44 protein-coding genes (1 of these 44 running past the window's edge) are annotated in these 52,917 nt (G+C 72.1%); 26 read left to right on the top strand and 18 right to left on the bottom strand.

The features are described 5' to 3' along the window. Window positions 1-64 precede the first annotated feature (64 nt). From ACWD4B_RS05975 to ACWD4B_RS05955, 5 genes are all read right to left on the bottom strand, one after another. Window positions 65-1,546: a phytoene desaturase family protein gene (locus tag ACWD4B_RS05975; RefSeq protein WP_451419610.1), complete on the bottom strand. Its 1,482-nt coding sequence runs from the start codon at window positions 1,544-1,546 to the stop codon at window positions 65-67. Window positions 1,547-1,623: 77 nt separating this feature from the next. Next, the gene (locus tag ACWD4B_RS05970; protein WP_451419609.1) at window positions 1,624-2,268 is read right to left on the bottom strand and encodes a DUF4126 domain-containing protein; all 645 of its coding nucleotides are present in this window, start codon (window positions 2,266-2,268) and stop codon (window positions 1,624-1,626) included. A 301-nt stretch (window positions 2,269-2,569) separates the two neighbouring features. Then, the gene (locus tag ACWD4B_RS05965) at window positions 2,570-3,190 is read right to left on the bottom strand and encodes a TetR/AcrR family transcriptional regulator (RefSeq protein WP_451419608.1); all 621 of its coding nucleotides are present in this window, start codon (window positions 3,188-3,190) and stop codon (window positions 2,570-2,572) included. 35 nt (window positions 3,191-3,225) lie between these two features. After that, window positions 3,226-5,361, bottom strand: a complete 2,136-nt coding sequence (locus ACWD4B_RS05960) for a YhgE/Pip family protein (RefSeq protein ID WP_451419607.1) — start codon at window positions 5,359-5,361, stop codon at window positions 3,226-3,228. Beyond that, window positions 5,333-6,109 carry an ATP-binding cassette domain-containing protein gene (locus ACWD4B_RS05955; RefSeq protein ID WP_451419606.1) on the bottom strand — a complete coding sequence of 259 codons (777 nt, stop codon included), beginning with the start codon at window positions 6,107-6,109 and terminating at the stop codon, window positions 5,333-5,335. Before ACWD4B_RS05955 ends, ACWD4B_RS05960 begins: the two co-directional genes overlap by 29 nt. Window positions 6,110-6,321: 212 nt before the next feature. On the opposite strand from ACWD4B_RS05955, the gene ACWD4B_RS05950 reads away from it, so the two are divergent. From ACWD4B_RS05950 to ACWD4B_RS05940, 3 genes are all read left to right on the top strand, one after another. Then, entirely contained in the window at window positions 6,322-6,786 is a 465-nt protein-coding gene (locus ACWD4B_RS05950) for an SAV_6107 family HEPN domain-containing protein (protein ID WP_451419605.1), read from the top strand. Between the two features lie 125 nt (window positions 6,787-6,911). After that, window positions 6,912-7,667 (top strand): methyltransferase domain-containing protein, encoded by a 756-nt coding sequence (locus ACWD4B_RS05945; RefSeq protein ID WP_451419604.1) that lies wholly within the window; start codon window positions 6,912-6,914, stop codon window positions 7,665-7,667. Window positions 7,668-7,905: 238 nt separating this feature from the next. Further along, complete coding sequence (locus ACWD4B_RS05940; RefSeq protein WP_336412571.1) at window positions 7,906-8,295, top strand: DUF3040 domain-containing protein; 390 nt, start codon at window positions 7,906-7,908, stop codon at window positions 8,293-8,295. Between the two features lie 221 nt (window positions 8,296-8,516). Here the strand turns inward: ACWD4B_RS05940 and ACWD4B_RS05935 are convergent, their stop codons facing one another. The 4 genes from ACWD4B_RS05935 to ACWD4B_RS05920 form a co-directional block, all read right to left on the bottom strand. Then, window positions 8,517-10,853 (bottom strand): transglutaminase TgpA family protein, encoded by a 2,337-nt coding sequence (locus ACWD4B_RS05935; RefSeq protein WP_451419603.1) that lies wholly within the window; start codon window positions 10,851-10,853, stop codon window positions 8,517-8,519. Continuing rightward, on the bottom strand, window positions 10,850-12,151 hold the full coding sequence (locus ACWD4B_RS05930) for a DUF58 domain-containing protein (protein WP_451419602.1): 1,302 nt from the start codon (window positions 12,149-12,151) through the stop codon (window positions 10,850-10,852). Before ACWD4B_RS05930 ends, ACWD4B_RS05935 begins: the two co-directional genes overlap by 4 nt. A 128-nt stretch (window positions 12,152-12,279) precedes the next feature. Next, window positions 12,280-13,278, bottom strand: a complete 999-nt coding sequence (locus ACWD4B_RS05925) for an AAA family ATPase (RefSeq protein ID WP_451419601.1) — start codon at window positions 13,276-13,278, stop codon at window positions 12,280-12,282. Window positions 13,279-13,435: 157 nt separating this feature from the next. Further along, window positions 13,436-13,990 carry a beta-class carbonic anhydrase gene (locus tag ACWD4B_RS05920; protein ID WP_451419600.1) on the bottom strand — a complete coding sequence of 185 codons (555 nt, stop codon included), beginning with the start codon at window positions 13,988-13,990 and terminating at the stop codon, window positions 13,436-13,438. A gap of 302 nt (window positions 13,991-14,292) precedes the next feature. On the opposite strand from ACWD4B_RS05920, the gene rsmH reads away from it, so the two are divergent. From rsmH to ACWD4B_RS05840, 16 genes are all read left to right on the top strand, one after another. Continuing rightward, window positions 14,293-15,252: a 16S rRNA (cytosine(1402)-N(4))-methyltransferase RsmH gene (gene rsmH, locus ACWD4B_RS05915; protein WP_451419599.1), complete on the top strand. Its 960-nt coding sequence runs from the start codon at window positions 14,293-14,295 to the stop codon at window positions 15,250-15,252. Window positions 15,253-15,284: 32 nt separating this feature from the next. Then, window positions 15,285-15,743 (top strand): FtsB family cell division protein, encoded by a 459-nt coding sequence (locus ACWD4B_RS05910; protein ID WP_451419598.1) that lies wholly within the window; start codon window positions 15,285-15,287, stop codon window positions 15,741-15,743. Window positions 15,744-15,751: 8 nt separating this feature from the next. Continuing rightward, window positions 15,752-17,671, top strand: coding sequence for a peptidoglycan D,D-transpeptidase FtsI family protein (locus ACWD4B_RS05905; RefSeq protein ID WP_451419597.1), 1,920 nt, complete (start codon window positions 15,752-15,754; stop codon window positions 17,669-17,671). Window positions 17,672-17,683: 12 nt separating this feature from the next. After that, window positions 17,684-19,387, top strand: a complete 1,704-nt coding sequence (locus tag ACWD4B_RS05900) for a UDP-N-acetylmuramoyl-L-alanyl-D-glutamate--2,6-diaminopimelate ligase (RefSeq protein ID WP_451419596.1) — start codon at window positions 17,684-17,686, stop codon at window positions 19,385-19,387. A gap of 65 nt (window positions 19,388-19,452) precedes the next feature. Then, the gene (locus tag ACWD4B_RS05895) at window positions 19,453-20,865 is read left to right on the top strand and encodes a UDP-N-acetylmuramoyl-tripeptide--D-alanyl-D-alanine ligase (protein ID WP_451419595.1); all 1,413 of its coding nucleotides are present in this window, start codon (window positions 19,453-19,455) and stop codon (window positions 20,863-20,865) included. Then, window positions 20,865-21,929, top strand: coding sequence for a phospho-N-acetylmuramoyl-pentapeptide-transferase (mraY, locus tag ACWD4B_RS05890; RefSeq protein ID WP_336412561.1), 1,065 nt, complete (start codon window positions 20,865-20,867; stop codon window positions 21,927-21,929). The genes ACWD4B_RS05895 and mraY overlap by 1 nt, the downstream gene beginning before the upstream one ends. Next, window positions 21,911-23,374 (top strand): UDP-N-acetylmuramoyl-L-alanine--D-glutamate ligase, encoded by a 1,464-nt coding sequence (gene murD, locus ACWD4B_RS05885; protein ID WP_451419594.1) that lies wholly within the window; start codon window positions 21,911-21,913, stop codon window positions 23,372-23,374. The genes mraY and murD overlap by 19 nt, the downstream gene beginning before the upstream one ends. Window positions 23,375-23,476: 102 nt before the next feature. Continuing rightward, window positions 23,477-24,805: a putative lipid II flippase FtsW gene (ftsW, locus tag ACWD4B_RS05880; protein WP_390777957.1), complete on the top strand. Its 1,329-nt coding sequence runs from the start codon at window positions 23,477-23,479 to the stop codon at window positions 24,803-24,805. 6 nt (window positions 24,806-24,811) lie between these two features. Beyond that, the gene (gene murG, locus ACWD4B_RS05875; protein WP_336412559.1) at window positions 24,812-25,906 is read left to right on the top strand and encodes an undecaprenyldiphospho-muramoylpentapeptide beta-N-acetylglucosaminyltransferase; all 1,095 of its coding nucleotides are present in this window, start codon (window positions 24,812-24,814) and stop codon (window positions 25,904-25,906) included. A gap of 28 nt (window positions 25,907-25,934) precedes the next feature. Further along, the gene (locus tag ACWD4B_RS05870; RefSeq protein WP_451419593.1) at window positions 25,935-26,795 is read left to right on the top strand and encodes a cell division protein FtsQ/DivIB; all 861 of its coding nucleotides are present in this window, start codon (window positions 25,935-25,937) and stop codon (window positions 26,793-26,795) included. A gap of 240 nt (window positions 26,796-27,035) precedes the next feature. Beyond that, window positions 27,036-28,277 carry a cell division protein FtsZ gene (ftsZ, locus tag ACWD4B_RS05865; RefSeq protein ID WP_451419592.1) on the top strand — a complete coding sequence of 414 codons (1,242 nt, stop codon included), beginning with the start codon at window positions 27,036-27,038 and terminating at the stop codon, window positions 28,275-28,277. Between the two features lie 28 nt (window positions 28,278-28,305). Next, window positions 28,306-29,061, top strand: coding sequence for a peptidoglycan editing factor PgeF (gene pgeF, locus ACWD4B_RS05860; RefSeq protein WP_390777596.1), 756 nt, complete (start codon window positions 28,306-28,308; stop codon window positions 29,059-29,061). 3 nt (window positions 29,062-29,064) lie between these two features. Continuing rightward, entirely contained in the window at window positions 29,065-29,784 is a 720-nt protein-coding gene (locus ACWD4B_RS05855; RefSeq protein ID WP_451419591.1) for a YggS family pyridoxal phosphate-dependent enzyme, read from the top strand. A 120-nt stretch (window positions 29,785-29,904) separates the two neighbouring features. Further along, window positions 29,905-30,513, top strand: a complete 609-nt coding sequence (locus ACWD4B_RS05850; protein ID WP_336412554.1) for a cell division protein SepF — start codon at window positions 29,905-29,907, stop codon at window positions 30,511-30,513. A 72-nt stretch (window positions 30,514-30,585) separates the two neighbouring features. Then, window positions 30,586-30,870: a YggT family protein gene (locus ACWD4B_RS05845; protein ID WP_086567466.1), complete on the top strand. Its 285-nt coding sequence runs from the start codon at window positions 30,586-30,588 to the stop codon at window positions 30,868-30,870. 61 nt (window positions 30,871-30,931) lie between these two features. Next, window positions 30,932-32,122, top strand: coding sequence for a DivIVA domain-containing protein (locus ACWD4B_RS05840; RefSeq protein ID WP_451419590.1), 1,191 nt, complete (start codon window positions 30,932-30,934; stop codon window positions 32,120-32,122). A 121-nt stretch (window positions 32,123-32,243) separates the two neighbouring features. On the opposite strand, the gene ileS is transcribed toward ACWD4B_RS05840, so the two are convergent. Further along, window positions 32,244-35,378: an isoleucine--tRNA ligase gene (gene ileS / locus ACWD4B_RS05835; protein WP_451419589.1), complete on the bottom strand. Its 3,135-nt coding sequence runs from the start codon at window positions 35,376-35,378 to the stop codon at window positions 32,244-32,246. A 458-nt stretch (window positions 35,379-35,836) separates the two neighbouring features. Here ileS and ACWD4B_RS05830 point away from each other — a divergent pair, with 458 nt between their 5' ends. The 4 genes from ACWD4B_RS05830 to ACWD4B_RS05815 all read left to right on the top strand — a co-directional run bounded on the left by ACWD4B_RS05830 (window position 35,837) and on the right by ACWD4B_RS05815 (window position 40,130). Then, on the top strand, window positions 35,837-36,835 hold the full coding sequence (locus tag ACWD4B_RS05830) for a TraR/DksA family transcriptional regulator (protein ID WP_451419588.1): 999 nt from the start codon (window positions 35,837-35,839) through the stop codon (window positions 36,833-36,835). A gap of 66 nt (window positions 36,836-36,901) precedes the next feature. Beyond that, entirely contained in the window at window positions 36,902-37,459 is a 558-nt protein-coding gene (gene lspA / locus ACWD4B_RS05825; RefSeq protein ID WP_451419587.1) for a signal peptidase II, read from the top strand. Window positions 37,460-37,496: 37 nt separating this feature from the next. After that, window positions 37,497-38,438 (top strand): RluA family pseudouridine synthase, encoded by a 942-nt coding sequence (locus ACWD4B_RS05820; protein WP_336412550.1) that lies wholly within the window; start codon window positions 37,497-37,499, stop codon window positions 38,436-38,438. A 99-nt stretch (window positions 38,439-38,537) separates the two neighbouring features. Then, window positions 38,538-40,130, top strand: coding sequence for a Na+/H+ antiporter (locus tag ACWD4B_RS05815; RefSeq protein WP_451419586.1), 1,593 nt, complete (start codon window positions 38,538-38,540; stop codon window positions 40,128-40,130). A gap of 124 nt (window positions 40,131-40,254) precedes the next feature. Here the strand turns inward: ACWD4B_RS05815 and ACWD4B_RS05810 are convergent, their stop codons facing one another. Then, on the bottom strand, window positions 40,255-41,358 hold the full coding sequence (locus ACWD4B_RS05810) for a mechanosensitive ion channel family protein (RefSeq protein ID WP_451419616.1): 1,104 nt from the start codon (window positions 41,356-41,358) through the stop codon (window positions 40,255-40,257). 63 nt (window positions 41,359-41,421) lie between these two features. On the opposite strand from ACWD4B_RS05810, the gene ACWD4B_RS05805 reads away from it, so the two are divergent. Further along, window positions 41,422-42,051, top strand: a complete 630-nt coding sequence (locus tag ACWD4B_RS05805) for a dienelactone hydrolase family protein (protein WP_451419585.1) — start codon at window positions 41,422-41,424, stop codon at window positions 42,049-42,051. A gap of 120 nt (window positions 42,052-42,171) precedes the next feature. On the opposite strand, the gene ACWD4B_RS05800 is transcribed toward ACWD4B_RS05805, so the two are convergent. The 6 genes from ACWD4B_RS05800 to ACWD4B_RS05775 all read right to left on the bottom strand — a co-directional run bounded on the left by ACWD4B_RS05800 (window position 42,172) and on the right by ACWD4B_RS05775 (window position 48,516). Next, on the bottom strand, window positions 42,172-43,803 hold the full coding sequence (locus ACWD4B_RS05800) for an alkaline phosphatase D family protein (protein ID WP_451419584.1): 1,632 nt from the start codon (window positions 43,801-43,803) through the stop codon (window positions 42,172-42,174). A gap of 53 nt (window positions 43,804-43,856) precedes the next feature. Next, window positions 43,857-44,708, bottom strand: a complete 852-nt coding sequence (locus ACWD4B_RS05795) for a thioredoxin domain-containing protein (RefSeq protein ID WP_451419583.1) — start codon at window positions 44,706-44,708, stop codon at window positions 43,857-43,859. A 529-nt stretch (window positions 44,709-45,237) separates the two neighbouring features. After that, complete coding sequence (locus tag ACWD4B_RS05790; protein WP_451419582.1) at window positions 45,238-45,387, bottom strand: hypothetical protein; 150 nt, start codon at window positions 45,385-45,387, stop codon at window positions 45,238-45,240. 70 nt (window positions 45,388-45,457) lie between these two features. Next, window positions 45,458-46,306: a thioredoxin domain-containing protein gene (locus tag ACWD4B_RS05785; RefSeq protein ID WP_336412545.1), complete on the bottom strand. Its 849-nt coding sequence runs from the start codon at window positions 46,304-46,306 to the stop codon at window positions 45,458-45,460. A 49-nt stretch (window positions 46,307-46,355) separates the two neighbouring features. Next, window positions 46,356-46,991 carry a hypothetical protein gene (locus ACWD4B_RS05780; protein ID WP_451419581.1) on the bottom strand — a complete coding sequence of 212 codons (636 nt, stop codon included), beginning with the start codon at window positions 46,989-46,991 and terminating at the stop codon, window positions 46,356-46,358. A 214-nt stretch (window positions 46,992-47,205) separates the two neighbouring features. Next, complete coding sequence (locus tag ACWD4B_RS05775; RefSeq protein WP_451419580.1) at window positions 47,206-48,516, bottom strand: DUF2252 family protein; 1,311 nt, start codon at window positions 48,514-48,516, stop codon at window positions 47,206-47,208. 158 nt (window positions 48,517-48,674) lie between these two features. Between ACWD4B_RS05775 and dnaE the strand changes: the two genes are divergently transcribed. Beyond that, on the top strand, window positions 48,675-52,226 hold the full coding sequence (gene dnaE / locus ACWD4B_RS05770; RefSeq protein ID WP_451419579.1) for a DNA polymerase III subunit alpha: 3,552 nt from the start codon (window positions 48,675-48,677) through the stop codon (window positions 52,224-52,226). Between the two features lie 82 nt (window positions 52,227-52,308). Here the strand turns inward: dnaE and ACWD4B_RS05765 are convergent, their stop codons facing one another. After that, entirely contained in the window at window positions 52,309-52,482 is a 174-nt protein-coding gene (locus ACWD4B_RS05765; protein ID WP_451419578.1) for a hypothetical protein, read from the bottom strand. A gap of 270 nt (window positions 52,483-52,752) precedes the next feature. Here ACWD4B_RS05765 and ACWD4B_RS05760 point away from each other — a divergent pair, with 270 nt between their 5' ends. Beyond that, window positions 52,753-52,917, top strand: the 5' end (the start) of a protein-coding gene (locus ACWD4B_RS05760; protein WP_414169523.1) for an NYN domain-containing protein. 1,128 nt of this gene lie beyond the right edge of the window; only the first 165 of its 1,293 coding nucleotides appear in the window; its start codon is at window positions 52,753-52,755; its stop codon lies beyond the right edge, outside the window.

Genomic DNA, 52,917 nt, shown 5'->3' with positions numbered 1-52,917 from the left:
TGGTCGAAGACGGCGAAGGCGGCTGGGTACGGTACGACATGAGCTTCGCCGAATGGCTCTACCGCTACCTCATTGGCGAAGACATGGCCAGCCCCGCCACCAGCGCGCCCGACATCCCGGCATGGGCCAGCCCACCCCCCGGGTGGGCGAACCCCCCGGCCAGGTAGAGCCCCGGCACGGACGTCGTGTTGGCGGGGCGCAGGAATCGCCCGTCCTGGCCCGCCAGGACGGGCGCCGGCACTCCGCCGCCCGCCGCGCCGGTCGTCGCCTCCACGTCCGCAGGGGCGCGCACCGCGCGCCACGCCTCGCGCTCCCGCAGGCCCGGCACCGCCGCCTCGGCTGCCCGCACCATGCGGTCCGCGAAATCGGCCGCCGTCCGCTCGTCCGACCAGTCCACGCGGCCGCCGTGCGGTGCCACCGTCGCCGTGAGCGTCACGGCCTCGTGCTCCCCGTCCGGCCGCGTCGCCGGATCGTCGGGCCGCAGCACGGTCACCGTCGGGCGGTACTCCGCCACGGGGCCCGTGCCGAACACCGCCTCCAACTCCGCGGCCCGGTCGCCCCCGTGCACCACCGTGCGGTGCACGACGCCCTCCGGCCGCGCCCCGCCGAGCGCCAGGAAGACGCTGAACCGCCCCGGCGGTACGGGAGCGGGCTCCGTCGGCGGCATCCCTTCCAGCCGCCCCGGGGCGACCCCGGACACCACCATGTCCGCCTCGACGACACTGCCGTCGGCCAGCCGCAACCCGGCCGCACGCCCGTCCTTCTCCACCAGCGCGACGACCTCCGCGCCGAAGAAGAACTCCACCCGGCGCGCCACGCACCGCGCGTGGAGCGCCGCGGCGAGCCCGTGCATGCCGCCGCTCACGTACCAGCTGCCGAAGGTCTGTTCCATGTACGGCAGCACTGCCGCGCTCGCCGGGGCGCTGCGCGGATCGAGGCCGTGGGCCAGGGCATGGCTCTCCAGGAGCGCGGCCAGCCGCGGGTCCTGCAACTCCCGCTCGGCCACGGCCGCCAGCGTGGGCGGCCCGCTCCGGCGCCGCCACCACCCCCGCCGGGGCGGCGCCGGATACGGATCCCGGCCCAGGGCCAGGACGCGCTCCGCGTGCAGGGGCTCCTCCAGCAGGGGGCGCCGCGTGGCGTCCCAGACCTCGCGCGCCCGGTTGACCAGATCGCTCCAGCGCTCGCCCGCGCCGGGGCCGACCGCCCCGTCCAGCGCCTGGACGACGCCGGCCCGCGAGGCGTTGGGCAGCGAGACGTCCGTGCCGTCGGCGAAGAGGTGCCGGCTCGCCGGGTCCACCTGGGACATGGCGACGCACTGCTCCAGCGGCTCCTTGCCCGTCTTGACGAACAAGTCCCGGTAGACGGCGGGCAGATGCAGCAGCCCGGGGCCGGTGTCGAAGACGAAGCCGTCCCGCTCGAACCGTCCCACCGCGCCGCCGGGGGTCTCCGCGCGCTCGTACACCGCCACCCGGTGGCCCGCGACGGCCAGCCGGGCAGCGGCTGCCATCGCGCCCATCCCGGCGCCGATCACCGCAATCCGTGCCATGGGAGCGACCTTATCCGCCCCCACCACTGCAGTATTCCGGGGGACAACCCCCGGACCCCCGGGCCGGTTCAGGGCGGTTACGAGCCCGTCCGCTCGCCCTGCCACGCCGCACCCACGTGCACCGGGGGCAGCCCCCGCAGCCGCTTCTCGTCCCGCCGCTCGCGCCTGCGCTGCAGGAAGCGGCGCACCCGCTTCCACAGGACGACGATCAGCGCGAGGCCCAGCGCCAGCAGCGTGCCCGCGATGCAGGCCGCGACGACCGGGTGGAACAGCGCGAAGACCACGAGCCCCGCGACCGCCAGGTCCTCCAGCAGGCTCACCACGATGTTGCTGGCGGGCTCCGGAGAGGCGTTGACGGCCATCCTGGCGCCCGCCTTGACCAGATGACTCAGCAGCGCTGCCGAGCCGCCCACCGCTCCGGCGGACAGGTGCGTCAGCGAGCCGTCCTGGCCCGCCAGCAGCGCTCCGACCACCGCACCGGCGATCGGCCGGATCACGGTGTGCACGGCGTCCCACACCGTGTCCACGTAGGGGATCTTGTCGGCGACGGCCTCGCAGAGGAACAGCACGCCTGCCGCGATCAGCACGTCGGGCCGTTGCAGGACGTCCGGTACCTGATCGCTGACACCGGTGGAGCCGAGAAGGCCGAGCAGCAGGACAACGGCATAGGCGTTGATCCCGCTCGCCCAGCCGCTGGTGAAAACCAAAGGGAGCACTGACACGCGCCGCATCGTAGCCCCGGCCGGGCCTGATGCTCACCTCTGAGTACGCGTACTCAGACGCCGGGATGAGTACCCGTGCGGATGGGACGGGGTCCGCCCGGGCGGCAGAGTGGGAGCAGCGGACGGGACGCGGCCGCCGGCACCGCCGACACGGGGTGGCGGAACGGCGGGGCGGACCGGACGCGTCCGGGGGGCACGGGGGCTTCCCACGGGGGCTCGGGGGAACACGGGGGAACGCCGCTGCCGGCGCGGACCGAGGTGGACGGTCCGTACCGGCAGCGGCGGCCGCCGCAGGCCTCTGCTACGGCTTCGGGCTGTCGCCCCCGACGCGGCCCTGCAGCAGCCGCGACAGCGCCGAGTGCACCTCGTCGATCGACCGCTCCGGCTGGAACGACTGCCAGTCCAGCGCCGCCACGAGCACCATCCCGAACAGCGCGGACGCCGTCAGCGGAATGTCGATCTCCTCGCTCAGCTCGCCCGAGGAGATCGCCTTCTGCAGCACGGTCTCGATGACCGCGACGGCCTGCTGCCGCACCTGCATCAGCGTCGACTGCCACGCCCGGTTGGTGCGCCACAGCTCGGCCACGTACAGCTGGGTGAGCGCCGGGTAGGCGGAGATGAACTCCAGACCCGCCCGGATCATCGCGTCCAGCGCGTCGACGTTGCTGCCGCCGCGGGCGGCCGTCTCGTCGGCGGCCCGCTGCAGGGAGTCCGTCAGCAGCTCGATGCCGTGCCGCAGCAACTCCTCGAAGAGCACGGTCTTGCTCGCGAAGTTGTAGTAGACCGTGCCCTTGGCCACTCCTGCCCGTTCGGCGATCTCGTCCACCGTCGTCGAGGAGAACCCCTGCTCGGCGATCAGGGTGACCGCCGCCTCGAAGAGCTTCCGCCGGGTGTTCATGCGGCGCGTACTGCTGCTGTCCATGACGGTGATTCTCCCTGTACGGACGGTGTCCTCGCTCACAGACTGAGCTCCGGGTGCAGCCGGTCCAGCGACCAGACCTGCTTGCCGCGCGCCGCCCAGGCGGTCAGCGCGAGCGCGCCCACGGTGAACGCGGCCAGCACGCCGCACGCCTGCCAGACGGGACCGAGCCCGCCGCCGGTGATGAGGCGGCGAAGCCCCTCGATGACGTAACTCATCGGCAGGTAGGGGTGGATGGCGTTGAAGAAGCCCGGACTGGTCTGCACGGGATACGTGCCGCCCGCGGACGTCAGCTGGAGCATCAGCAGCGCCAAGACGAGGATGCGTCCGGCCGGTCCGAAGCGTGCGTTGAGCCACTGCACGATGGAGGCGAAGCAGGCGGTGACCAGGACGAGGAATCCGACGGTCCCTGCGGCGCGTTCCATCTGCAGGCCCAGCGCCCAGTGCAGCACGGACAGCAGGGCGGCCACCTGCAGTACGCCGATCGCCACGACCGGCAGCCAGCCCGCCAGTGCGATCCGCCAGGCCGGGGCGCCTGCGGCGAGGGCACGGCGGTTGAGCGGCTGCATCAGCATGTAGGCGACCATCGCGCCCACCCAGAGGGAGAGCGGGATGAAGTACGGGGCGAACCCGGTGCCGTAGTTGGGCGCCTTGTGCAGCGCCTGCGAGGCCAGCTTGACCGGGTCGGCCATCACCTCGGTGCGGGCGTCGCGGTCGCTCTTGCCGTAGTCCGGAATCCTGGACACGCCGTCGTGCAGCCCGCCGGCGAGCTTGGAGGAACCGTCGGAGAGCTTGAACATGCCGCCCTCCAACGTGTCCGCGCCGTTGCGCAGCTTCCCGATCCCGTCGTCCAGCCCGGCGACGCCGTCCTTGGCATCACCGAGACCGTCGTGCAGTTGGCCGGCACCGTTGTGGAGCCTGGCGGCGCCGGAGGCGACCTGCTGGGCGCCGTTGTTGAGGGCGTTGACGTTGCGGACGGCGTCGTCGATGTCCTTGGCCAGCGTGGGGGCCTTGTCCCGGAGCTTCTCGGAAGCGGACTGCAGTGCTTCCAGCTTGGCGGGGAACTTGTCGAGCTTGCCGTTCTTGTTGTTGACGAGGTCGTCGAGCTTCTGGGCGCCTTCGGCCGACTGCTGGGCGGCGAAGACGGCCTTCTTCAGTTCCGGGCACGTGTCGCCCGGCGTCGTGGCCTGCTCGCAGAGCTTCCCGTAGGCAAGGTTCAGCCCTGTGAGGGCGGCGTTGCTGCCCTTGACGATGCCTGCCGTGACATTCGCCGACGGCAGATCGTCAAGGTGCTGCCGCAAGATGGCCGCTTCATTGGCCACGTCCTTCGCGTCGGCACCGATGTCCGCGGCGTTGTTCTTCAGATACGTCGCGTCCTTGCTCGACACGGCATCGTCCACCTTGCCGGCCAGCTGCGCGGTGCCGTCCGCCACCTGGCGTGCCCCGTCCGCCAGTTCCTGGGACTTGGCGTCCAGCGTCCCGGCCCCGCTGTGCAGCTTGTCCACCCCGTCCTCGAGCTTGCCGCTGCCCTCCTTGGCCTGGCTGAGGCCGTTCTTGAGGTCGCCCGCGCCCTTCTCGGCCTTGCCTATGCCGTCGCCCAGCTGGTCGGCGCCGTCGGCCGCCTGCTTGGTCTTGTTGTGCAGGTCCGAGAAGGAGACGAAGATCTTGTCGTAGAAGGAGCGCGACGCGTTCCGTGACGCCGCCGCGCGGACCTCGGAGAAGACCGTGCGGGAGATCGAACCGACGATGTAGTTGTTGGCGTCGTTCGTCCGCACCTGGAGCGCCCCGGTCTCCGGGGAGTTGCCCGAGCTGGAGGCGACCCGCTTGCTGAAGTCCGCGGGGATGGTGAGCGACAGGTAGTACTTGCCGCTCTCCAGACCCTTGCGCGCGTCGGCGGCGCTGGTCTCCTGCCACTTGAAGGACTTGCTGTCGTGCAGGCCGTCGGCGATCGAGTCGCCGGCGGTGAGCTTCTTGCCGTCCACCGTGGCGCCCCGGTCGTCGTTGACCAGCGCCACCGGCACCTTGTCGAGACGGCCGTAGGGGTCCCAGAAGGACCACAGGTACAGCGCGCCGTACAGCAGCGGCAGCAGCAGGAGCGCGACGAGCGCGGCGCGGGGCAGCTTGCCCCTGCCGAACCGCTTCAGCTCAAGCGCGGCCAGTTTCGGCGAACGCATGCGCCGCTCCCTTCACGATCTCCGTGTTGTCACTCGCGCCGTCGGTCCTGACGACGAGCGCGCCCTCGGGCGCCTCGCTGCACACCGCCAGCACGGTCGTGCCGGCCTCCGCCACCGACCGCAGCAGCGCCCACGCCTGTGCGCGCTCCGCGTCGGAGAGCTTGAGGTCGGTGTCGTCCACGGCGATCAGCCGCGGGGTGCCGATGAGTGCCAGGGCCAGCGACAGCCGCAGGGCGGTCAGCCGTTCCAGCTCCCGTACGGTCGTCCGTCCGCCCTTCGGCAGGGCGGCCACGTCCAGTCCGGCCGCGGTCACGGCTGCGTCGATGCGCGCCTTCGTCCGTGCCGCCCTGTCGGCGCGGGACCGGAGCAGGGTCAACGGCGAGCCGCCGAAGCGGAGTTGCAGCAGGGCGCGCTCGTGCAGGTGCTCGTCGACGGTGAGGGACGCGTCGAGCTCGGCGACGCCGGGGACGTGGGCCAGCGCGCTGATGCGCCGCACCGCGGCCATCTGCCGCGGCAGCGGCAGTCCGCCCACGTCGGCGCTCCCCGCGCCGGTCCGCATGCGGCCGGTGAGGGCGAGCAACAGGCTGGTGCGTCCCGAGCCGGACGGGCCCTCGACGGCGACGAGCGATCCGGGGGGTGCGTCGATGTCCACTCCGCGGAAGGCCCAGCCCCGCGGTCCCTTGACGCCGAGTCCCCGGGCTCTGATCGCTGCCCCCTGGCCGGGCGGGGCGCCCGTGGTGCTGTGCACGTGTACCTCCCTGCGATCCCCGTGCGGGCGATCTTGAACTGACCAGTCAGTCTAAAAACTGTATCGCGCATCGCTCCGGCGCTGACAGGCCGGGGGTGCCCGTACGGCGTTTGTGCAGGTCGGGGCGATTGTCAGTGGGGTGCCCCACGATGAGCACCAGACGGCGGCCCCGCCCCGCGTGCGGATCACCGCCCCGACGAAGGAGGTTCGTCATGGCCGGCTTCGCAAACGACGTCCACCCCGTGCTCCGCCGTGCCGTCGCTCCCCCCGCGGCCCTCGACCTGCTCGCCCAGGCCCGCGAGGGCCTGCAGGAGGCCGCCGCCCTCGACGCCCCCCACGAGCGGTACGCCACCGCCCACCTCGCCGCGCTGCGCACCGCCGCCGCCGTGCTGGCCGTGCGCGCCCGCCCCGAGGCGCCCGCGCGCCGCCGCCGTATCCGCAGCGCCTGGGAGGTGCTCCCGGAGGTCGCTCCCGAACTGGCCGAGTGGAGTGCCCTGTTCGCCTCCGGCGCGGCCCGCCGGGCCCGGGCCGAGGCGGGCATCCACTCCGCCGCGAGCGCGCGCGACGCGGACGACCTGGTGCGCGACGCGGCGATGTTCCTGCGCCTGGTCGAGCGGATGCTGGTGCGCCGGCCGCGGTTGCCGCGGTCCATAGCGGGGAGCGGCCGCGCGAGCTGATCGCGCTGCCGGGCGGCAGGCGACTGCGATCAATCCGCCGGACAGGCAATAGGCTGGGGCTCACCGACGTCAGTCATCCGTTGCCGCCCGCGAGGCGGCGGCACCGCGCCGAGGAGCCACCCGCCGTGTCAGACCAGCTCCGCCCCCGGGCGTCCCTCCGTACCGCCGTGGTCTGGGAGGTCCTCCGGGACGCCCTGGACCGCCGCGCCAAGGCCGCCGGCCGGGACGCCCTGGAGGTCCTCGACACCGGTGGCGGCTCCGGCAAGTTCGCGGTGCAGGCCGCCCGCCTCGGCCACCGGGTCACCGTCGTCGACCCCAACCCCAACGCGCTGTTCGCGCTGGAGCGCCGGGCCACCGAGGCCGGGGTCGCCGATCTGGTGCGCGGGGTGCAGGGAGACGCCCTCGGCCTCTTCGACGTGGTCGACCGCGGCGCCTACGACGCAGTGCTGTGCCACGGCGTCCTGGAGTACGTGGACGACCCCGCCGAGTGCGTCCGCAACGTGGTCGCCGCACTGCGCCCGTCCGGCACGCTCAGCCTGCTCGCGGCGGGCCTCGGCGGTGCCGTGCTCGCCCGTGCCCTCGCCGGCCACTTCGACGAGGCCCGCCAGGCCCTGACCGACCCCACGGGCCACTGGGGCGCGGGCGACCCCGTCGTCCGCCGCTTCACCGCCGACCAGCTCTCGGCGCTGGCCGCCGAGGCGGGCCTGGAGGTCGCCTCGGTGCACGGCGTGCGCGTCTTCGCCGACCTGGTGCCCGGTGTGCTGGTCGACGCCGAGCCCGGTGCCATGGACGCCCTGTTCCGTCTGGAGGCCGCCGCGGCCGAACTGCCCGCCTTCCACTCGGTGGCCACTCAGCTGCACGTCCTGGCCGAGCGCGGCTGACCGCGCACGGCCGGGCACAGGCCACCCGATCAGCCCGTTCGCCCCGTATGATCGGGGGCACGGTCCGGCATGGCCGATGGCCGGACAGGGAATGTACGTCCCGACGCCGCAGGTCCCCCACCGGGAACCGGCAGGCGAATTGGCGCAGAGGGGCGGGTTTCACGGGGGCGATTCCCTGCCTATCCTGAAAGGGTCGCACCCCGGTCGCACCCCCGCGACCGACGAGTAGGAGGACTCCGTGCCGCTCTCGGAGCACGAGCAGCGCATGCTCGAGCAGATGGAGCGAGCGCTGTACGCCGAAGATCCCAAGTTCGCGACAGCGCTCGAGGGCAGCGGCCTGCGTACGTACACCCGGCGACGGGTCTACCAGGCGGTCGCGGGTTTTCTGGTGGGCATCGGGCTCCTCATGGCCGGAATGGTCGCCCAGCGGATCTGGATCAGCGTGGCGGGCTTCCTCGTCATGCTGGCGTGCGCCGTGCTCGCGGTCACGGGCTGGCGCAAGGCGCCCCGGCCCGGTGCGCAGCAGGGCCCGGGGGGAATGGCGCGGCGCCCGGCAGGCCGGCGCCGCAGCATGATGGACAGGATCGAGGCCCGCTGGCAGCGCCGCCGCGACGAGCAGGGCCGCTAACGGGCCCTTTCGGCAACGGATTTGGCCGGAGGCCGGGGCATGACGCCCCGGCCTCCACGCATGTTCGCGCCCCGTCAGGGGCGCGGGGAACTGCGCGCTCAGCCACCGACGGCCTGTAGCCGACGCACCCACCTCAGGGGTCCGGGGCGAAGCCCCGAGAACTTCGACTGCGGGTGCGTCGTGGCTGATCGCGCAGTTCCCCGCGCCCCTGACGGGGCGCGCTAAGCCCGCCGCAGGCGTTTCCGCAGCCGCGCGGTCAGCGCCGCCCGCCGCGCAGCGAACCCCCACAACAGCCGCGCTGCCGAGCGCGGCGCCAGGGCGGCCCGTAGCCGCTCGCTGCGCGGGGCCGTGGCGTGCAGCCCGGCCCGTACCCGCTCGGCGTCGCCCGCCGGGTTCCCGGCGGGCCGTGGGTCCGGTGCGTACAGCGCCTGCTCGACCGCCGTGGCCAGCCGGCCCGCGGCCTCGGCCGCCGGGCCGTCGAGTTCCGCGATCCGCACGATGCGGGCCGCCGCGTTCCGCGGGGTCTGCGACTCGTCGGGCGGGATGCCGTAGTCCCAGGCGGAGTCGGTCATCTCCTGCCAGGCCGCGAGGGTGCCCTCCACCGCCCCGGCCCGGCCGAGCCGCCGGGCCCGTACCCGGCGCCGCCACAGCGGGGGTACGAGGGGCAGGACCAGCGCGGCCAGTGCGGCCGCCACGACGACCGCGGTGGTGAGCCGCAACGGGCCGCCGCCGGTGCCGTCGGCGTCCGCCTGCAGCACCTGGCCCCGGCACTCGCCCAGCCGCCGCTCCTGCGGGGGGCAGTCGGCGCCGGCCGAGGGCGCCGCCGAGGGGGCTCCGGCGCGGCTCGGCAGCGGTGCGGGCGCGCCGGGGTCGGCGGTCGTGGGGGCCCGGTCGACCGAGTAGTCGGGCTGGGTGCCCCGGGTCGGCGTGGGCTCGAAGCGGGTCCAGCCGGCGCCCTCGAAGTACAGCTCCGGCCAGGCGTGCGCGTCCTTGGAGCCGACGGACACCGAGCCGTCCGGTTGCGGCGTGCCCGGGGTGAAGCCGACCGCCACCCGCGCGGGGATGCCCAGGGTGCGGGCCATCGCCGCCATCGAGAAGGCGAAGTGGACGCAGAAACCCTGCCTGTCCTCCAGGAACTTGACGATGGCGTTGCTGCCGCTGCCGGTCTGCACCTGCGTGTCGTAGCGGAATCCGCCGCTCGCGGAGAACCAGTCCTGGAGCTTCACCGCCTGCTGGTACGCGCTCGTCGTCCCCGCGGTAACCTTCCGCGCCGTCTCCGCGACCACGCCGGGCAGCGAGGCGGGCACCCGCGTGTAGGCGCGCAGCAGTTGCTCCGGGGGAGCGGGCGCGGCGGCGAGCTGTGCGGCGGTCGGTTCCACGAGCAGGCTGGAGACCTGGTAGCGCAGGCCGCGGGTGCTCTGCCCGTGGTCGCCGACGAGCGCCCGCCCCTCCGGTTCGTAACGCCACTGGCCGCCGACGAGCACCCGCTCGGCCGGGTACGGCATCGGGAGGTAGGTCTGGCCGTACGATCCGGCCGCCGCGACCGAGGTGTTGACGGGGTCGGTGCGCACCGCGGGCGACAGCCCTGCGGGTGTCGGCAGCGGGTCGGGCACGTCCGTGACACGGCGCTCGGAGGCCCGCCACGACGAGCCGTCGAACGAGTCGAGCGCCACGATGCGCAGGTACAGGTCCTGGGTGTTCTCGCTGGAGGTGCGGTAGCGCAGGACCTCGCGGTTCTCCGGCTGGTTGAGGCTGTTCTGCAGCGAGACCAGCGGGTTGACGGCGGAGATGGTGCCGCCGTCGTCGCCGGGCCCGTCCCCGGCGCCGTGCGCCTGCAGCAGCCCCTCGTCGATCGACGGCAGCGCGGCCGGCACCACCAGGGCGATGCCCAGCGCGACCGCGCCGATGCGGCGGCCCGTGCGGACGGCGGGGTGCCCGGGGGTACCTCCGGGGGTGGCGGGCGGGCCGCCGAAGACCCGGCCCCAGCGCGTGAGCCGGTCCCGGCCCTCGGCCAGGAGCAGCAGCAGGTACCCGGCGGCCGCCGCGAGGAACCACAGCCAGTGGCCGCCGCCCCGGCCCAGCCCGGCGCCGATGGAGTAGAGCGCCAGCAGCGGCAGCCCGGCGGGCGCGGCGCTGCGGAAGGTGACCGCCAGCGCATCGACCGCCAGGCCCACCGTCAGCACGCCGCCGACCAGCAGCAGCCTGAGGGACCGGGTCGCCGGTGCGGGGATGGCGTACCGCCCGACGTCGTCGGCGCCCTCCTGGAGCAGCTGCCCGAACTCCCGGAAGACGTCCGGCCCCGGCAGCAGCCCGCCGACGGCCTGCTGCTGTGCGAAGACGAGCGTGAGCAGCAGCAGTGCCACGAGCGCCTGCAGGGCCACCGTCGCCCCCCGGCGGAGCGGCACCCGCCGGGCGACGGCACCCACCGCCGTCTGGATCGCCAGCAGCAGTGCGGCCTGCACGATCCAGACGGGCCGGTCGACGAGCGGCAGCAGCGCGCAGGCCGCCGCGAGCGTGGCCACCACGCTGCACACCGCGAGCCGTGCCTGCCCGCTCATGAGGCCCGCTCCGGCACGGGGCCGGGGGAGCCCGCCAGGTGCCACAGTCCGGGCAGCGAGGCCCCCGGGGCGACCGGCAGTGCCGTCCAGCCCGCGTCGCGCAGCAGGCGCAGCGACCGGTCCGGGGCGGCCGTCGCGCCCGTCCACACCGCGGGGTCGAGCACGAAGGCGACGGCCGTGCCGCTGCGTTGCCGCATCCGGGCCGCCACCTCCGCCTGGTGCTCGTCGAGTTCGCCGAAGAAGGCCACCAGCAGCCCCGCGGTGCCCGCGCGTAGAGTGTCGTAGGCGGCTTCGAGGCCGGTGCCCTCGGAGTGGTCCACCACCGCGAGGACGTCGAGCAACAGCCCGGCGGCGTCGGCACTGTCGTGGCCGGAGCCTCCGGCGGTCCCGGGCGTGACGCTGCCGGTGTCGGTCAGCAGCCGTACGGAGAAGCCGCGTTCGAGCAGGTGCACCGCGGCCGAGGCGGCGCCGGAGACCGCCCATTCGAAGGCCGCCTCGGGGCCCACGCCCTCGTACGCGGTGCCCCGGGTGTCCAGCAGCACGGTGGCATGGGCGCGTTGGGGCTGTTCCTCGCGGCGCACCATCAGCTCGCCGTGGCGTGCGGTGGAGCGCCAGTGGACCCGGCGCAGGTCGTCGCCGTGCCGGTAGCCGCGGGGCAGGACGTCGTCCTCGCCGGCCAGGGCGAGCGAGCGCAGCCGCCCGTCACCGTACCCGGTGGCCTCGCCGCCGAGGCGCACCGGGGGGAGCGGGTCGACGCGCGGGACGACGGTGAGCGTGTCGTACATGCCGAAGCCGCGGGTCAGTTCGCACATGCCGAAGGGGTCGGACAGCCGCAGCTGGAGGGGGCCCATCGGGTAGCGGCCGCGCAACTCGGCGCGGACGCGGTAGGACACCTCGCGCCGGCCGCCCGGCTCGATGCGGTCCAGGACGAAGCGGGGGCGCGGGCCCAGGACATAGGGGACGCGGTCCTGCAGCAGCAGCACACCGGTGGGCAGCCGGGAGACGTTGTCGACGCGCAGGCGCACCCGGGCGTCCTGCGCGGCGCTCACCCGGGCCGGGGACAGCGCGCGGCTGCCGGTGACCCGGTGCCGGGTGCGGTGCAGCGCGACCACGCACACCAGGGGCAGGACGGCCAGCAGCAGCCCGACCCGCAACAGGTCGGCCTGGCCGAGGACATAGGCGCATCCGGCGGCGGCGATCCCCGCGGCCAGGAAGGAGCGGCCCCGGGTGGTCAGCCCGCCGAGGGCGGCGCGCAGGGTTGCCCCGTAAGGGGCGCGGGGAACTGCGCGATCAGCCACGACGCGCCCGCAGACGTCTGTCCCGCTGCTTCCCGGGGCTTCGCCCCGGGCTCGGAAGGTACGTCGGCTGCGGGTCGTCGGCGGCTGGTCGCGCAGTTCCCCGCGCCCCTTCGGGGCACCCGACGGCATCACAGGCTCCGGGCGCCCGGAGCCTGCCGGCCGAACGGGTCGGGCACAGGGGTGCGCTGGAGGATGTCGAGCACGACCTGCTCGGCCGTGCGCCGGTTCAACTGGGCCTGGGCGCTGGGCAGCAGCCGGTGTGCGAGCACCGCCACGGCCAGTGCCTGCACGTCGTCGGGCAGCGCGAACTCCCGGCCCGCCAGGGCGGCTGCGGCCTTGGCGGCCCGCAGCAGGTGCAGCGTCGCACGCGGCGACGCGCCGAGTCTGAGCTCCGGGTGCTGCCGGGTGGCGGAGACCAGGTCCACCGCGTACCGCCGGACCGGCTCGGCCACATGGACCGCGCGGACGGCCTCGGTCAGCTTGACGATCTCGTGGGCGTGGGCGACCGGTTGGAGGTCGTCCAGCGGGGACGGCCCGCCGTGCACGTCCAGCATCCGCAGCTCGGCCTCGGGGCTGGGGTAGCCCATGGACACCCGGGCCATGAAGCGGTCGCGCTGGGCCTCGGGCAGCGGGTAGGTGCCCTCCATCTCCACGGGGTTCTGCGTCGCCACCACCATGAAGGGGGCGGGCAGTTCGTAGGTGTGCCCGTCGGCGGTGACCTGGCGCTCCTCCATCGACTCCAGCAGCGCGGACTGGGTCTTGGGCGAGGCGCGGTTGATCTCGTCGCCGATGACGATCTGGGCGAAGACCGCACCGGGCTTGAACTCGAAGTCCTGCCGCTGCTGGTCGTAGACGCTCACACCGGTGATGTCCGAGGGCAGCAGGTCGGGCGTGAACTGGATGCGCCGCACCGAGCAGTCGACCGACCGCGCAAGGGCCTTGGCCAGCATCGTCTTGCCGACGCCCGGCACGTCCTCGATGAGCAGGTGCCCCTCGGCGAGCAGGACCGTCAGCGACAGCCGCACGACCTCCGGCTTGCCCTCGATCACCGTCTCGACGGACCGGCGGATCCGCTCCGCCGTCGCGCTCAGCTCCCCCAGACCCGCTCGTTCGTCATAGGTCGTCACCCGGCCCTCCTCGGCCCGTCACCGGGGCCGTCGTCCTCGGTACGGACCGGCCCTCCCCGGAACACGGACACCGCACCCGCGGCTGCGGGGGCGGCGCCGTACACGCATTGTGTCCGTCCGTGCGCCGTCGCGTCAGCGCCTGTGGACAACCGGCCCATCAGGGACGCGGGTCGATCTCTCGGAGCAGGCCCGTCGTCACGTCGAAGACGAAGCCGCGCACGTCGTCGCGGTGGGGCAGGAAGGGGGAGGTGCGCACGCGCTGCATGGACTGGCGGACGTCCTTGTCGAGGTCCTTGAACGCCTCGACCGCCCAGGCGGGCCGCTGTCCGACCTCGGCCTCGATCTCGTGGCGGAAGTCCTCGGTCAGGTCGAGCAGTCCGCAGCCGGTGTGGTGGATGAGGACGACGGAGCGGGTGCCGAGCGCGCGCTGGCTGATGGTCAGGGAACGGATGATGTCGTCGGTGACCACGCCTCCGGCGTTGCGGATGGTGTGGCAGTCGCCGAGCTCCAGGCCCAGGGCGGCGTGCAGGTCGATGCGGGCGTCCATACAGGCGACGATCGCGACCTTGAGGACGGGACGGGCGTCCATGCCCGGGTCCGTGAACGCGGCGGCGTACTTCGCATTGGCCTGAACCAGACGGTCCGTGACCGTGGGTTCCGTGGCGGCGGGGCCGGAGCCCGGGGTCTGCGGGTGGGGCGCGGATATCGGCATAGGCACGAAGGTAGTCGGCGACCGGCCACGACGCACGCGAGAGGTGACGCGCTCGCCGGTTGGTTGACCGAAGGGACGAGTGGACTAAAGTGGCGCGAAGTGGGAGGCGTGACGCTCCCCGTGGAACCGAATGACGAACCCGCACGTGCGCTCCACGCGCGCGTACCGCTCGGCCTCCTCCCGCTCCCCGGTCGCCCTGGTGCCCCTTCCCCGGCGCCAGAACGGCCGCTTCCCCTTTGAGCGGGCGGGGACCTGGTGGTGCGCGGCGGACCGCGCGCCGGCCAGGACTCTCAGAAGGGCGCATGAGCAGCAACGCGCGACACGTCCCCGTCATGCTCCAGCGCTGCCTGGACATGCTCGCACCCGCTCTCGCCGCACCCGGCGCGGTCGTCGTCGACTGCACCCTGGGCGCGGGCGGGCACAGCGAGGCGCTGCTGAAGGCGTTCCCCGACGTCCGGCTCGTCGCCCTCGACCGCGACCCCACCGCCCTCGCCCTGGCCGGCGAGCGGCTGGCCCCCTACGGCGAGCGCGCCACGCTGGTGCGTGCCGTCTACCACGAGCTCCCCGAGGTGCTGGAGCGGCTCGGCATCCCCAAGGTGCAGGGCGTCCTGTTCGACCTCGGCGTGTCCTCCATGCAGCTCGACGAGGCCGACCGCGGCTTCGCCTACGCCCAGGACGCGCCGCTGGACATGCGCATGGACCAGACGACGGGCATGAGCGCGGCCGAGGTGCTCAACACCTACCCGGCCGGCGAGCTCGTCCGCATCCTGCGCGCCTACGGCGAGGAGAAGCAGGCCAAGCGCATCGTGTCGGCCATCGTCCGCGAGCGCGAGAAGGAGCCCTTCAGCAACAGCGCCCGGCTCGTCGAGCTGATCCGCGAGGCGCTGCCGCAGGCCGCCAAGCGCACCGGCGGCAACCCCGCCAAGCGCACCTTCCAGGCGCTGCGCATCGAGGTCAACGCCGAGCTGGCCAGCGTCGAGCAGGCCATCCCGGCCGCCGTCGCCGCGCTCGCCGTCGGCGGCCGGGTCGCCGTGCTGTCCTACCAGTCCCTGGAGGACCGCATCGTCAAGCAGGTCTTCGCCGCAGGTGCGACCAGCACCGCGCCGCCCGGGCTGCCCGTCGTCCCCGAGCGCTACCAGCCCCGGCTGAAGCTGCTCACGCGCGGCGCCGAGCTGCCCACCGAGGAGGAGATCGCCGCGAACCGGCGCGCCGCCCCCGCCCGGCTGCGCGGCGCCGAACGCATCCGCGAGGACGTGGAGTGAGCCCCGCGGGGCGCGGCCGGGGTGCCTGGCTGATGCGACTGCTGCCGATGGGCCGCCTGGGAACCAAGCGGACCCCGTTCGTGCTGCTGACCGTGGTGATGCTCGGTTCCGGGCTGATCTCGCTGCTGCTCCTCAACTCCTCGCTCAACCAGGGCTCGTTCGAGCTCAGCAGGCTCCAGCGCCGGACGACGGAGATGACCGACCAGCAGCAGGCCCTGCAGCAGGAGGTCGACCAGCTCGCCGCCCCCGACGCGCTCGCCCGCCGCGCCCGCGAGCTGGGCATGATCCCCGGCGGCAGCCCCGTCTTCCTCCGGCCCGACGGCACCGTCATCGGCACCCCGGCCCCGGCCGGCACGGGCGCCGCCGACAACGCCTCGTACACCGGGCCGGGAGCCCCGCCCCCGGCCGTCGTGCCCCCGCCCCCCGCCGGCAACCGTCCGGCGGTGCCGGGGCGGCAGCCCGGACCCGTCCTTCCCGCGCAGGTCAGGTAGGTGATGTCGTGACGGCGCCCAGGCAGCCCCGCCGCCCGGTCCCGGGCCCCGCACGGCCCGTTGCGCGCCCTGCCGCGCGCCCCCCGCGCCCCGGCACGGGCAACCGGCCGCTCCGGCTGGCCAGCCCGCGCCCCCGGCTGCGGCTGATCGGCGCCGGGCTCACCGTGGTGATGCTGGTCTTCACCGGGCGGCTGCTGCAGGTGCAGGCGCTCGACGCCGGCGCCTACGCGGCCCGGGCCAACGCCCACCGCTACATGCCCGTCACGCTGGCCGCCGAGCGCGGCTCCATCACCGACCGCAACGGCGTGAACCTGGCGACCACCGTGGACGCCTACGACATCACCGCCGACCCCGACCTGCTCACCCCCGAGCGGACCAAGGTGCAGGGCGCGGCCCGGCAGGCCGCCGAGTTGCTCGCGCCCGTCCTCGACGACGACGCGGACGGCATCGAGGCCAAGCTCACGGCCAACCCCAAGTCCAAGTACGTCGTCCTCGCCCGCCGCCAGAGCCCCCAGGTCTGGAACCGGATCAAGGCCCTCAAGCAGCAGCAGGCCGAGCGGGCCCGGCACAAGCAGGGGCCGAACGTCCTGGCCGGCGTGGGCCGCGAGGCCCAGGGCAAGCGCGTCTACCCCAACGGGGACCTCGCCGCCGGGACCCTGGGCTTCGTCAACGCGCAGGGCCAGGGCGCCGGAGGCATCGAGGGGCAGCTCAACGAGCTCCTGGCGGGCAAGAACGGCAAGCGTGTCTACACCCAGACCTCCGGCCGCCAGGTGATCGACGGCAGCCCCTCGGAGCAGGCCGCCGTGCCCGGCTCCGACGTGCAGCTGACCATCGACCGGGACATCCAGTGGGCCGCCCAGGACGCCATCACCCGCCAGGTGGAGAAGTCCGGGGCGGACCGCGGCTACGTCGTCGTCCAGGACACCCGCACCGGCGAGATCCTCGCCATGGCCAACGCCCCCGGCTACAACCCCAACGACCTCGGCCACGCCGACCGGGCCGCCCTGGGCAATGCCGCCCTCCAGGACGCCTACGAGCCCGGCAGCGTCAGCAAGATCATGACCATGGCCGCCGTCCTGGAGGAGGGCGTCGCCCGGCCGGACACCCACGTCGAGGTGCCCAACCGGCTGCCGCGCGCCGACCGCTCCTTCGCCGACGACGTCGACCACCCCACCTGGCATCTCACCCTCAACGGCGTGCTCGCCAAGTCCAGCAACATCGGCACCATCCTCGCCAGCGAACAGCTCGGCAAGACCCGCGAGCAGGCCAACGACGTCCTCTACGGCTACCTGCGCAAGTTCGGCATCGGCAGGCCCACCGGCCTGGGCTTCCCCGGCGAGACCCCGGGCCTGCTGGCCAAGCCGGGGGACTGGAAGTCCTCCCGCGCCTACACCATCCCCTTCGGCCAGGGCCTGTCCCTCAACGCCGTGCAGGCCGCGTCCGTGTACTCCACCATCGCGGCCGGCGGCGAGCGCATCCAGCCCACCCTGGTGCGCGGCTCCAAGGGGCCCGACGGCCGCTTCACCCAGGCCCCGGCGGCCTCCCGGATGCGGGTCGTCGGCGAGAAGACCGCCCACGAGCTCACCGAGATGCTGGAGTCGGTCGTGGACGACCGCGAGGGCACCGGCACCAAGGCGGCCATCCCCGGCTACCGCGTCGCGGGCAAGACCGGCACGTCCAACCGGGTGGATCCGCGCACCGGCCGCTACCACGGCTACACGGCCTCCTTCGCCGGCTTCGCCCCCGCCGACCAGCCCCGGGTCACCGTCTACTGCGCCATCCAGAACCCCACCCAGGGCAGCTACTTCGGCGGGCAGATCTGCGGGCCGGTCTTCAAGCAGGTCATGGAGTTCACCCTGAAGTCCCTCCAGGTGCCGCCGTCGGGCTCGCAGGCCCCCCGGCTGCCGGTGAGCTACGACGGCCAGTGAGCCGGGCCCGCCGTGACGACGATCACGTCCGCCCCCGGGAACCGCACCCCGGCACGCCCCTCGCTTCGCGGCGGAGCGGGTGCGCCCGGTACGCTCACCGCCGTGCCCCACGCTGATCAGTACCGCAACACCACCCCCGAGGACGCCGCCCCGGCCACCCCGGGAGCGCCGCGCCCCACCCAGGTCCGCCCCGTGCCGCTCACGGAGCTCGCCGGTCAGCTGGGCATCACCGCTCCCCGGGACGCCGCCGCGACGGCCGTCACCGGGATCACCCACGACTCGCGGGCCGTGCGCCCCGGCGACGTCTACGCCGCCCTGCCCGGCGCCCGCTTCCACGGCGCCGACTTCGCCGCCCAGGCCGCCGGCCTCGGCGCCGCGGCGATCCTGACCGACCCGGCCGGCGCCGAGCGCGCCGCCGCCACCGGCCTGCCGGTGCTCGCCGTGGAGGACCCGCGCGGCCGGATGGGCGCCCTCGCGGCGACGGTCTACGGCGAGCCGGGCCGCGACCTGCTGCAGATCGGCATCACCGGCACCTCCGGCAAGACCACCACTGCCTACCTCATCGAGGGCGGCCTGCGCACCGCGGGCGGCCTGACGGGCCTGATCGGCACCGTCGAGTCCCGGATCGGCGACGAGCGCCTGAAATCGGAGCGCACCACCCCCGAGGCCACGGACCTGCAGGCGCTCTTCGCGGTCATGCGCGAGCGCGGCGTCCGCTCGGTCGCCATGGAGGTCTCCAGCCACGCCCTGCGGCTCGGCCGCGTCGACGGCTGCACCTTCGACGTGGCGGTCTTCAACAACCTCAGCCCGGAGCACATGGAGTTCCACACGGGCATGGAGGACTACTTCGCCGCCAAGGCCGAGCTGTTCACCAAGGAGCGCAGCCGTCTCGGCGTGGTCAACCTCGACGACGAGTACGGGCGCCGCCTCGCCGAGGGCGAGTCCGAGGTGCCGGTCGTCACCTTCTCCGCCGAGGGCCGTCCCGAGGCCGACTGGCGTGCCGTCGATGTCGAGATCGGCCCGTTCGACTCCGCCTTCACCGTGCAGGGCCCCGACGGCGTGACGGTCCGGGCGAAGTCGCCGCTGGCCGGCCCGTTCAACGTCGCCAACGCGCTCGCCGCGATCGTCGCCCTCGTCGCCGCCGGTCTGGAGCCGCAGGCCGCCGCCGACGGCGTCGCCGCCGTGCCCGGCGTCCCGGGCCGTCTGGAGCGCGTCGACGCGGGCCAGCCGTACCTGGCGGTCGTCGACTACGCGCACAAGACGGACGCCGTCGAATCGGTTCTCCGCGCGCTGCGCACGCCCGGCGTCGGCCGCATCCACGCCGTCCTGGGCTGCGGCGGCGACCGGGACCGCACCAAGCGCGCCCCCATGGGCGCAGCGGTGGCCCGCTACGCCGACACGGCCGTGCTGACCTCCGACAACCCCCGCTCCGAGGATCCCCTCGCGATCCTCGCCGCCATGCTCACGGGCGCCGCCGAGGTGCCGGCCGCCGAGCGCGGCACCGTCCTCGTGCTCGAGGACCGTGCCGCTGCCGTCGCCGCCGCCGTCGCCCGAGCCGAACCCGGCGACATCGTCCTGGTCCTGGGCAAGGGCCACGAACAGGGACAGGACATCGCCGGAGTGGTACGCCCCTTCGACGACCGCCGGGTGCTGCGCGAGGCCATCGAGGCCGCGCAGCCGAGCGCGGTGGCCAAGCACCGGAACGACCAGGGATGACAGACCGCCATGTGCGCACACACCTCCCCCCGGAAGCTCTCCAGAACGGCTGGAGGCGAGGACCGGTGATCGAGCTGTCCCTCGCCGAGATCGCCGCCGTCACGGGCGGGCAGCAGTACGACATACCGGACCCGGCACTCGCCGTCACCGGTCCCGTCGTCATCGACTCCCGTGAGGTGCGGCCCGGCAGCCTGTTCGCCGCGCTGCCCGGGGACAACGTCGACGGCCACGACTACGCCGAACGCGCGGTCGCCGCGGGCGCGGTGGCCGTGCTGGCCTCCCGGCCCGTCGGCGTGCCCGCCGTCGTCGTCGACGACGTCGTGGCCGCCCTCGGCGCCCTGGCCCGCGCCGTGGTGGCGAAGCTGGGCACCACCGTGGTCGGCCTGACCGGCTCGGCCGGCAAGACCAGCACCAAGGACCTGATCGCCCAGCTCCTGCAGGGCCTCGGCCCGACCGTGTGGACGCCCGGCTCGCTGAACAACGAGATCGGCCTGCCGCTGACCGCGCTGCGTGCCGACGCCGGCACCAAGCACCTCGTCCTGGAGATGGGCGCCCGCGGCATCGGCCACATCCGCTACCTCGCGGAGCTCACCCCGCCGCGCATCGGCGTCGTCCTCAACGTCGGCACCGCCCACGTCGGCGAGTTCGGCGGCCGCGAGCAGATCGCCGTGGCCAAGGGCGAGCTGGTGGAGGCGCTGCCGGACGACGGCGTCGCCGTGCTCAACGCCGACGACCCGCTCGTCCGGGCGATGAGCAGCCGCACGAAGGCCCGCACGGTCCTGTTCGGCGAGGCCGCCGACGCGGACGTCCGTGCGGTGGACGTCCGTCTCGACGCCATGGGACGGCCCGCGTTCACGCTTCACACACCCACCGGGTGCGGCGAAGTGACCATGCAGCTGTACGGTGAGCACCACGTGTCGAACGCGCTCGCCGCGGCCGCCGTCGCCCATGAGCTGGGCATGCCCGCGCAGGACATCGCCAGTGCGCTCTCCGGCGCGGGCCAGCTCTCGCGCTGGCGCATGGAGGTCACCGAGCGGGCGGACGGCGTGACGGTCGTCAACGACGCCTACAACGCGAACCCCGAGTCCATGAGAGCCGCACTGCGCGCGCTCGCCGCCATGGGCGAGGCCTCACGGGCACAGGGGGGACGGACGTGGGCGGTGCTCGGCCGGATGGCCGAGCTCGGCGAGGAGTCACTCGCCGAGCACGACGCGGTCGGGCGGCTCGCCGTCCGGCTCAACGTCAGCAAGCTCGTGGCAGTCGGTGACCGGGAAGCGGCCTGGCTGCAGATGGGCGCCTACAACGAGGGTTCGTGGGGTGAGGAGTCGGTGCACGTGTCCGACGCGCAGGCGGCGGTCGACCTGTTGCGCAGTGAGCTGCGCCCGGGAGACGTCGTACTGGTGAAGGCGTCCCGTTCGGTGGGGCTGGAGCGGGTGGCGGAGCAGCTGCTCGCGGTCGACGGTGAGGTCGCCGGCTGATGAACCAGATCCTCTTCGCGGGTGTCATCGGTCTGGTCCTGACCCTCATCGGCACCCCGCTGCTGATCAAGTTCCTGGCCCGCAAGGGCTACGGCCAGTTCATCCGTGACGACGGCCCGCGCGGCCACGCCGGGAAGAAGGGCACGCCCACCATGGGTGGCATCGCCTTCATCCTGGCCACGCTGATCGCCTATGCGATCACCAAGGTGATCACCAGCAAGGAGCCGACCACCTCGGGTCTGCTGGTGCTCTTCCTGACCGCCGGCATGGGCCTGGTCGGCTTCCTCGACGACTACATCAAGATCGTCAAGCAGCGGAGCCTGGGCCTGCGCGCCAAGGCGAAGATGGCCGGCCAGCTGATCGTCGGCATCGCCTTCGCCGTCCTCGCGCTGCAGTTCGCCGACGTCCGGGGCCAGACGCCGGCCTCCACCCGGCTCTCCTTCACCACGGACTTCGGCTGGTCGATCGGCCCGGTGCTGTTCGTGGTCTGGGCGCTGTTCATGATCCTCGCGATGTCGAACGGCGTGAACCTCACCGACGGCCTCGACGGCCTCGCCACCGGCGCCTCCGTGATGGTCTTCGGCGCGTACGTCTTCATCGGCACCTGGCAGCACGGCCAGTGGTGCGGCAACGCGCTCACCGCCGGCGCCGCCTGCTACGAGGTGCGCGACCCGCTCGACCTCGCCGTCGTCGCCTCCGCGCTGATGGGCTCCTGCTTCGGCTTCCTGTGGTGGAACACCTCGCCCGCCAAGATCTTCATGGGCGACACCGGCTCGCTCGCCCTCGGCGGCGCGCTCGCGGGCCTGGCGATCTGCTCCCGCACCGAGCTGCTGCTCGCCCTCCTCGGCGGCCTGTTCGTGCTGATCACCATGTCCGTGATCATCCAGGTCGGCTCCTTCCGGCTCACCGGGAAGCGCGTCTTCCGGATGGCCCCGCTGCAGCACCACTTCGAGCTCAAGGGGTGGAGCGAGGTCCTGGTGGTGGTCCGGTTCTGGATCATCCAGGGCCTGTGCGTGGCCGTCGGCCTCGGAATCTTCTACGCGGGATGGCTGGCCATCAAGTGACCTCCTCATGGAGCGGTAAGCACATCACCGTCGCCGGCCTCGGCGTGAGCGGCATCAGCGCCGCCCGCGCCCTGGCCGGCCTCGGCGCCCGGGTCACCGTCGTCGACGGCGGCGACAACGAGGTGCTGCGCGACCGGGCCGCCTCCCTGGCGGCCGGCGACATCACCGTCCGCCTCGGCGATGCGACGACCCTGCCCGAGGGCACCGACCTGGTCGTCACCTCGCCCGGCTGGAAGCCCGACAGCCCGCTCTTCGCGGCCGCCGCGCAGGCGGGCGTCGACGTGGTGGGCGACGTGGAGATCGCCTGGCAGCTGCGCGGGGAGCCCCAGGAAACAGCCGCCCCCTGGCTCGCCGTCACCGGCACCAACGGCAAGACCACCACCGTGCAGATGCTCGCCTCCATCCTGGAGGCCGCCGGGCTGCGCACCGCCGCCGTCGGCAACATCGGCACCCCGATCATCGACGTCGTGCTCTCCCAGGAGCCGTACGACGTCCTCGCCGTCGAGCTCTCCAGCTACCAGCTGCACTGGGCGCCCTCGCTGCGTCCCCACTCCGCCGTCGTGCTCAACCTGGCGCCGGACCACCTCGACTGGCACGGCTCGATGGCCGCCTACGCCGCCGACAAGGGCCGCATCTACGAGGGCAACAAGGTCGCCTGCGTCTACAACACCGCCGACCCCGCCACCGAGCGGCTCGTCCAGCAGGCCGACGTCGAGGAGGGCTGCCGCGCCATCGGCTTCACCCTCGGCCCGCCCGGCCTGTCCGAGCTGGGCGTCGTCGACGGCATCCTGGTGGACCGGGCCTTCGTGGCCGACCGGCGCACGAGCGCCCAGGAGCTGGCCGAGGTCGCCGACATCGCGCCGTCCTCCGGGCAGCCCGCCGCCCCGCACAACATCGCCAACGCGCTCGCGGCCGCCGCCCTCGCCCGTGCCTTCGGCGTGGAGCCCGCGGCCGTCCGGGCGGGGCTGCGCGCCTTCCGGCCGGACGCCCACCGCATCGCCCACGTCGCCGACGTGGACGGCGTGGCCTACGTGGACGACTCCAAGGCCACCAACACCCACGCCGCCGAGGCCTCGCTGGCCGCGTACGGCTCGGTCGTGTGGATCGCGGGCGGCCTCGCCAAGGGCGCCACCTTCGACGAGCTCGTCGCCTCGTCGGCGAAGCGGCTGCGCGGAGCGGTCCTCATCGGGGCCGACCGCGGTCTGATCGGGGAAGCCCTGACGCGACACGCACCGGATGTGCCGGTGACCGACCTCGACCGGACCGACACTGGGGCGATGGCCGCGGCGGTCCGCGAGGCGGCACGTCTCGCCCGGCCGGGGGACACCGTCCTCCTGGCCCCGGCGTGTGCCTCGATGGACATGTTCGCCAACTACAACAAGCGCGGCGACGCCTTCGCCGAGGCCGTCCTGGCCCTGGCCGCCGGCCGCGAAGCGGACGAGTAGCCGCCGGGTCCCGCGGCGCGGGCCGGCGGCGCGGGACACTGCGGAGGGGACACCCGGATGCATGACGACTTCGTGCGGCCCGGCGGCGCCCTCGGCGGGCCGATGGCACTGCGCGGGCCCTCCGCGGGCTCCCGGCCCGCCCGCCCGCCCCGCGTACGGGCGACGGCCCGCTCGCCCCGGCCGCCGCGCCGCGGCACTTCCGGGCCGCGCGGGCTCTACCTGCGTGCCAGGAAGGCCTGGGACCGGCCGCTGACCGCCTACTACCTGATCCTCGGCGGCAGCCTGCTGATCCTCGTGCTCGGCCTGGTGATGGTCTACTCCGCCTCCCAGATCAAGGCGCTGCAGTCCGGCCTGGCGCCCTCCTACTTCTTCCGCAAGCAGCTGCTCGCGGCCGCCATCGGCTCCGTGCTGCTGCTCGCGGCCGCCCGCACCCCCGTCCGGCTGCTGCGCACCCTGGCGTACCCGCTGCTGGCCGGCTCGGTCTTCCTGCTCTGCCTGGTGCAGGTGCCCGGCATCGGCGAGACCATCAACGGCAACACCAACTGGATCTCGCTGGGCGGGCCCTTCCAGCTCCAGCCGAGCGAGTTCGCCAAGCTCGCGCTGGTCCTGTGGGGCGCGGACCTGCTGGCCCGCAAGCAGGTCAAGCGGCTGCTCCTGCAGTGGAAGCACCTGCTGGTCCCGCTGGTGCCCGTCACCTTCCTGCTGCTCGGCCTGATCATGCTGGGCGGCGACATGGGGACCACGGTGGTGCTCACCGCGGTGCTGCTGGGCCTGCTGTGGGTGGCCGGGGCGCCGACCAAGCTGTTCACCGCCGTCTTCGGCGTCACCGCCGCGCTGGCCATACTGTTCATCAAGACCAGTGCCAACCGGATGTCCCGGCTCGCCTGCATCGGTGCCACCGATCCGGGGACGAACGACCAGTGCTGGCAGGCCGTGCACGGAATCTACGCGCTGGCCAACGGCGGCTGGTTCGGCGCCGGGCTCGGGGCAAGTGTGGAAAAATGGGGTGAACTCCCGGAACCCCACACCGACTTCATCTTCGCCATCACCGGCGAGGAGCTGGGGCTGGCAGGGACGCTGTCGGTACTCGCCCTGTTCGCGGCTCTAGGCTATGCGGGTATCCGCGTGGCCGGACGCACGGAGGACCCCTTCGTGAGGTATGCCGCGGGAGGCGTGACGACCTGGATCATGGCGCAGGCCACGGTCAACATCGGTGCGGTGCTCGGCCTGCTGCCGATCGCCGGTGTCCCGCTCCCGCTGTTCTCCTACGGAGGGTCCGCCCTGCTGCCGACCATGTTCGCCGTCGGGCTGCTGATCGCCTTCGCGCGCGACGAGCCCGGTGCACGGGCGGCACTGGCCATGCGGCAGCCTGGGGTGAGATGGAAGACGATGAGACGGCGCGTCAAGAAGCGACCGTCCGGAGAGCGGTGAATTTCGGTGCATGTCGTACTCGCCGGCGGGGGGACCGCCGGCCACATCGAGCCCGCGCTCGCCCTCGCGGACGCCCTGCGCAGGCAGGACCCGACCGTGGGGATCACGGCGCTCGGCACGGAGCGGGGCCTGGAGACCCGCCTGGTGCCCGAGCGGGGCTACGAGCTGGGGCTGATCCCCGCCGTGCCGCTGCCCCGCAAGCCCACGCCCGAGCTGATCACCGTCCCCGGGCGGCTGCGCGGCACCATCAAGGCCGCCGAGCAGATCCTGGAGCGCACCAAGGCGGACTGCGTGGTCGGCTTCGGCGGCTATGTGGCGCTGCCGGGCTACCTGGCCGCCAAGCGGCGCGGCGTGCCCATCATCGTCCACGAGGCCAACGCCCGCCCCGGCCTGGCCAACAAGATCGGCTCGCGCTATGCCGCCTCGGTGGCGGTGAGCACCCCGGACAGCAAGCTGCGCAACGCCCGCTACGTCGGCATCCCGCTGCGCCGCTCCATCGCCACGCTGGACCGGGCGGCCCTGCGCTTCGAGGCGCGGGCGGCCTTCGGGCTCGACCCCAACCTGCCGACGCTGCTGGTCTCCGGCGGCTCGCAGGGCGCCCGCCGGCTGAACGAGGTCGTCCAGGCGGTCGTGCCGTTCCTCCAGCGTTCCGGCATTCAGGTGCTGCACGCGGTCGGCCCGAAGAACGAGCTGCCGCATGTGGACAACATGCCTGGAATGCCCCCCTATGTCCCGGTACCGTATCTGGACCGGATGGATCTTGCGTACGCTGCGGCCGACATGATGCTGTGCCGCGCGGGCGCGATGACCGTCGCCGAGCTGTCGGCCGTCGGCCTCCCCGCGGCCTACGTCCCGCTGCCCATCGGAAACGGTGAGCAGCGGCTCAACGCCCAGCCGCTGGTCAAGGCCGGCGGCGGTCTGCTGGTCGACGACGCGGAGCTGACCCCCGAGTGGGTGCAGAGCCAGGTGCTCCCGGTGCTCGGCGATCCGCACCGGCTGTACGAGATGTCCCGCGCCGCCGCCGAGTTCGGCCGCCGGGACGCCGACGAGCTGCTGGTCGGCATGGTGTACGAGGCGATTGCCGCACACAGAGCGGGCTGACGGCCCGTAGAGGCAGGAGGCTGGGAGCGTGGCCGGACCGACGACCGCCCGGCGCGGTGGCGAGAAGAGCAACAAGCAGAAGTCTTCGAAGTCAGCGCGGAAACCGGGGTCGTCCGGCCCGCCCCGGCCCGGCGGCAAGCCCCGCAAGGGCCGCCCCCGCATCCCCCGGCCCCGCCCCGCCCGGCTCTCCCGGCGCCGCAGGATCGTCGTCTGGGCGGCGGGCGCGGTGCTGGCGGGCGCCGCCTCCGTCTGGGCGCTGTACGGGGCCGCCTGGCTGCGCGTCAGCCAGGTGGAGGTCGAGGGCGCGCAGGCGCTGACGGCCGACGAGGTCCGGGCGGCCGCCCGGGTGCCGCTCGGCGAGCCGCTGGTCTCGGTTGACACCGACGCCATCGCGGACCGGCTGCGCGACGGGCTGCCCAGGATCCGGACGGTCGACGTCGAACGGTCCTGGCCGCACGCAATCAGTCTCAAAGTGACCGAGCGGCAGCCTCAAGTGGTACTCGAAAAGGGCGGCAAGTTCATTGAAATCGACTCCATGGGCGTGCGGTTCGCCACAGTCGATCAGGCCCCGCAGGGCGCCACGCGGCTGCTGATGGACGCCCAGGACACGCCGGGCGCCCGGGGGTTCGGCGCCGACCGGCTCGAGCGCGAGGCCGTCGAGGTCATGGGCGACCTGCCCCCCGAGGTCCGCAAGGACACCACCGCGGTCCGCGTACGCTCGTACGACTCCATCACCCTGGAGCTGACGGGCAACCGGACCGTGGTCTGGGGGAGCAGCGAGCGGGGCGACGCGAAAGCCCGTACGCTCACGGCATTGCTCAAAGCTGCAAGGGGCGCGAAGCACTTCGATGTGAGCGCTCCGAGCGCCCCCGCGGTGTCCGGGAGTTGACGCCGCGTACGTCGGGCCAGCACCCTGGCTGGCTACGGCTATGGGTGATCACATAGGGTGAAAAGAAAAACGGGAGGTTCGGCGTGTTCGTTGAACGCGCGCGCCTTGTCGACTTAGTGTCCTGCTTCAGAGAACCCAGGGAACAGTGACACCGGTAACCCTAAACTTCAACGTTAGGGTTCGGGTCGGCATTGAGAACCGCCCCCAGGCATACGTAACTCGAGGCGAGAGGCCTTCGACGTGGCAGCACCGCAGAACTACCTCGCAGTCATCAAGGTCGTCGGTATCGGCGGCGGTGGCGTGAACGCCATCAACCGGATGATCGAGGTCGGTCTCAAGGGCGTCGAGTTCATCGCGATCAACACCGATGCACAGGCCCTGCTGATGAGCGACGCCGATGTGAAACTCGACGTCGGCCGTGAGCTCACCCGTGGCCTCGGCGCCGGCGCCAACCCCGACGTCGGCCGCAAGGCCGCCGAGGACCACCGCGAGGAGATCGAGGAGGTCCTCAAGGGGGCCGACATGGTCTTCGTGACGGCCGGCGAGGGTGGCGGCACCGGCACCGGCGGCGCGCCCGTCGTGGCCAACATCGCCCGCTCGCTGGGCGCCCTGACGATCGGTGTGGTCACGCGGCCGTTCACCTTCGAGGGCCGCCGCCGCGCCAACCAGGCGGAGGACGGCATCGCGGGGCTGCGCGACGAGGTCGACACCCTCATCGTCATCCCCAACGACCGGCTGCTGTCCATCTCGGACCGCCAGGTCAGCGTGCTGGACGCGTTCAAGTCCGCGGACCAGGTGCTGCTGTCGGGCGTCCAGGGCATCACCGACCTGATCACCACCCCGGGTCTGATCAACCTCGACTTCGCCGACGTCAAGTCCGTGATGTCCGAGGCCGGCTCGGCCCTCATGGGCATCGGCTCGGCCCGCGGCGACGACCGTGCGGTGGCCGCGGCCGAGATGGCGATCTCCTCGCCGCTGCTGGAGGCGTCCATCGACGGCGCCCGCGGCGTCCTGCTCTCCATCTCCGGCGGCTCGGACCTCGGTCTCTTCGAGATCAACGAGGCCGCGCAGCTGGTCAGCGAGGCCGCCCACCCCGAGGCCAACATCATCTTCGGTGCCGTCATCGACGACGCCCTGGGCGACGAGGTCCGGGTCACGGTCATCGCCGCCGGCTTCGACGGCGGGCAGCCGCCGGCCAAGGGCAGCCGCGACAAGGTGCTCGGCTCCACCTACGGCTCCGGCCGCGAGGAGAGCACCTCCTCCGCCTCGGCCCCCGGCCGCCCGTCCACCGCGCCGGAGACGCCGGCCCGTTCGTCCTTCGGCGGCCTCGGCGGCGTGACCCCGCGCACCGAGGAGCCCGGACCGGTGGACCCGTCCCCGGTCGCCGAGGTGCCCCCGCCGCCGGCGCCGCCCATCCCGACGGCCCGCCCGTACCAGGACTCGACGGCCGAGGAACTGGACGTTCCGGACTTCCTCAAGTAAGCGACCAGAAACGGGTGAACGGGCCCACGTGATAGGGCAGCAGCACACAGTGCCCCCCGCAGCACATACGGCACATGCACGCGGCGCGCACTTCGCCTTCACCGACAGGTGGGGCGGAGTGAGCGCCGCTCCGTATGCGGAGCTCAACCTCGGCGGCGCGGTCGGCGACGACCCGGAGGCCGTACGGACCAACCGGGCGCGTGCGGCCGGGGCCCTCGGCCTCGACCCGGCGGCGGTCGTCTGGATGAACCAGGTGCACGGCCGCGACGTGGCCGTGGTGGACGGGCCCTGGCGGACCGGGGAGATCCCGGCCGTCGACGCGGTGGTGACGGCCCGTCGGGAGCTGGCCCTCGCGGTGCTGACCGCCGACTGCACCCCGGTGCTGCTGGCGGACCCGGTCGCCGGGGTCGCGGGCGCGGCGCACGCCGGGCGCCCGGGCCTGGTCGCCGGAGTCGTGCCGGCCGTGGTCGAGGCCATGACCGGGCTCGGCGCCGAGCCGGCCCGGATCGTCGCCCACCTCGGCCCCTCGGTCTGCGGACTCTGCTACGAGGTGCCGGAGGCCATGCGCGACGAGGTCGCGGCGGTGGTGCCGGAGGCCCGGGCCACCACCCGGCAGGGCACCCCGGCCGTGGACGTGGCCCGGGGCGTCGCCGCCCAGCTCGCCCGACTGGGCGTCACGGTCGGCGGGACGTCTCCCGTCTGCACGCTGGAGTCCGCGGACCACTTCTCCTACCGACGCGAGCGCACGACGGGGCGACTCGCCAGTTATGTCTGGCTGGACTGAGCAGTGACGGACCGTAGAACCCAACTGGCCTGGAACCTCGCCCGGGTGGAGGAACGTATCGCCGCCGCCTGCGCCGCGGCCGGCCGGGAGCGGGACGAGGTGACGCTCATCGTGGTCACCAAGACCTACCCGGCGAGTGACGTCCGTCTCCTCGCGGAGCTGGGGGTCCGTCATGTGGCCGAGAACCGCGACCAGGACGCCGCCCCCAAGGCGGCGGAATGTTCGGGTCTGCCTCTGACTTGGCATTTTGTTGGTCAATTGCAGACAAACAAAGTGCGTTCGGTGGTCCGGTACGCCGACGTCGTGCACTCCGTCGACCGAACCCGACTGGTGACGGCGCTCTCGACGGCGGCGGTGAGCGCGGGCCGCGAGCTCGACTGCCTGATCCAGGTGGCGCTCGATGCGGAGTCGGGCGAGCGGGGTTCGCGCGGCGGAGTCGCCCCCGACGGGGTGGCCGAACTGGCCGGGGCCCTCGCTTCGGCCGAAGGGCTGCGACCCGCCGGACTGATGACGGTTGCTCCACTTGCCGGGCCGTTCGCGGGGCGGCCGGGGGCGGCCTTCGGGCGACTGATGGAAATCTCAACGGACCTGCGCGCGGCCCATCCTGCTGCGAACATGGTGTCAGCAGGGATGAGCGCGGACCTCGAAGCGGCCGTTGCGGCCGGTGCGACACATGTACGTGTCGGCTCGGCGGTACTCGGAGTCCGACCCCGGCTCGGGTAACGTCGCCAAGAAGTCGGACCACAGCAGAAAATATGGTCATTCCCGTCAAACGGCGGGCGGACCACGTGGATCCGGGCCCGTTGACGGAGCCGATCCACCACAGAGCGGAGGACGCAGAGAATGGCCGGCGCGATGCGCAAGATGGCGGTCTACCTCGGCCTCGTGGAGGACGATGGGTACGACGGCCCGGGGTTCGACCCCGACGACGAGTTCGAGCCCGAGCCGGAGCCCGACCGGCGTCGGCAGCACCAGCCCCACCAAACCCAACAGGCGCAATCGGACGAACCGGTTCGAGTCGCCCAGCCGCCCGCCCAGCGCGAACCGGCTCCGCTCGTAGCGGAAACGGGACGACCCGCCCGAATCGCCCCCGTGTCGTCCATCACACCCGAACGCCACTCTCTGGAGAAGAACGCACCGGTGATCATGCCCAAGGTTGTGTCCGAGCGGGAGCCCTACCGCATCACGACATTGCACCCCCGGACCTACAACGAGGCCCGTACCATCGGGGAACACTTCCGCGAAGGTACTCCGGTGATCATGAATCTCACGGAGATGGACGACACCGACGCGAAGCGGCTCGTGGACTTCGCGGCCGGTCTGGTCTTCGGACTGCACGGCAGCATCGAGCGGGTGACGCAGAAGGTGTTCCTGCTGTCTCCTGCTAACGTCGATGTCACGGCGGAGGACAAGGCCCGCATCGCAGAGGGTGGGTTCTTCAACCAGAGCTGAGACGCAAGACCGGGCAATCCGGGCAAACGGCCAGTCAGGCCGAGTACGAGCAAGGGGAGAGGGAAGCGCGAGATGGGAATCGCACAGCAGGTGATCTACATCGCGCTGTACTGCTTCCTGATCGTGCTGATCTTCCGGCTGGTGATGGACTACGTCTTCCAGTTCGCCCGCTCATGGCAACCCGGTAAGGCGATGGTGGTCCTCCTGGAGGCCACCTACACTGTCACCGATCCGCCACTCAAGCTTCTGCGGCGGGTCATCCCGCCGCTGCGTCTCGGGGGCGTGGCGCTCGACCTGTCCTTCTTCGTACTGATGATCATCGTCTACATCCTGATCACCGTCGTGAGCCGGCTGTGAACGCGGCTGTGAACGATACGGTCTTGCCGATTGCCGACGACTACGTTGAGGTGAAGAAGAGATGCCGCTGAGCCCCGAGGACGTGCGGAACAAGCAGTTCACGACCGTCCGTCTCCGAGAAGGCTATGACGAGGACGAGGTCGATGCCTTTCTCGACGAGGTCGAGGCCGAACTGACGCGTCTGCTCCGCGAGAACGAGGATCTGCGCGCCAAGCTGGCCGCTGCCACGCGGGCCGCTGCGCAGAACCAGCAGCAGAACATGCGCAAGCCCGAACAGCAGGACCAACGCCCCGGCGCTCCGGTGCCCGCTGCCATATCCGGACCGCAGCCGGTGCCGCCGAACCAGCAGCAGATGGGCGGCCCGCCGCAGCTTCCGGGCGGTGCCCCGCAGCTGCCGGCCGGCCCCGGCGCACACGGCCACGGCCCGCAGGGCCCCCACGGTCCCGGCCCGATGGGCCAGAACGGACCGATGGGCGGCCCCATGGGCGGACCCATGGGACAGAACGGCCCGATGGGTCAGGGCGGTCCGATGGGTCAGGGCGGTCCGATGGGCCAGAACGGCCCGATGGGCCAGAACCCCATGGGCCAGGGCGGTCCCATGGGTGGTCCTCAGCTGCCGCAGCCGGGCCAGGGCCCGGGTGGCGACAGTGCGGCTCGCGTTCTCTCGCTCGCTCAGCAGACCGCCGACCAGGCGATCGCGGAGGCCCGTTCCGAGGCCAACAAGATCGTCGGCGAGGCGCGCAGCCGTGCCGAGGGTCTGGAGCGGGACGCCCGTGCCAAGGCGGACGCCCTGGAGCGGGACGCGCAGGAGAAGCACCGCGTGGCCATGGGCTCGCTCGAGTCCGCCCGCGCCACGCTGGAGCGCAAGGTCGAGGACCTGCGCGGCTTCGAGCGCGAGTACCGCACCCGGCTGAAGTCCTACCTGGAGAGCCAGCTGCGTCAGCTGGAGAACCAGGCGGACGACTCGCTGGCCCCGCCGCGCACCCCGGCAGCCGCTTCGCTGCCGCCGGCCCCCTCGATGAGCGGGTCGATGGCCTCGGCCGGTGCGGGCATGGGCGGTCACTCCATGGGCGGCAACCAGTCCATGGGCGGCCACGGCGGTCCGTCGACGGGTGCCCCGTCGTACGGCGGTCAGCAGCAGATGTCGCCTGCGATGACCCAGCCGATGGCACCGGTGCGGCCGCAGGGCCCGCAGCCGATGCAGGCGCCTTCGCCGATGCGTGGGTTCCTCATCGACGAGGACGACAACTGACAGCAGTCAGCTGACATATGGGCGGGGCCCCTGGGAAATCCCAGGGGCCCCGCCCATTTTGTGCTGCCTCGGCACACGCGAACGCCCCCGGTGCTCGGCACCGGGGGCGTCAGCTTTCGGGCTACGCCTTACGGAGGCGGAACGTCAGTCCGAGGCTCTCGTCAGAGAACGGCGCACCGTAGGAGTCGTCCGCCTCGCCGGAGGCGAAGTCGGTTGCCAGGACCTCGTCCGCGATGAGCGTCGCATGGTCGGCGAGGGCGGTCACGACCTCCTCGTCGGCGGAGCTCCACCGCAGGGCGATCCGGTCCGCCACGTCCAGGCCGCTGTTCTTGCGCGCCTCCTGGATGAGCCGGATCGCGTCGCGTGCGAGGCCCGCCCGCTTCAGCTCCGGGGTGATCTCCAGGTCGAGTGCCACGGTCGCGCCCGAGTCGGAGGCCACCGACCAGCCCTCGCGCGGGGTCTCGGTGATGATGACCTCGTCGGGGGAGAGCACCACGGTCTCGCCGTCGACCTCGACCGAGGCCGTTCCCTCGCGCAGTGCGAGCGACAGTGCGGCCGCGTCCGCGGCGGCGACGGCCTTGGCCACGGCCTGGACGCCCTTGCCGAACCGCTTGCCCAGGGCACGGAAGTTGGCCTTGGCCGTGGTGTCGACCAGCGAGCCGCCCACTTCGGAGAGCGAGGCCAGCGAGGAGACGTTCAGCTCCTCCGCGATCTGGGCGCGCAGCTCGGCACCCAGCGTCTCGAAGCCGGCCGCCGCGACCAGTGCGCGGGACAGCGGCTGGCGGGTCTTGACGCCGGACTCGGCACGCGTCGCGCGGCCCAGCTCGACCAGGCGGCGGACCAGCAGCATCTGCCGGGACAGCTCCGGGTCGACGAGCGCGGTGTCGGCCTTCGGCCAGTCGGCCAGGTGGACCGAGGTCGGGGCCTCCGGGTCGACCGGCACGACCAGGTCCTGCCAGACCCGCTCGGTGATGAACGGGACCAGAGGGGCCATCAGCCGGGTGACCGTCTCGACGACCTCGTGCAGCGTGCGCAGCGCGGCCGCGTCACCCTGCCAGAAGCGGCGGCGGCAGCGGCGCACGTACCAGTTGGACAGGTCGTCCACGAAAGACGACAGCAGCTTGCCCGCGCGCTGGGTGTCGTAGGCCTCCAGGGCCTGGGTGACCTGGTCGGTCAGCGTGTTGAGCTCGCCGAGCAGCCAGCGGTCGATCAGCGGGCGGTCCGCCGGGGCCGGGTCCGAAGCGCTCGGGGCCCAGCCGGAGGTCCGGGCGTACAGGGCCTGGAAGGCGACCGTGTTCCAGTAGGTGAGGAGCGTCTTGCGGACGACCTCCTGGATCGTGCCGTGGCCCACGCGGCGCGCGGACCAGGGGGAGCCGCCCGCGGCCATGAACCAGCGGACCGCGTCGGCGCCGTGCTGGTCCATCAGCGGGATCGGCTGGAGGATGTTGCCCAGGTGCTTGGACATCTTCCGGCCGTCCTCGGCCAGGATGTGACCGAGGCAGACCACGTTCTCGTACGACGACTTGTCGAAGACGAGCGTGCCGACGGCCATCAGGGTGTAGAACCAGCCGCGCGTCTGGTCGATGGCCTCGGAGATGAACTGCGCCGGGTAGCGGCTCTCGAACAGCTCCTTGTTCCGGTACGGGTAGCCCCACTGCGCGAAGGGCATCGAACCCGAGTCGTACCAGGCGTCGATGACCTCGGGCACGCGGACGGCCGTGTGCGAGCAGCCCTCGGCGGTGCAGCCGAAGGTGACGTCGTCGATGTACGGGCGGTGCGGGTCCAGTCCGCTCTGGTCGGTGCCGGTGAGCTCGGAGAGCTCGGCCAGCGAGCCGACGCAGGTGAGGTGGCCCTCCTCGCAGCGCCAGATGGGCAGCGGGGTGCCCCAGTAGCGGTTGCGGGAGAGCGCCCAGTCGATGTTGTTGTTCAGCCAGTCGCCGAAGCGGCCGTGCTTGACGGACTCCGGGAACCAGTTGGTCTTTTCGTTCTCCTCGAGCAGCCGGTCCTTGACAGCCGTCGTGCGGATGTACCAGGACGGCTGGGCGTAGTAGAGGAGCGCGGTGTGGCAGCGCCAGCAGTGCGGGTAACTGTGCTCGTAGGCCACGTGCCGGAAGAGCAGGCCGCGGGCGTCCAGGTCGGCGACGAGCGTCTCGTCGGCCTTCTTGAAGAACGTGCCGCCGACGAGATCGAGGTCCTCCTCGAACGTGCCGTCGGGGCGGACCGGGTTGACGACCGGGAGGCCGTAGGCGCGGCAGGTCTTGAGGTCGTCCTCACCGAAGGCCGGGGCCTGGTGGACCAGACCGGTGCCGTCCTCGGTCGTGACGTACTCGGCGTTGACGACGAAGTTGGCGCCGTCCAGCTCGACCAGGTCGAACGGGCGGCGGTACGCCCAGCGCTCCATCTCGCGGCCGGTGAAGGACTGGCCGGTCGCCGTCCAGCCCTCGCCGAGGGCCTTCTCCAGCAGCGGCTCGGCGACGACGAGCTTCTCCGTGCCGTCCGTGGCCACCACATAGGTGACGTCCGGGTGCGCGGCGGCGGCCGTGTTCGAGACGAGGGTCCACGGGGTGGTCGTCCACACCAGCAGCGCGGCCTCGCCGGCCAGCGGGCCGGAGGTCAGCGGGAAGCGGACGAAGACGGACGGGTCGACGACCGTCTCGTAGCCCTGGGCCAGCTCGTGGTCCGACAGGCCGGTGCCGCAGCGGGGGCACCAGGGGGCCACCCGGTGGTCCTGCACCAGCAGGCCCTTGTTGAAGATCTCCTTCAGCGACCACCAGACGGATTCGATGTACTCCGGGTTCATCGTCCGGTAGGCGCCGTCCAGGTCCGTCCAGTAGCCCATGCGGGTGGTGAGCTCGGCGAACGCGTCGGTGTGGCGCGTCACGGACTCGCGGCACTTGGCGTTGAACTCGGCGATGCCGTACTTCTCGATGTCCTGCTTGCCGCTGAAGCCGAGCTCCTTCTCCACGGCGAGCTCGACCGGCAGGCCGTGACAGTCCCAGCCGGCCTTGCGGGCCACGTGGTAGCCCTGCATGGTGCGGAAGCGGGGGAAGACGTCCTTGAAGACGCGGGCCTCGATGTGGTGCGCGCCGGGCATGCCGTTGGCGGTGGGCGGGCCCTCGTAGAACACCCACTCGGGGCGGCCCTCGGACTGGGCGAGGGTACGGTCGAAGATCTTCTGCTCGTGCCAGAACTCGAGCACGGCGTGCTCCAGGGCGGGCAGATCGACCTGAGCGGGTACCTGGCGGTACTGCGTCATCGGCTTCCTCCGGCGGGACGGTTGTGCGCTGTCCGTCGGAGGGACGAGAGACGCTGCGGCTCCCGCGGTACCACCCTCCTTGGCCGTGGGCCCGTGGCCCCCGGCCCCCTCATTGGGGTCGCGATGCCGGTTCTACTGGCCCGTACGGGCGTTCTTCCGGCGGCTCCGGGCTGATCTTCGCTCCGCGCACGCCCCCGGGCTCGCACCGTCCCCGGATCGCTGATGGCTGCGTGCGGCGCTACTGGTCCCTTCCACGCCTTTCGCTGCGCCCAGTGTACGGGGCGCAGCGCACCGCGGCCGACCGGATTTACCGGCCCCCTGCCCGCATCCGGTTACAGGGCCGGGGGCGGGGCACAACGGAGGAGACCGGCGTGCCCCGTTGCCGCGTGGACTGAGCCGATTTATCGTTCCCGCACGATTCACGCGCAAGATCATAAAATGTGAAGGGATCGGCGGCCATGGTGGCGGAGAAGGGTGCCGGGGCGGCTGCGCCGCAGGCCAGGAAGGCAGGGGCGAGGAAGTCCGCTGCCTCGGCCGGGAAGAACGCCGCCCCGGCGGCGCGCGCCAAGACGGCCTCCGCCTCTGCCGGGGCGAAGAAGACGGCTGCCGCGGCGACGAAGTCCGCTGCCTCGGCCAAGAAGGCCGCATCGTCGACGAAGAAGGCTGCGTCGGCCGGCAAGTCGGCTGCCACGGACGAGCAGGCGGCTGCGGCGAAGAAGACCGCCGCCACCGGGAAAAGGGCCGCGTCGTCGGCCAAGAAGGCGGCCGCCACGGCCAAGGAGGCCGCTCCGGCGAAGAAGGCCGCCGCCACGGTGGCGAAGACTGCATCGGCCAAGAAGGCCGCTCCGGCCAAGAACGCTGCTTCCGCCAAGGCCGCCCCCGCCGCGAAGGCGCCGGCGAAGAAGTCCGCGGCGGTCAAGGGCGCGGCTTCGGCGAAGAGAGCCGCCTCCGCCGCGAAGGCCGAACACACTGGTGCACCTGCCGAGGAGACGGGAGCCGGGACGGTGACGGGGAAGAAGATCACGGATGCTGCGCGGAAGGTGCCGGGAGCCCGTGCGGCCGAGGGGGTGCTCGCCGTGCGGCCGGGGGAGGAGCCGTGGACGCCCGCCGAGGTCGCCGAGGCGCGCAGCGAGCTGCAGAGCGAGGTGCTGCGGCTGCGCGGCGAGATCGCGGCGGCGGGCGAGGCGATCACGGGCCTGATGCGGGACTCGGGCGACGGCGCGGGTGACGACCAGGCGGACACCGGCACCAAGAACATCGCCCGTGAGCACGAACTCGCCCTGGCGGCCAACGCCCGCGAAATGCTGCAGCAGACGGAGCACGCGCTGGAGCGGCTGGACGCGGGGACGTACGGCCTCTGCGAGAACTGCGGCAATCCCATCGGAAAGGCCCGGATGCAGGCATTTCCCAGAGCGACGCTCTGCGTCGACTGCAAGCAGCGGCAGGAACGTCGCTGACCGGCCTGCCGGTGTGTGCCGTACCCTCGTCCTCAAGCCAGGCAGGGACGACGTCGAGGGACTCACGTGACAGAGGCGGAACAGGCCGGACGACCCACCACCGGCGTGACGGCGGCCGACGGGACCGGCGGGACCAGGGGCCGGCGGCGCATCGCGGTGCTGCTCGGCGTCGCGGCCTTCGCCTACCTCCTCGACCTGGTCAGCAAGCTGCTCGTGGTGGCCAAGCTGGAGCACCACGACCCGATCCAGGTCGTCGGCACCCTGCTGCAGCTCGAAGTGATCCGCAACCGTGGCGCGGCCTTCGGCATCGGCGAGGCCATGACGATCGTCTTCACCGTCATCGCGGCGGCCGTCATCGTCGCCATCGCCCGGATCGCCCGCAAGCTCTACAGCGTGCCGTGGGCCATCGCGCTGGGCCTGCTGCTGGGCGGTGCGTTCGGCAACCTCACCGACCGGCTGTTCCGTTCGCCCGGCGGATTCCAGGGCGGCGTGGTCGACTTCATCGCGCCCGCGCACTTCGCGGTCTTCAACCTCGCGGACTCCGCGATCGTCTGCGGAGGCTTCCTGATCGTGATCCTCTCCTTTCGCGGGCTCGATCCCGACGGGACCGTCCACCAGGACTGACGTACGGGCTTCCGGCTCCGTCCGGCATACTCGACAGGTGAGCACGATTCCCGAGATCCGCGCCCTGCACGTTCCCGACGGCCTTGAGGGCGAGCGCGTCGACGCCGCGATCGCCCGTATGTTCGGCTTCTCCCGCACCAAGGCGGCCGAGCTGGCGGCAGCGGGCAAGGTCCAGTTGGACGGGGCCGAGGCCGGGAAGTCCGACCGGGTGACCGGCGGGGCCTGGCTGGAGGTCGAGATGCCGGCGCCGCCCGCGCCGGTGCAGGTCGTCGCCGAGCCCGTCGAGGGCATGGAGATCGTCCACGACGACGACGACATCGTGGTCATCGTCAAGCCGGTGGGCGTCGCCGCCCACCCGAGCCCGGGCTGGACCGGGCCCACCGTGATCGGCGGCCTCGCCGCCGCCGGCTACCGCATCTCCACCTCCGGCGCCGCCGAGCGCCAGGGCATCGTGCACCGCCTGGACGTGGGCACCTCGGGCCTGATGGTCGTCGCCAAGTCCGAGCGCGCCTACTCCCACATGAAGCACCAGTTCCGGGAGCGCATCACCGACAAGCGCTACCACGCGCTGGTCCAGGGCCACCCGGACCCGATGAGCGGCACCATCGACGCCCCGATCGGCCGTCACCCGAACCACGACTACAAGTGGGCCGTCACGGCCGACGGCAAGCCCTCGGTCACCCACTACGACCTCATCGAGGCGTTCCGCGCCGCCAGCCTGCTGGACATCAAGCTGGAGACCGGCCGCACGCACCAGATCCGCGTGCACATGTCCGCGCACCGCCACCCCTGCGCCGGCGACCTCACCTACGGCGCCGACCCCACGCTCGCCAAGCGCCTCAAGCTCACCCGCCAGTGGCTGCACGCCGTGCGGCTGGGCTTCGAGCACCCTGCGGACGGCCAGTGGGTGGAGTTCGAGAGCGCCTACCCGGACGATCTGCAGTACGCGCTGGACAAGGTGCGGGCCGACAGCGCCTGACGGCGGCGGCCCGCGAGGCGGGCCGGGCGCGGCTGAGGCACGCTGGAGATCAGCCCCGGGGCACTCACCGCCCGTGCCGACCCCGCCCGGAGGGCATCCGTGGACCAGCTCGCCCTGCTGTTCGTGCTGCTCCTCGGGGCGCTCGTCACGGTGCCGCTGGGGGACCGGCTGGGGCTGCCGTCCCCGGTGCTGATGACGCTGGGCGGGATCGTCCTCGCCCTGCTGCCGTTCGTACCGAACGTCACCATCCCGCCGGAGTTCATCCTCCCGCTGGTGCTGCCGCCGCTGCTCTACGCCTCCGCCCAGCGCACCTCCTGGCGGCAGTTCGCGGCGAACCGGCGGCCGATCTTCCTGCTGGCGGTGGCGCTCGTCTTCGTCACCACCGCCGCGGTCGCCGCCGTCGCCAACGCGATCGTGCCGGGGATCTCGATCGCCGCGGCCGTGGCGCTGGGCGCGCTCGTCGCCCCGCCCGACCCCGTCGCCGCGACGGCCGTCGCGGGCTCCCTGGGGCTGCCGCGCCGCCTGGTCTCCATCCTGGAGGGCGAGGGGCTCTTCAACGACGTCACCGCCATCGTGCTCTACCACGTGGCCATCGCGGCGGCCGTCAGCGGCAGCTTCTCGATGACGAGGGCGGCCGGCGAGCTGGTGTTCTCCGCCGTGGTGGCCGTCCTGGTCGGCCTGGTGCTCGGCTGGGTGGCCAAGCGGCTGATGGACGTCCTGGGCGACCCGACGCTGCAGATCGGGCTCACCCTGCTGGTGCCGTTCGTCTCCTACGTCCTCGCCGAGGAGTTCAAGGGATCCGGGGTGCTCGCGGTGCTGACCACCGCGCTCTACCTCGCCGAGTTCGCCAGCGACGCCGACGACGTCATGGGGCGGCTGGCCGGGCACACCTTCTGGGAGATCGTCGACACCCTCGTCACCGGCGTCGCCTTCGGCCTCGTCGGCCTCGAACTGCACAACGCCATCAGCACCGCCGCAGGCCGCTGGGGCGAGATGCTCGGCATCGGCGGCATCGTCGTCGCCGTCGTGGTCGGTGTGCGCCTGGCGTGGCTGCTGCCCGCCGCCTGGCTGGCCAAGAGGCTGCACAAGGGCCGTGACGTCGACGAGGAGATCCTCACGAGCTGGCGGGAGACGCTGGTGATGTGGTGGTCCGGGATGCGGGGCGTGGCCTCCGTGGCGCTCGCCCTGGCCATCCCGCTGACCAAGGACGACAAGTCGCCCTTCCCGGCCCGGGACGAGATCCTCTTCATCGCCTTCGCCGTCATCATCTCCACGCTCGTCGTCCAGGGCCTGACGCTGCCCCGGCTGGTCAGACGGCTCGGGGTGCGCTCCGACTCCGACTGGACCCGCGAGCTGGAGCGGCAGCTGGCCATCCGCGCCGCCAAGGCCGCCAAGCACCGGCTGCTGGAGATCGAGCAGGAGGAGGACCTCTCCGAGGACCTCATGGAGATGCTGCACCGGCGCGCCTACGACATCGGTGCCCGCATCAGCCCCGAGATGGTCGACGAGGAGCGCCGCGAGGCCCACGTCCAGCGCGTCCAGCGGCTGCGGACGATCCAGCGCATCCAGGCCGATCTTCTCTCGGCCGCACGGCACGCGGTGCTGGACGCGCGCAGCGAGCCGTGGATGGACCCGGAGGTCGTGGACCGGGTGCTGCGCCACCTGGACGTGCGGAGCCTGCCCGGGGGATGAACCCCCGCGGAAAGCCGGGTGCGGAGTGTGCCGTCTGCAGGCCGGTGGGGGCTTGTCGCGCCCACGCGGCGGAGCCGCATGACGGGGAGCTGCCCCGCGCCCGTTTGGGGCGGGGCACCGCACGTCACGCCGTCCCCGGGCCCGGTCCGATGTCCTCCGAGGCCGGCGGGGTCTGCCGCCGGTCGGGCGCCTGGGCGAGGCCCGGCGCGGGCGCGGTGTTGATGCGCGGGAGCGCGTACGGGTGTTCGCGCCGCAGCCAGCCGATCAGCTCCTCGCGCACCACGCAGCGCAGCGTCCAGATGTCGGACGGGTCCCTGGCCGTGACCAGCGCCCGCACCTGGACGGTGGTCGGGGTGGTGTCCGTGACCACCAGGCTCCAGGCCCGGCCGTCCCACTCCGGGCAGCGCGCGAGCACCCCGTGCAGGTGTTCGCGCATCAGGTCGACGGGCGCCGCGTGGTCGAGGTGCAGGTACACCGAGCCCGTCATCTGCGGGTTGCCGCGCGACCAGTTCTCGAAGGGCCTGCTGGTGAAGTACGAGACCGGCATGGTGATGCGCCGCTCGTCCCAGGTGGTCACCACGATGTAGGTGAGGGTGATCTCCTCGACCTTGCCCCACTCCTTCTCCACCACGACCGTGTCGCCGATGCGCACCATGTCGCCGAAGGCGATCTGCAGCCCGGCGAAGAGGTTGCCCAGCGTCGGCTGGGCCGCGACACCGGCCACCACGCCGATGAGGCCGGCCGAGGCCAGCAGGGAGGTGCCGACCGTCTTCATGTCCGGGAAGGTCAGCAGCATCGACCCGGCCGCCACCACGACGACGGCCGCGGTGACGACCCGCTGCACCAGCGTGAGCTGGGTACGCACCCGGCGGACCCGGGCCTCGTCCGCGGAGCCGGCCGCGTAGCGCGCGTAGAAGGACTCGACCACGGCCGCGGCGACCCGCACGGCCAGCCAGCCGCAGGCGCCGATCAGCACCAGGGTCAGCGCCTGGGCCACGACGCCGGGCGGCCCCGCGACGACCCCCGCGTACCCGTAACCGCCGCGCAGCAGTGCCGTGCACAGCACCAGCGCGAGCGGGCGGCGGCAGCGGCGCAGCAGGGTCCACAGCGGGGTCTCGGGGTGCCGCTCACCGATCCGGCGCAGCGTCAGGTCGGCGATGCGGACGACGACCAGGGTGACGACCACCGCTCCGCCGACGACCGCCACGGGGCGCAGCAGGTCCTCCATGGACACCTTCGGCTCACTCCTCCCGGCTTACCGGCGGGCGCCCCTTCCGAACGTACTGGCACGATGGGTGACACGCGATCCAGCTGTAAGGAAGTGACCCCAGTGGCGTCCCCTACCACGATTCTCCTGTTCCATTCGGCCTACGGCCTGCGTCCCGCGGTGCACGCCGCCGCGGACCGGCTGCGCGCCGCGGGGCACGAGGTGCACGTGCCGGACCTCTACGACGGCCGGACGGCCGACACCGTCGAGGACGGGATGGCGATCAAGGACGAGATCGGCCGGGAGGAGCTGCTGCACCGCGCGATCACGGCGGCGGCGCCGCTGTCGGAGCGGGGGCTGGTGTACGCGGGGTTCTCGCTGGGCGGGTCGATCGCCCAGAACCTGGCGCTCGGCGACGAGAAGGCGCGCGGGCTGCTGCTCCTGCACGGCACGTCGGACCTGCCGGAGGAGGCGAGCACGGACGGGCTGCCGGTGCAGTTGCACGTGGCGGATCCGGATCCGTTCGAGCCGCATGACTGGCTGAACGCGTGGTATCTGCGGATGCAGCGGGCCGGGGCGGATGTGGAGGTGCACCGGTATGCCGGTGCGGGGCATTTGTTCACGGATCCGGAGTTGGCGGATTACGACGCGGAGGCCGCCGATATGGCGTGGAGGGTGGCGCTGGGGTTCTTGGACGAGGTTTCTTGCCCCTGACCCGCCCTTTCGCCGTTTCTCGGGGCTTCGCCCCGAACCCCGGGGTGGTTCGTCGGTTGCGGGTTGACCGTGGCTGGTCGCGCAGTTCCCCGCGCCCCTTCGGGCGCGGGGCGGCACCCCTCACCCCACCGGCGAGCTGACCCGTTCCACCCGCTGCGTCCCCGACTTCGTCCGGTACGAACGCGCCCACGTCGCCGAGGACTTCGGGTTCGTCTTGTCGGACAGGACGTAGTAGTCCATCTGTGTCCGCTCCCGCGTCACGTCCAGCACTCCGTAGCCGTGCGAGTCCATGTCCACCCACTTCACATGGCGGTTGGCCGCCCGTATCGCGGTCCCCGCGGCGGCGGACACCGTGTGCGGGCGGACGTGGAGGGTGTCGTCCAGGTTGTCCGCCGTCACCGAGGTGACCACGAACTCCGTGGCCACCGACGGTGACAGCGGATACGTCGCCGCCCGCTTCGGCACGTCGTTGGCCCAGGCCATGTGGATGTCGCCGGTGAGGAAGACCGTGTTGCCGATGCCCCGGTCCGTGAGGTGGGCCAGCAGTTCGCGGCGGTCGTCCGTGTAGCCGTCCCACTGGTCGGTGTTGACCGTCACGCCCCCCGTCGGCAGGCCGAGCAGCTTGGCCAGTGGTTCCAGCAGGTGGGCGGGGAGGGCGCCGAAGGCGACCGGGGACATCATCACCGGGTTGCCGACGAGGCGCCAGGCCGTGTCGGAGGACGCCAGGCCCGATTTGAGCCAGTCGAGCTGGGCGCGGCCGGTGATCGTGCGCTCCGGGTCGTCGACCTTGCCGCTGCCGGTCCTGGCCTGCTGGGTGCGGAAGGAGCGCAGGTCCAGCAGGTGCAGGTCCGCCAGCGTCCCGAAGCGCAGCTTCCGGTAGGTGGTGCCGGCGACCGAGGGCCGTACCGGCATCCACTCGAAGTACGCCTGCTTCGCCGCCGCCATGCGGGCCGTCCAGTCGCCCTCGGCGCCGGGGGTGTGGTTGCCGGCGCCGCCGGACCAGGCGTTGTCGGCGAACTCGTGGTCGTCCCAGATGGCGATCAGCGGGTGCGTGTGGTGCAGCGCCTGCAGGTCCGGGTCGGTCTTGTAACGGCCGTGCCGTATGCGGTAGTCGGCGAGGGTGACGATCTCGTGCTCCGGCTCGTGCTTGCGCACGACGTACTTCGCCGCGGGGTATTCGCCGGACTTGTACTCGTAGATGTAGTCGCCGAGGTGGAGCACCGCGTCCAGGTCGCGGCGGGCCGCGAGATGGCGGTACGCGGAGAACCAGCCCGACTCCCAGTTGGCGCAGGAGACCACGCCGAAGCGGATGCCCTCGGCGGCCGCGTCGTGCGCGGGGGCGGTGCGGGTGCGGGCGACGGGGGAGACGGCGGTGCCGGCGGTGAAACGGTAGAAGTAGCCGGTGGCCGGGCGCAGTCCGCGGACGTCGGCCTTGACGGTGTGGTCGCCCGCGGCGGTCGCGGTGACGGTGCCCCGGGCGACGACGCGGGTGAAGGACGCGTCCTCGGCCACCTCCCAGGCCACCTCGACGGCGGGCCCGCGCCCGGAGCCGGGGACGGCGTCCGGGGCGGGCGTCACGCGGGTCCACAGCAGGACGCCGTCGGGGAGCGGGTCGCCGGAGGCGACGCCGTGCAGGAAGGCGGGCGCGGGGTCCGCGGCCGAGGCGGCGGCGGTCGGCAGGAACGCGGCGGCGACCGCACCGGCGGCCACCGCCGTGACGGCAGTACGGCGGGATATGTCAGGGGATGTCACGGGCCATCACCTTACCGGTTGGTAAAGCAGAGGTAATGGCCTTGCGGCAGCCGCTACTTCTTCAGCTGCTGGTCCACCAGTGCGTTGAGCTGCTCCGGCGTGATGTGCGAGCCGCCCACGCTCAGCACCTTGCCGTTGAGCTTGAAGCCCGGAGTGCCCTGGATGTCCTTGTTCGGGCCGACGAGCTTGTCGAAGGCGTCGGACACCGCCAGCGCCCACTTGTCGTAGGTGCCGTCCTTGACGTTCTTCTCGAACTGGGCGTTGCCCTTGAGCTCCTTGACCTGCTGCGCGATGTCGATGAGCTTCGCGTTGTCCGAGAACGCGTCGTCCGTCTCCTCCGGGTGGTTCTTCGCGGAGAACAGCGCCTCCTTGTAGTGCAGGAAGGCGTCCGTGCCGATGTTGAGCGCCGCGCCCAGCGCGCTCAGCGCGTTCTTCGAACCCGAGCCCTTGATCTGGGGGTTGCGGTCCAGGAACGTCCCGATGTGGTACTGCGCCTTGTACTTGCCGTCCTTGATGTCCTTCACGACGGCGGCACCCGCGCCCTGCTCGAACTCCGAGCACATCGGGCAGCGCATGTCCTCGAAGACGTCGAGGGTGTTCTTCGCGTCCTTGTTGCCGATGACGACCTCGGTGCCCTTGTCACCGGTGGTGTTGGCGGGCCGGGTGAACGTCGTCTTCTTGGCGGACGCCTCCCAGTCCTCGCTGCTCACCTTGTTGTTCTTGCTGCCGTTGGTGGCGTTGGTGACGGCCCAGCCGATGCCGCCGGCCGCGGCGAGGACGGCGACGATCGCGCCGCCGACGATCAACTGCCGCTTGGTCTTCGCCTTCTTGGCGTCACGCTCGCGCTGCGCGCGCAGCCGTTCGCGGGCGGCCTGCTTGTTCTGGGGGTTGTTGCGGTTGCTCATGGGGATTCCTCCATGGATACCCCCGCCTTCGGACGGGGGAGGAAGCGGACTCCTGCGGAGCAGGGCAGGGAACGGCAATTCGCGAATCACCGTGCACCCGTTGACCCGCAGCTTGTAGGCTCGGGTCGCCCGGCCGGGGCGATAACCAAGCTCCGGCCGGGCCTACCGCCGGGCTGGCGGGATGTCAGGTCTGTGGAGCTGGCGTAAGACCGATGGTTGGCACACCAACCCTCGCCGTTGATTCGGGTCGGCTGCTGTCGATGAAGCAGAAAGATCAACCTGCGAAGGTTGAATCCCCCTGCTTCAGCCGGGGGAGAAGCCAAGGTGTCTTCTCCGCGGTAGCGAAGGAAGGCGTGCAGGACCGTCAGTCGCCCATGTGCTCAGGCGAAGGCTGGGCACACGGGCGGTCCGCGCTGTACGACGGGATGGACGAGAAGCGGCAGTGCACGGGCGGGCAGAGTGTCGCGCACCGGTCGCAGCGGCGTGTTCGCCCGGTGGCCGGTCACACACAGGACCACGACAGCTGGCATCAGCGGCCGGACGCCGAGAGCGGCAGCGGCATCCGCGAGAGCAGGACGTGGCCGCCGGCCGACAGGGTCACGCAGAGCGCGGTGAACACCGCCGCCCGCAGCGCCCTGAACCGAACTCCCGTCCCCTTCATGAGGCCGAAGTGTGCCACGCGCACCTGTGCGTGTCGCGTCAAGATTCGGCATCGGTCCGGGGACGGGGCAACCGTCCCGCTCCGTCCGTTACTTCAGCTGTGCGTCGACCGCCGAGGTGAACTGCTCCGGGGTCATCGGGACGCCCTTGCCGTTGGGGGTGTCCACGCTCAGCTTCTTGCCGTCGAGCTTGATGGTGGGGGTGCCGGTGACGTCCTTGTGGCTGTCGAACTCGTCGGACATCTGCAGGGCCCACTTGTCGAAGGTGTGGTCCTTGAGGTTCTTCTCGAAGTCGGCGTTGCCCTTGAGCGCCGGGACCTGCTGGGCGACCTTCAGCAGGGCGTCGTCCTTGGAGTAGTCGTCCTTGGTCTCGTCGGGGTGGTTGGCCTTCGCGTACAGCGCCTTGTTGTAGGCCTGGAAGGCCTCGGGGCTGACGTTCAGCGCCGCGCCGAGCGCGCTCAGGGCGTTCTTCGAACCGGTGCCGGCGATCTGCGGGTTGCGGTCGAGGAAGGTGCCGATGTGGTACTGCGCCTTGAACTTGCCGTCCTTGACGTCCTTCTCGACCTGGCCGCCGACGTTCTGCTCGAAGACCGAGCAGATCGGGCAGCGCATGTCCTGGTAGACCTCAAGGGTGTGCTTGGCGTCCTTGTTGCCGATGACGACCTCGGTGCCGTTGTCGCCGGCGGTGTTGGCGGGCTTGACGAGGGTCTTCTTGGCAGCGGCCTCCCAGGCCGTGCTGGTGCTCTTCTTGCTCGCGCCGCTGTCGCCCAGCTGCGTGGCGGCGTAGCCGATGCCGCCGGCTATCGCCAGGACGCCGACGATCGCGCCGCCGACGACGAACTGGCGCTTGGTCCTGTCCTTCTTCGCCTGGCGCTCGCGCTCGGCGCGCAGCCGCTCGCGGGCCGACTGCTTGTTCTCCCAGTTGTTGCGGTTGCTCATGGTACTGGTGTCTCCGTGGTGCGTGAGGTGCAGGATGCTGCAGTGATCTTCAGGCGAGGGCGGGGCGGGGAGGGGGCCCGCGCCGGACCACGGAGTGGAGAAGCACCAGCCGCTGCCGCGCCCGGCGCACCCGGCGGGCGCGCGGCACGGGCGCCCCGCGGCGCGGGACGGCGGCCGTGAAGCCCGCGGCGGCCAGCAGCAGCGGGCGGAAGGCGGCCGCGGCGGCCGCGCGCAGCAGCCGGGCCAGCGCCGCCTCGCCGCGGCGCAGCCAGGCGGCGGCCAGCAGGCCGACCGCGACGTGCACGGCGAGCAGCAGCCAGGGGGCCGTGCCCGGATCGGCGGCCCGGGTCAGCGAGCGGCCCACGCTGCCGCCCCCGCACAGCAGGGTCCACGCCCCCGGGGCGTGGTGGCGCACGGAGCCGTAGCAGGTGTCCTGCCCGGTGCTGAAGAGCGCGCCCGAGGCCAGCTCCAGCGGGATCAGCAGGGCGGCGATGTGCCAGTAGCCGCGCTCCCGGCCCGCCAGCGCGTAGGCGAGCGCGAAGACGCCGGCCGCGGTCAGGGCGACGGTGGGCACGGGCAGCGGCATCCCGGACAGCAGCACGTGCGAGGCGGCGGACAGCACGACGCACAGCGCCGTGAACAGCGCTGCGCGCAGTGCCCGCAAGCGTGCCGCCGATATGTCCATGAGATCGAGTCTGTCATGGCCGGGGGTAAACCACCGCTAAAGCCCCTGCCCCGCCGGGGGCGGGGAACTGCGCAGTCGATGTCCTCCCCCAGCTACCGCTGGGGGTGCCCCCAGGAGGTGCCCCCAGGGCTTCGCCCCGGATCCCCAGGGTGGTGCGTCGGCTGCAGGCCGGCTGTGGTTGCTCGCGCAGTTCCCCGCGCCCCTGACGGGGCGCTCAGGCTCCCGGGACCCGACCGTTGCGGAGCAGGTCGACGAAGATCCGGTGGTCCGCGAGGGTGCGGGCCGCCGAGCGGTGGGCGAAGTCCGTGAGCAGTTCGGGGAAGGCCTCCTCGTCCGCCGCGATGGCCGCGTCGACGGCCCGCTCGGCCGCGAAGGGGACCAGCGCCCGCCCGCTGCCGTCCCCGGCCGCCGCATGCAGGTCGGCCACCAGGGCGGCGAGCTCCGCCGGATCGGCTGTCTCGTCGACGGACGACCAGTCCAGCGCCACGGCGTACGGCGAGACCTCGGCGACCAGCTGCCCGGCCCCGTCCAGCTCCGTCCACCCGAGCCAGGGGTCGGCGTGCGCCTGGAGGGCGCGCTGGGCGAGCACCGTGCGGTGCCCCTCGTGGCGGACGTGCTCGCGCAGGGCCCGGTCGGCCAGGTGCCGGGAGACGGCCGGGGTGCGGCCCGGCCGCATGGAGATCACGACGTCGTCCTCCAGGGCGTCGCTGCCGCCCTCCAGAAGGATGTCGTAGGCCGTCGGCCCGGCGCCGTCGCGGCGGCCGACGACGTCCTTGACCCGGTAGGAGTCGGGCCGGGCGAGGGCGGTGTCGGGCAGCGACTCCAGGTAGCCGTCGAAGGCGGCCAGGATCGTGTAGCGGGTGGCGGCGTCCAGCTCGACGGTGTCCTCGCCGGAGCGGAAGCGCCGGTCGAAGTCGCGGATCCCGGTCCGGTCGGCGAGCATCCCGGCGCGCGTCCCGGCGCGGGCCCGGCGCAGGGTGCCGAGGACGGGGCCCTCGGCGTTGTCCAGGGTCAGGGGCGGCACCTCCTCATGACGGGCGCCGGCGGCCAGGGCGTGGATGCGCTCGCGGTAGGCGGCGGCGTAGCCACGGACCAGACCGGTGATCTGCTCGTCGCCGAGCGCCGTGGTGCGGCCCCGCAGCGCAAGGGAGGCGGCGAAGCGCTTGAGGTCCCAGGTGAACGGGCCGACGTACGCCTCGTCGAAGCCGGTGGCGCCGAAGACCAGGCGGCCGGTGGCGTCCATGGACGCGCCGAAGCGCCCGGTGTGCAGGTCGCCGTGGATCCACATCCGGCCGGTGCGCTCGTCCAGGAAGGGGCCGATGCCGTACCCCTCCTTGCCGTGCTCCGGGTCGGCGTAGAAGAGGCAGGGGGTGGCGTGGTGGAAGGCGAGGACGGAGGCGGCCAGCTTCCGGAACCGGGCCCGGCGGGCGTCGGGGCCGGGGGCCCGCAGGTCCTCGGATGCGGTGCCGAGGACGGCGAGGATCTCCTCACCGCGCTGCGCGGTCCGGTCGTGCTCGAGCGCCATCGCCGGTTCCTCCTGGGGGATCGTCGGGCGGACGGATGTGCTGCCGTCCTCAACGTGCGGGACCGCCCGTCCGTGCCCGCGTCTGTCAGTGGGGGCCGGTAACCTTCGAAGCTGTCCCCGCCCGCCGCCGCCCACCGCCCGCCGGAGGTTTCCCCGCCGTGACCGCCTCGTCCAGGCCCCCCTTCACGCACCTGCACGTCCACACGCAGTACTCCCTGCTGGACGGTGCCGCGCGGCTCAAGGACATGTTCAAGGCCTGCCAGGACATGGGCATGACGCACATCGCCATGTCCGACCACGGCAACCTGCACGGCGCGTACGACTTCTTCCACCAGGCGAAGAAGGCGGGGATCACCCCGATCATCGGCATCGAGGCCTACGTGGCCCCCGAGTCCCGGCGCAACAAGCGGCGCATCCAGTGGGGCCAGCCGCACCAGAAGCGCGACGACGTGTCGGGTTCCGGCGGCTACACGCACAAGACGATCTGGGCGTCGAACAGGACCGGTCTGCACAACCTCTTCCGCCTGTCCTCCGACGCGTACGCCGAGGGCTGGCTGACCAAGTGGCCGCGGATGGACAAGGAGACCATCGCCCAGTGGTCGGAGGGCCTGATCGCCTCCACCGGCTGCCCGTCCGGCGAGGTCCAGACCCGGCTGCGGCTCGGCCAGTTCGACGAGGCCGTCCAGGCCGCCAGCGACTACAAGGACATCTTCGGCGAGGGCCGGTACTTCCTGGAGCTGATGGACCACGGCATCGAGATCGAGCGCCGGGTCCGCGACGGCCTGCTGGAGATCGGCAAGAAGCTGGGCATCCCCCCGCTCGTCACCAACGACTCGCACTACACCTACCCGCACGAGGCCGAGGCGCACGACGCCCTGCTGTGCATCCAGACCGGCAAGAACCTCTCCGACCCGGACCGCTTCAAGTTCGACGGCACCGGCTACTACCTGAAGTCCACGGACGAGATGTACGCCATCGACTCCTCGGACGCCTGGCAGGAGGGCTGCCGCAACACGCTCCTCGTCGCCGAGCAGGTCGAGACCGACGGCATGTTCGAGGCGAAGAACCTCATGCCGAGGTTCGACATCCCCGACGGCTACACCGAGGTCACCTGGTTCCAGGAGGAGGTCCGCCGCGGCATGGCCCGGCGCTTCCCCGGCGGCGTCCCGGACGACCGGCAGAAGCAGGCCGAGTACGAGATGGACGTCATCATCCAGATGGGGTTCCCCGGCTACTTCCTCGTCGTCGCCGACTTCATCATGTGGGCCAAGAACAACGGCATCGCGGTCGGCCCCGGCCGAGGCTCCGCGGCCGGCTCGATCGTGGCCTACGCCATGGGCATCACCGACCTCGACCCCATCCCGCACGGCCTGATCTTCGAGCGCTTCCTCAACCCCGAGCGCGTCTCCATGCCCGATGTCGACATCGACTTCGACGAGCGCAGGCGCGCCGAGGTGATCCGGTATGTGACGGAGAAGTACGGCGCCGACAAGGTCGCCATGATCGGCACCTACGGCACCATCAAGGCCAAGAACGCCATCAAGGACTCCGCCCGCGTCCTCGGTTACCCGTACGCCATGGGCGACCGCATCACCAAGGCCATGCCCGCCGACGTCCTCGGCAAGGGCATCCCGCTCTCCGGCATCACCGACTCCGCGCACCCGCGCTACAGCGAGGCGGGCGAGGTCCGCGGGATGTACGAGAACGAGCCGGACGTGAAGAAGGTCATCGACACCGCGCGCGGCGTCGAGGGCCTGGTCCGGCAGATGGGTGTGCACGCGGCCGGCGTGATCATGTCCAGCGAGACGATCACCGACCACGTACCGGTCTGGGTCCGCGCCTCCGACGGCGTCACCATCACGCAGTGGGACTACCCGAGCTGTGAGTCGCTCGGCCTGCTGAAGATGGACTTCCTGGGTCTGCGCAACCTGACCATCATGGACGACGCCGTCAAGATGGTGAAGGCCAACAAGGGCCTCGACATCGACCTGCTGGCCCTCCCGCTGGACGACCCCACGACCTTCGACCTGCTCCAGCGCGGCGACACCCTCGGCGTGTTCCAGTTCGACGGCGGACCCATGCGCTCGCTGCTGCGCCTGATGAAGCCCGACAACTTCGAAGACATCTCCGCCGTCTCGGCCCTCTACCGGCCGGGCCCGATGGGCATGAACTCGCACACCAACTACGCGCTGCGCAAGAACAAGCAGCAGGAGATCACGCCGATCCACAAGGAGCTGGAGGCGCCGCTCGAAGAGGTCCTGGCCGTCACCTACGGCCTGATCGTCTACCAGGAGCAGGTGCAGAAGGCCGCCCAGATCATCGCGGGCTACTCGCTCGGCGAGGCCGACATCCTCCGCCGCGTCATGGGCAAGAAGAAGCCCGACGAGCTGGCGAAGAACTTCACCATCTTCCAGGCCGGCGCCCGCAAGAACGGCTACAGCGACGAGGCCATCCAGGCCCTGTGGGACGTGCTGGTCCCCTTCGCCGGCTACGCGTTCAACAAGGCCCACTCGGCCGCGTACGGACTGGTCTCGTACTGGACCGCCTACCTCAAGGCCAACTACCCGGCCGAGTACATGTCCGCGCTCCTCACCTCGGTGCGGGACGACAAGGACAAGTCGGCGATCTACCTCAACGAGTGCCGCCGCATGGGCATCAAGGTGCTCCCGCCGAACGTCAACGAGTCCCAGGCGAACTTCGCCGCCCAGGGTGACGACGTGATCCTCTTCGGCCTCACCGCCGTCCGCAACGTCGGCCAGAACGTGGTGGATTCGATCATCCGCTGCCGCAAGTCCAAGGGGAAGTACACCTCCTTCCCCGACTTCCTGGACAAGGTCGAGGCGGTCGTCTGCAACAAGCGCACCGTCGAATCCCTGATCAAGGCCGGCGCCTTCGACACGATGGGGCACACCCGCAAGGGCCTCACCGCGCACTACGAGCCGATGATCGACAATGTGGTCGCGGTCAAGCGCAAGGAGGCCGAGGGCCAGTTCGACCTCTTCGGCGGCATGGGCGACGAGAGCGCCGACGACGGGCCGGGCTTCGGTCTGGACGTGGAGTTCTCCGACGTGGAGTGGGAGAAGGCCTATCTGCTCGCGCAGGAGCGCGAGATGCTCGGCCTCTACGTCTCCGACCACCCCCTCTTCGGCATCGAGCACGTCCTCAACGACAAGGCCGACGCCGCCATCTCCCAGCTGACCGGCGGCGAGCACGCAGACGGTGCGATCGTGACGATCGGCGGCATCATCTCGGGCCTGCAGCGCAAGATGACCAAGCAGGGCAACGCCTGGGCCATCGCCACCGTCGAGGACCTGGCGGGCTCCATCGACTGCATGTTCTTCCCCGCCACCTACCAGCTGGTCTCCACCCAGCTCGTCGAGGACGCGGTCGTGTTCGTCAAGGGCCGGCTCGACAAGCGGGAGGACGTGCCCCGGCTGGTCGCGATGGAGCTGATGGTCCCCGACCTGTCCAACGCGGGCACCAACGCGCCCGTGATCATCTCCATCCCCACCGTGAAGGTCACGCCGCCGATGGTCGAGCGCCTCGGCCAGGTGCTCACCCACCACCGGGGCTCCACCGAGGTGCGCATCAAGCTCCAGGGGCCGCGCAAGACGACCGTGCTCCGGCTCGACCGGCACCGGGTGACGCCCGACCCGGCGCTCTTCGGTGACCTGAAACAGCTCCTCGGTCCGTCCTGCCTGGCCGGCTGAGGCCCGGGCCGCGACGGCCCGACAGCGCGAGGGGCGCGCCCGCGGAGTGCGGGCGCGCCCCTCAAGCGCACCGAAGCGCCGGTCAGTTGTGGCCGAAGCGCTTCTGCTTGCTCTTGCGGGCCACGTCGCCGGGGGTCACCTGGCTCTGCCGCTGCTCGGACTGTGCCTCGATCGAGGACTTCTGCGCCTGCTGAGTGCTCTTTTCGGCCGATTGAGCCTGCTGCCTGGACCGGTCCTGTTTCTTGTTCTTGGCCATGCCGGTATGCCTCCGCATCGGGGTGACCCCCCTTTCGGACACCCTTGCACGCGACGCCGAACCGCGCATTTCGGGTAATTACCGTGAGTGATAGGGACACTTGTCGGCTGTTACCCGTATCCGCCACGCCGATGATCCAGTTCGGACTGATAACCCCCGCGCGGTCGGGCAGACTCCAGGGAAAGCCGAAAGCCCGGAGCGCCGGGGCACCACTGTGCCGGGGGACGACCGTGCTGCCGGCCGGCCCCGACTCATGGAGAGAGGTGGACCGTGGACCGCTGCGTCGTCCTGGTCGACGCCGGCTATCTGCTGGGCGCCGCCGCGAGCCTGCTGGCCGGGGAGCCCGCCCGGTCGCGCATCACGGTCGACCACGCAACGCTCATCCAGGGCCTGCGTGAACGCGCCGAGGCCGACACCGAACGCCCGTTGCTGCGC

It is taken from the genome of Streptomyces sp. NPDC002536 (assembly GCF_053594995.1).
This window is presented reverse-complemented; position numbering and strand designations above follow the sequence as displayed.

What these genes read in the sequence shown, in the direction of transcription:
- ACWD4B_RS05975 (WP_451419610.1), bottom strand. Translation starts at nt 1,546, where the DNA reads ATGGCACGGATTGCGGTGATCGGCGCCGGGATGGGCGCGATGGCAGCC.
- ACWD4B_RS05965 (WP_451419608.1), bottom strand. Translation starts at nt 3,190, where the DNA reads ATGGACAGCAGCAGTACGCGCCGCATGAACACCCGGCGGAAGCTCTTC.
- ACWD4B_RS05960 (WP_451419607.1), bottom strand. Translation starts at nt 5,361, where the DNA reads ATGCGTTCGCCGAAACTGGCCGCGCTTGAGCTGAAGCGGTTCGGCAGG.
- ACWD4B_RS05950 (WP_451419605.1), top strand. Translation starts at nt 6,322, where the DNA reads ATGGCCGGCTTCGCAAACGACGTCCACCCCGTGCTCCGCCGTGCCGTC.
- ACWD4B_RS05935 (WP_451419603.1), bottom strand. Translation starts at nt 10,853, where the DNA reads ATGAGCGGGCAGGCACGGCTCGCGGTGTGCAGCGTGGTGGCCACGCTC.
- ACWD4B_RS05920 (WP_451419600.1), bottom strand. Translation starts at nt 13,990, where the DNA reads ATGCCGATATCCGCGCCCCACCCGCAGACCCCGGGCTCCGGCCCCGCC.
- rsmH (WP_451419599.1), top strand. Translation starts at nt 14,293, where the DNA reads ATGAGCAGCAACGCGCGACACGTCCCCGTCATGCTCCAGCGCTGCCTG.
- ACWD4B_RS05910 (WP_451419598.1), top strand. Translation starts at nt 15,285, where the DNA reads ATGCGACTGCTGCCGATGGGCCGCCTGGGAACCAAGCGGACCCCGTTC.
- mraY (WP_336412561.1), top strand. Translation starts at nt 20,865, where the DNA reads ATGAACCAGATCCTCTTCGCGGGTGTCATCGGTCTGGTCCTGACCCTC.
- murD (WP_451419594.1), top strand. Translation starts at nt 21,911, where the DNA reads ATGGCTGGCCATCAAGTGACCTCCTCATGGAGCGGTAAGCACATCACC.
- ftsW (WP_390777957.1), top strand. Translation starts at nt 23,477, where the DNA reads ATGGCACTGCGCGGGCCCTCCGCGGGCTCCCGGCCCGCCCGCCCGCCC.
- ACWD4B_RS05850 (WP_336412554.1), top strand. Translation starts at nt 29,905, where the DNA reads ATGGCCGGCGCGATGCGCAAGATGGCGGTCTACCTCGGCCTCGTGGAG.
- ACWD4B_RS05845 (WP_086567466.1), top strand. Translation starts at nt 30,586, where the DNA reads ATGGGAATCGCACAGCAGGTGATCTACATCGCGCTGTACTGCTTCCTG.
- ACWD4B_RS05840 (WP_451419590.1), top strand. Translation starts at nt 30,932, where the DNA reads ATGCCGCTGAGCCCCGAGGACGTGCGGAACAAGCAGTTCACGACCGTC.
- ileS (WP_451419589.1), bottom strand. Translation starts at nt 35,378, where the DNA reads ATGACGCAGTACCGCCAGGTACCCGCTCAGGTCGATCTGCCCGCCCTG.
- ACWD4B_RS05830 (WP_451419588.1), top strand. Translation starts at nt 35,837, where the DNA reads ATGGTGGCGGAGAAGGGTGCCGGGGCGGCTGCGCCGCAGGCCAGGAAG.
- ACWD4B_RS05810 (WP_451419616.1), bottom strand. Translation starts at nt 41,358, where the DNA reads ATGGAGGACCTGCTGCGCCCCGTGGCGGTCGTCGGCGGAGCGGTGGTC.
- ACWD4B_RS05805 (WP_451419585.1), top strand. Translation starts at nt 41,422, where the DNA reads ATGGGTGACACGCGATCCAGCTGTAAGGAAGTGACCCCAGTGGCGTCC.
- ACWD4B_RS05795 (WP_451419583.1), bottom strand. Translation starts at nt 44,708, where the DNA reads ATGAGCAACCGCAACAACCCCCAGAACAAGCAGGCCGCCCGCGAACGG.
- ACWD4B_RS05785 (WP_336412545.1), bottom strand. Translation starts at nt 46,306, where the DNA reads ATGAGCAACCGCAACAACTGGGAGAACAAGCAGTCGGCCCGCGAGCGG.
- ACWD4B_RS05780 (WP_451419581.1), bottom strand. Translation starts at nt 46,991, where the DNA reads ATGGACATATCGGCGGCACGCTTGCGGGCACTGCGCGCAGCGCTGTTC.
- ACWD4B_RS05775 (WP_451419580.1), bottom strand. Translation starts at nt 48,516, where the DNA reads ATGGCGCTCGAGCACGACCGGACCGCGCAGCGCGGTGAGGAGATCCTC.
- ACWD4B_RS05765 (WP_451419578.1), bottom strand. Translation starts at nt 52,482, where the DNA reads ATGGCCAAGAACAAGAAACAGGACCGGTCCAGGCAGCAGGCTCAATCG.